This window comes from Candidatus Symbiopectobacterium sp. NZEC127 (assembly GCF_025962675.1).
Taxonomy (GTDB): Bacteria; Pseudomonadota; Gammaproteobacteria; order Enterobacterales; family Enterobacteriaceae; genus Symbiopectobacterium.
On sequence record NZ_JAGFPG010000008.1, the window covers coordinates 1 to 57,671 of the forward strand.

52 protein-coding genes (1 of these 52 running past the window's edge) are annotated in these 57,671 nt (G+C 53.9%); 19 read left to right on the forward strand and 33 right to left on the reverse strand.

Features of this window, described 5'->3' with window-relative positions; genetic code table 11:
• Positions 1 to 733 precede the first annotated feature (733 nt).
• The 7 genes from kduI to trxC form a co-directional block, all read right to left on the reverse strand.
• Positions 734 to 1,570, reverse strand: coding sequence for a 5-dehydro-4-deoxy-D-glucuronate isomerase (kduI, locus tag J5069_RS21350; RefSeq protein ID WP_264645735.1), 837 nt, complete (start codon positions 1,568 to 1,570; stop codon positions 734 to 736).
• Positions 1,571 to 1,581: 11 nt separating this feature from the next.
• Positions 1,582 to 2,538, reverse strand: coding sequence for a 2-keto-3-deoxygluconate transporter (gene kdgT, locus J5069_RS21355; protein ID WP_264645736.1), 957 nt, complete (start codon positions 2,536 to 2,538; stop codon positions 1,582 to 1,584).
• 444 nt (positions 2,539 to 2,982) lie between these two features.
• Positions 2,983 to 3,765, reverse strand: a complete 783-nt coding sequence (locus J5069_RS21360; RefSeq protein WP_264645737.1) for an IclR family transcriptional regulator — start codon at positions 3,763 to 3,765, stop codon at positions 2,983 to 2,985.
• 253 nt (positions 3,766 to 4,018) lie between these two features.
• Positions 4,019 to 5,374, reverse strand: coding sequence for a CDP-diacylglycerol--serine O-phosphatidyltransferase (gene pssA / locus J5069_RS21365; protein ID WP_264645738.1), 1,356 nt, complete (start codon positions 5,372 to 5,374; stop codon positions 4,019 to 4,021).
• 152 nt (positions 5,375 to 5,526) lie between these two features.
• On the reverse strand, positions 5,527 to 8,190 hold the full coding sequence (locus tag J5069_RS21370) for a bifunctional acetate--CoA ligase family protein/GNAT family N-acetyltransferase (protein ID WP_264645739.1): 2,664 nt from the start codon (positions 8,188 to 8,190) through the stop codon (positions 5,527 to 5,529).
• Between the two features lie 50 nt (positions 8,191 to 8,240).
• Positions 8,241 to 8,939 carry a tRNA-uridine aminocarboxypropyltransferase gene (locus tag J5069_RS21375; RefSeq protein ID WP_264645740.1) on the reverse strand — a complete coding sequence of 233 codons (699 nt, stop codon included), beginning with the start codon at positions 8,937 to 8,939 and terminating at the stop codon, positions 8,241 to 8,243.
• An 85-nt stretch (positions 8,940 to 9,024) separates the two neighbouring features.
• Entirely contained in the window at positions 9,025 to 9,444 is a 420-nt protein-coding gene (gene trxC / locus J5069_RS21380; protein ID WP_264645741.1) for a thioredoxin TrxC, read from the reverse strand.
• A 301-nt stretch (positions 9,445 to 9,745) separates the two neighbouring features.
• Between trxC and J5069_RS21385 the strand changes: the two genes are divergently transcribed.
• Complete coding sequence (locus J5069_RS21385; protein ID WP_264645742.1) at positions 9,746 to 11,143, forward strand: tRNA/rRNA methyltransferase; 1,398 nt, start codon at positions 9,746 to 9,748, stop codon at positions 11,141 to 11,143.
• Between the two features lie 218 nt (positions 11,144 to 11,361).
• On the opposite strand, the gene emrB is transcribed toward J5069_RS21385, so the two are convergent.
• The 11 genes from emrB to hpxX form a co-directional block, all read right to left on the reverse strand.
• Positions 11,362 to 12,897 carry a multidrug efflux MFS transporter permease subunit EmrB gene (gene emrB / locus J5069_RS21390; protein WP_264645743.1) on the reverse strand — a complete coding sequence of 512 codons (1,536 nt, stop codon included), beginning with the start codon at positions 12,895 to 12,897 and terminating at the stop codon, positions 11,362 to 11,364.
• A 17-nt stretch (positions 12,898 to 12,914) separates the two neighbouring features.
• Positions 12,915 to 14,090: a multidrug efflux MFS transporter periplasmic adaptor subunit EmrA gene (gene emrA, locus J5069_RS21395; protein ID WP_264645744.1), complete on the reverse strand. Its 1,176-nt coding sequence runs from the start codon at positions 14,088 to 14,090 to the stop codon at positions 12,915 to 12,917.
• A gap of 297 nt (positions 14,091 to 14,387) precedes the next feature.
• Positions 14,388 to 14,975, reverse strand: coding sequence for a transcriptional repressor MprA (gene mprA, locus J5069_RS21400; RefSeq protein ID WP_264645745.1), 588 nt, complete (start codon positions 14,973 to 14,975; stop codon positions 14,388 to 14,390).
• Between the two features lie 162 nt (positions 14,976 to 15,137).
• Positions 15,138 to 15,482, reverse strand: coding sequence for an L-valine transporter subunit YgaH (gene ygaH / locus J5069_RS21405; protein ID WP_264645746.1), 345 nt, complete (start codon positions 15,480 to 15,482; stop codon positions 15,138 to 15,140).
• On the reverse strand, positions 15,479 to 16,237 hold the full coding sequence (locus J5069_RS21410) for an AzlC family ABC transporter permease (RefSeq protein ID WP_264645747.1): 759 nt from the start codon (positions 16,235 to 16,237) through the stop codon (positions 15,479 to 15,481). Before J5069_RS21410 ends, ygaH begins: the two co-directional genes overlap by 4 nt.
• 98 nt (positions 16,238 to 16,335) lie before the next feature.
• Positions 16,336 to 17,514 carry an MFS transporter gene (locus J5069_RS21415; protein WP_264645748.1) on the reverse strand — a complete coding sequence of 393 codons (1,179 nt, stop codon included), beginning with the start codon at positions 17,512 to 17,514 and terminating at the stop codon, positions 16,336 to 16,338.
• A gap of 292 nt (positions 17,515 to 17,806) precedes the next feature.
• Entirely contained in the window at positions 17,807 to 18,805 is a 999-nt protein-coding gene (gene proX, locus J5069_RS21420; RefSeq protein WP_264645865.1) for a glycine betaine/L-proline ABC transporter substrate-binding protein ProX, read from the reverse strand.
• A gap of 31 nt (positions 18,806 to 18,836) precedes the next feature.
• A complete protein-coding gene (gene proW / locus J5069_RS21425; protein WP_264645749.1) occupies positions 18,837 to 19,979 on the reverse strand; it encodes a glycine betaine/L-proline ABC transporter permease ProW in 1,143 nt (380 codons plus the stop codon).
• Positions 19,972 to 21,174: a glycine betaine/L-proline ABC transporter ATP-binding protein ProV gene (gene proV, locus J5069_RS21430; protein WP_264645750.1), complete on the reverse strand. Its 1,203-nt coding sequence runs from the start codon at positions 21,172 to 21,174 to the stop codon at positions 19,972 to 19,974. Before proV ends, proW begins: the two co-directional genes overlap by 8 nt.
• A gap of 514 nt (positions 21,175 to 21,688) precedes the next feature.
• On the reverse strand, positions 21,689 to 23,089 hold the full coding sequence (locus J5069_RS21435; RefSeq protein WP_264645866.1) for an AtzE family amidohydrolase: 1,401 nt from the start codon (positions 23,087 to 23,089) through the stop codon (positions 21,689 to 21,691).
• A gap of 14 nt (positions 23,090 to 23,103) precedes the next feature.
• Positions 23,104 to 23,295, reverse strand: coding sequence for an oxalurate catabolism protein HpxX (gene hpxX, locus J5069_RS21440; protein ID WP_264629025.1), 192 nt, complete (start codon positions 23,293 to 23,295; stop codon positions 23,104 to 23,106).
• Positions 23,296 to 23,475: 180 nt separating this feature from the next.
• Between hpxX and J5069_RS21445 the strand changes: the two genes are divergently transcribed.
• The 7 genes from J5069_RS21445 to hpxK all read left to right on the forward strand — a co-directional run bounded on the left by J5069_RS21445 (position 23,476) and on the right by hpxK (position 29,952).
• Positions 23,476 to 24,315, forward strand: coding sequence for a MurR/RpiR family transcriptional regulator (locus J5069_RS21445; RefSeq protein WP_264645751.1), 840 nt, complete (start codon positions 23,476 to 23,478; stop codon positions 24,313 to 24,315).
• A gap of 225 nt (positions 24,316 to 24,540) precedes the next feature.
• Positions 24,541 to 25,329, forward strand: a complete 789-nt coding sequence (locus J5069_RS21450) for a transporter substrate-binding domain-containing protein (protein ID WP_264645867.1) — start codon at positions 24,541 to 24,543, stop codon at positions 25,327 to 25,329.
• A 24-nt stretch (positions 25,330 to 25,353) separates the two neighbouring features.
• Entirely contained in the window at positions 25,354 to 26,022 is a 669-nt protein-coding gene (locus tag J5069_RS21455; protein WP_264645752.1) for an amino acid ABC transporter permease, read from the forward strand.
• On the forward strand, positions 26,019 to 26,675 hold the full coding sequence (locus J5069_RS21460) for an amino acid ABC transporter permease (protein ID WP_264645753.1): 657 nt from the start codon (positions 26,019 to 26,021) through the stop codon (positions 26,673 to 26,675). The genes J5069_RS21455 and J5069_RS21460 overlap by 4 nt, the downstream gene beginning before the upstream one ends.
• Entirely contained in the window at positions 26,656 to 27,399 is a 744-nt protein-coding gene (locus J5069_RS21465; RefSeq protein ID WP_264645754.1) for an amino acid ABC transporter ATP-binding protein, read from the forward strand. Before J5069_RS21460 ends, J5069_RS21465 begins: the two co-directional genes overlap by 20 nt.
• A 49-nt stretch (positions 27,400 to 27,448) precedes the next feature.
• Positions 27,449 to 28,696 carry a pyridoxal-phosphate-dependent aminotransferase family protein gene (locus tag J5069_RS21470; RefSeq protein ID WP_264645868.1) on the forward strand — a complete coding sequence of 416 codons (1,248 nt, stop codon included), beginning with the start codon at positions 27,449 to 27,451 and terminating at the stop codon, positions 28,694 to 28,696.
• On the forward strand, positions 28,693 to 29,952 hold the full coding sequence (gene hpxK, locus J5069_RS21475) for an allantoate amidohydrolase (RefSeq protein WP_264645755.1): 1,260 nt from the start codon (positions 28,693 to 28,695) through the stop codon (positions 29,950 to 29,952). The genes J5069_RS21470 and hpxK overlap by 4 nt, the downstream gene beginning before the upstream one ends.
• A gap of 388 nt (positions 29,953 to 30,340) precedes the next feature.
• Here hpxK and J5069_RS21480 read toward each other — a convergent pair whose 3' ends face one another.
• A complete protein-coding gene (locus tag J5069_RS21480) occupies positions 30,341 to 31,108 on the reverse strand; it encodes an amidohydrolase (RefSeq protein WP_264645756.1) in 768 nt (255 codons plus the stop codon).
• Positions 31,096 to 32,253 (reverse strand): pyridoxal phosphate-dependent aminotransferase, encoded by a 1,158-nt coding sequence (locus tag J5069_RS21485; RefSeq protein ID WP_264645757.1) that lies wholly within the window; start codon positions 32,251 to 32,253, stop codon positions 31,096 to 31,098. The genes J5069_RS21480 and J5069_RS21485 overlap by 13 nt, the downstream gene beginning before the upstream one ends.
• Before the next feature lie 228 nt (positions 32,254 to 32,481).
• Between J5069_RS21485 and J5069_RS21490 the strand changes: the two genes are divergently transcribed.
• The 5 genes from J5069_RS21490 to J5069_RS21510 all read left to right on the forward strand — a co-directional run bounded on the left by J5069_RS21490 (position 32,482) and on the right by J5069_RS21510 (position 35,055).
• Positions 32,482 to 32,709: a ParD-like family protein gene (locus J5069_RS21490; RefSeq protein WP_264628827.1), complete on the forward strand. Its 228-nt coding sequence runs from the start codon at positions 32,482 to 32,484 to the stop codon at positions 32,707 to 32,709.
• Positions 32,687 to 33,016, forward strand: coding sequence for a type II toxin-antitoxin system RelE/ParE family toxin (locus tag J5069_RS21495; protein WP_264645758.1), 330 nt, complete (start codon positions 32,687 to 32,689; stop codon positions 33,014 to 33,016). Before J5069_RS21490 ends, J5069_RS21495 begins: the two co-directional genes overlap by 23 nt.
• 178 nt (positions 33,017 to 33,194) lie before the next feature.
• On the forward strand, positions 33,195 to 33,809 hold the full coding sequence (locus J5069_RS21500; protein WP_264645759.1) for a methylthioribulose 1-phosphate dehydratase: 615 nt from the start codon (positions 33,195 to 33,197) through the stop codon (positions 33,807 to 33,809).
• Positions 33,806 to 34,501, forward strand: coding sequence for an acireductone synthase (gene mtnC / locus J5069_RS21505; RefSeq protein WP_264645760.1), 696 nt, complete (start codon positions 33,806 to 33,808; stop codon positions 34,499 to 34,501). The genes J5069_RS21500 and mtnC overlap by 4 nt, the downstream gene beginning before the upstream one ends.
• A gap of 11 nt (positions 34,502 to 34,512) precedes the next feature.
• Positions 34,513 to 35,055, forward strand: coding sequence for a 1,2-dihydroxy-3-keto-5-methylthiopentene dioxygenase (locus J5069_RS21510; protein WP_264645761.1), 543 nt, complete (start codon positions 34,513 to 34,515; stop codon positions 35,053 to 35,055).
• A gap of 42 nt (positions 35,056 to 35,097) precedes the next feature.
• Here J5069_RS21510 and mtnA read toward each other — a convergent pair whose 3' ends face one another.
• Positions 35,098 to 36,126, reverse strand: coding sequence for an S-methyl-5-thioribose-1-phosphate isomerase (mtnA, locus tag J5069_RS21515; protein ID WP_264645762.1), 1,029 nt, complete (start codon positions 36,124 to 36,126; stop codon positions 35,098 to 35,100).
• A 149-nt stretch (positions 36,127 to 36,275) separates the two neighbouring features.
• On the opposite strand from mtnA, the gene mtnK reads away from it, so the two are divergent.
• Together mtnK and J5069_RS21525 are read left to right on the forward strand one after the other, a co-directional pair.
• Positions 36,276 to 37,478, forward strand: coding sequence for an S-methyl-5-thioribose kinase (gene mtnK / locus J5069_RS21520; protein ID WP_264645869.1), 1,203 nt, complete (start codon positions 36,276 to 36,278; stop codon positions 37,476 to 37,478).
• Positions 37,479 to 38,193: 715 nt separating this feature from the next.
• On the forward strand, positions 38,194 to 38,736 hold the full coding sequence (locus tag J5069_RS21525; protein ID WP_264645763.1) for a PAS domain-containing protein: 543 nt from the start codon (positions 38,194 to 38,196) through the stop codon (positions 38,734 to 38,736).
• 220 nt (positions 38,737 to 38,956) lie between these two features.
• On the opposite strand, the gene J5069_RS21530 is transcribed toward J5069_RS21525, so the two are convergent.
• The 10 genes from J5069_RS21530 to fadE form a co-directional block, all read right to left on the reverse strand.
• On the reverse strand, positions 38,957 to 40,510 hold the full coding sequence (locus J5069_RS21530; RefSeq protein ID WP_264645764.1) for a hydantoinase/oxoprolinase family protein: 1,554 nt from the start codon (positions 40,508 to 40,510) through the stop codon (positions 38,957 to 38,959).
• Entirely contained in the window at positions 40,507 to 41,592 is a 1,086-nt protein-coding gene (locus J5069_RS21535) for a DUF917 domain-containing protein (RefSeq protein WP_264645765.1), read from the reverse strand. Before J5069_RS21535 ends, J5069_RS21530 begins: the two co-directional genes overlap by 4 nt.
• Positions 41,589 to 42,887: a cytosine permease gene (locus J5069_RS21540; protein WP_264645766.1), complete on the reverse strand. Its 1,299-nt coding sequence runs from the start codon at positions 42,885 to 42,887 to the stop codon at positions 41,589 to 41,591. Before J5069_RS21540 ends, J5069_RS21535 begins: the two co-directional genes overlap by 4 nt.
• Positions 42,888 to 43,066: 179 nt before the next feature.
• Positions 43,067 to 44,251: an acetyl-CoA C-acetyltransferase gene (locus J5069_RS21545; protein WP_264645767.1), complete on the reverse strand. Its 1,185-nt coding sequence runs from the start codon at positions 44,249 to 44,251 to the stop codon at positions 43,067 to 43,069.
• Positions 44,252 to 44,281: 30 nt separating this feature from the next.
• Entirely contained in the window at positions 44,282 to 45,604 is a 1,323-nt protein-coding gene (locus J5069_RS21550; protein WP_264645768.1) for a TIGR00366 family protein, read from the reverse strand.
• Positions 45,601 to 46,266, reverse strand: a complete 666-nt coding sequence (locus J5069_RS21555; RefSeq protein WP_264645769.1) for a 3-oxoacid CoA-transferase subunit B — start codon at positions 46,264 to 46,266, stop codon at positions 45,601 to 45,603. Before J5069_RS21555 ends, J5069_RS21550 begins: the two co-directional genes overlap by 4 nt.
• 2 nt (positions 46,267 to 46,268) lie before the next feature.
• Positions 46,269 to 46,928, reverse strand: a complete 660-nt coding sequence (atoD, locus tag J5069_RS21560) for an acetate CoA-transferase subunit alpha (protein WP_264645770.1) — start codon at positions 46,926 to 46,928, stop codon at positions 46,269 to 46,271.
• Between the two features lie 208 nt (positions 46,929 to 47,136).
• Complete coding sequence (gene atoC, locus J5069_RS21565; RefSeq protein ID WP_264645771.1) at positions 47,137 to 48,543, reverse strand: acetoacetate metabolism transcriptional regulator AtoC; 1,407 nt, start codon at positions 48,541 to 48,543, stop codon at positions 47,137 to 47,139.
• Positions 48,540 to 50,390 (reverse strand): two-component system sensor histidine kinase AtoS, encoded by a 1,851-nt coding sequence (gene atoS / locus J5069_RS21570; protein ID WP_264645772.1) that lies wholly within the window; start codon positions 50,388 to 50,390, stop codon positions 48,540 to 48,542. The genes atoC and atoS overlap by 4 nt, the downstream gene beginning before the upstream one ends.
• A gap of 176 nt (positions 50,391 to 50,566) precedes the next feature.
• Positions 50,567 to 53,014, reverse strand: a complete 2,448-nt coding sequence (gene fadE, locus J5069_RS21575; protein ID WP_264645773.1) for an acyl-CoA dehydrogenase FadE — start codon at positions 53,012 to 53,014, stop codon at positions 50,567 to 50,569.
• A 360-nt stretch (positions 53,015 to 53,374) separates the two neighbouring features.
• Between fadE and lpcA the strand changes: the two genes are divergently transcribed.
• A complete protein-coding gene (gene lpcA, locus J5069_RS21580) occupies positions 53,375 to 53,959 on the forward strand; it encodes a D-sedoheptulose 7-phosphate isomerase (protein ID WP_264645774.1) in 585 nt (194 codons plus the stop codon).
• Positions 53,960 to 53,999: 40 nt separating this feature from the next.
• Positions 54,000 to 54,767: a class II glutamine amidotransferase gene (locus J5069_RS21585; RefSeq protein WP_264645775.1), complete on the forward strand. Its 768-nt coding sequence runs from the start codon at positions 54,000 to 54,002 to the stop codon at positions 54,765 to 54,767.
• On the opposite strand, the gene dpaA is transcribed toward J5069_RS21585, so the two are convergent.
• The gene (dpaA, locus tag J5069_RS21590) at positions 54,738 to 55,460 is read right to left on the reverse strand and encodes a peptidoglycan meso-diaminopimelic acid protein amidase (protein WP_222157967.1); all 723 of its coding nucleotides are present in this window, start codon (positions 55,458 to 55,460) and stop codon (positions 54,738 to 54,740) included. The two genes, J5069_RS21585 and dpaA, sit on opposite strands and share 30 nt — an antisense overlap.
• 224 nt (positions 55,461 to 55,684) lie before the next feature.
• Entirely contained in the window at positions 55,685 to 56,455 is a 771-nt protein-coding gene (locus tag J5069_RS21595; RefSeq protein WP_264645870.1) for a class I SAM-dependent methyltransferase, read from the reverse strand.
• Between the two features lie 191 nt (positions 56,456 to 56,646).
• On the opposite strand from J5069_RS21595, the gene J5069_RS21600 reads away from it, so the two are divergent.
• Together J5069_RS21600 and dinB are read left to right on the forward strand one after the other, a co-directional pair.
• Positions 56,647 to 57,456 carry a helix-turn-helix transcriptional regulator gene (locus J5069_RS21600; RefSeq protein WP_264645776.1) on the forward strand — a complete coding sequence of 270 codons (810 nt, stop codon included), beginning with the start codon at positions 56,647 to 56,649 and terminating at the stop codon, positions 57,454 to 57,456.
• A gap of 56 nt (positions 57,457 to 57,512) precedes the next feature.
• Positions 57,513 to 57,671: the beginning of a DNA polymerase IV gene (gene dinB / locus J5069_RS21605; RefSeq protein ID WP_264626189.1), read on the forward strand. The gene runs 900 nt beyond the window's last position; only the first 159 of its 1,059 coding nucleotides appear in the window; the start codon lies at positions 57,513 to 57,515; its stop codon lies beyond the right edge, outside the window.

Consider the following 57,671-nt stretch of genomic DNA (forward strand, 5'->3'; position numbering starts at 1 on the left):
GAAGTGAAACGCCGTAGCGCCGATGGTAGTGTGGGGCTTCCCCATGTGAGAGTAGGGAACTGCCAGGTTTTTATATCAGCTATCAGACGACGTCTGATGCTAAAGAGTAGCGAAGGGGCTGTCCGAAAGGACAGCCCTTTTTGCTATGTGTGAAACACGTGTTGCCATATCCAGTTTCATACCTCGTTATCCTCGGCCCCTCACTTCGTCATCCTCGGCGAAGGCCGGGGATCTCATACAGAAAGAACTCGTTCAGCCTGTAAAAGATCCCCGCCTACGCGCTGAGGAGTCCCCACAAATCCAGGCCAAGCCTTTTTGTTGTTGCAGTGAATGTTTCGTGCGCGTTAACCCACGCGGTTATCTGCGCCGTGCATCGCACGCGCCCGACTCGGGGCGCTCAGTCGCCCTCGCCCCGAGGCCCCTGGCTTTTCGCGGGAAATAACGCCGCTTACGCGGTGCCTTCGGGGCCCGAGCCCACTGACGGGCCGCCAGCGACGCGTTCCAGACGCGGCGCTGACTTTCGCGGCGTCCTGCCGCTCACCCTGTGGTCTCGTTCCCCTCAGCGTTATTTTTTACGCGATATAACGTCAAATAATTCAAAACATTAAAACCATGCCGCTTCGACAGTGCGGTAAACACCCGCGAAAAAGATTGCCATATAGCAGATACAAAAACGCCCACGGTATTGATACCGTGGGCGTTAATGGAACGGTTGCGAGTCGTGCAGCGCGGACTAGCGCAGATCTTTCATCGCAATATGATCCATATCGTCAAACGTCAGGTTTTCGCCGATCATGCCCCAGATAAAGGCGTAATTTTTGGTGCCAACGCCGGTGTGAATCGACCAGCTCGGAGAGATCACCGCCTGCTCGTTATGCATCACCAGGTGACGTGTTTCATGCGGCTCGCCCATCATATGGAAAATAATGGTGTCATCTGCCATATCAAAATAGAAGTAAACTTCCATTCTGCGTTCATGGGTATGGGTCGGCATTGAGTTCCAGTTGCTACCTTCTGCCAAACGCGTTAATCCCATGCTCAACTGGCAGGTTTCAACTACTTCCGGCACCAGATATTTGCAAATGGTACGCTTATTACAGGTTGCGACATCGCCCAGCGGCGCTTTGACGGCATCATCTTGTGTGATAACCCGCGTCGGGAACGTAGCATGCGCTGGCGCACTGTTGTAATACAGTTTTGCCGGTTTAGCTTTATCTACGCTGCTGAACGCCAGGGCTTTGGCCCCTTTGCCCACGTAGAGCGCTTCTTCGTTACCCACCGCGTAGCTTTTGCCATCAATCACGATGTTTGCCGGACCACCGATGTTGATCAGGCCCAACTCGCGGCGCTCGAGGAAATAGTTCACGCCAAATTGCTTACCGATATCGTCATCAAAGCTGATCTCGCCATCAATAGGCATAATCCCGCCAACGACAATACGGTCAATGTGGCTGTACACCATGGTGTATTGGTTTGGCGTAAAAATCTGCTCAATGAGAAATTTCTTTCTCAGCTCGGTGGTATCGAGCGTTTTGGCATGTTCGCTGTGTACACTTTGTCGTACGTCCATATTGTTACCTTTTATGCGTTTTTAGGTGAAAATCGTTTTGCCCACAAGGCCGTAATGATGGGCACGAGTACTGAAGTCACTATAACACTGGTGGCAACCAGCGCCGTGGCTTGTTGAGCTACCGGGGCGAATTCCGGCGCCATGTTGGCGATCAGCAGAGGCGTTGCGACGGCGGCACCGGCGCTACTGGACGCCGCGACACCTGCCGTACCGTTACCGCCACCGATAAATTTGTCGGCGAGAATCAATGGGATGCCCGTCACTACGATGACCAGAACGCCCAGGAAGATACCTGCAAAGCCGGTTTTGAGGATAACGGCCAGGTTGATGGTGTTACCCAAGGCGAAGGCGAAGAAAGGAATCAGTGTTTGGACCGAGTTACCAAACAGTTTTCTCAGGTCCGGATCCAGGTTACCCAGTGCAAAACCAATCAGGAACGGCAGCACAGCACCGACAAACAGTTGCGGTTCAAAGGTCGCGATACCGCTGGCGCCGAGGATAACCATGGTCATCAGCGGACCGGACTCCAACGACATCAATACGAAGGCACCGGCTTCTTCTTTAGAACCATATTGGTTCATTAGTGCGGCATACAGACCCCCGTTGGTCATGTCCATTGCTGCGACCAGTGCGAGAACTGAGATACCAGCAAGCATACCGTTTTGGATGCCATCGCCCGGCAAGAAGGTGCCCGCAATCATCGCTACTATCCACGCGGTAGCAATTTTGGTGACAACCAAAACGCCGGATTTTTTCAGCATGGTACCCGTTGCTTTGAGCTCAATGGATGCACCCATGCAGAAAAACCATACCGCCAGAATAGGAATGGTGCCGGTAATCAGTCCATTACTGAAGGAGCCGAGAAATTTCCCTGCGCCCGGCGTAAAGGTATTACAAAGTGCGCCCAAAAAGAGCGGAACCAGCATTAATCCCCCAGGGATTTTATCAATAGCTTGTTTGATTTTCATGAAAAGCCTCATCTATAAAAAATAAAAATGTGTCCCGCCGCTTTTAATAAAAGCAGATAGGTGATAGGTATAAAATTTAAAAATCAGGGGCGCATAAGGCCCTGGGTGTTATTACCCACATTCACGTTATGTTGAAGATGGTTATCCCCATTAAAGATTGATAATTAAATGTTTACTATTGCCTTATTCTTTTTGGTCTCTAGACGTTTTTTTAATTATAAGCTGCCTTTCCGTAATGTTTTTAACGACATTACAGATATTTTAACTATTGCGTATCGCTACCCATGATTGATGACATTCATTCCCATTTACCGGTGAATATTCAACCTTTCAGCAGTAGGCGATAAAATGTAATTTACAGGTAAAAAATAAAAGCCGTTTTATTGATTCTCTAATTATTAACCTCTTAATCAACAATACATTATACGAGTTTACTTATTGGCGTTATTCAGCGCGATGGCTGTTAATATGATCGGAGATCGCTTTACTGGTTTTGATCAGGCTTGCCAGATGTTTCTCTTTCTTACCATTAGCATACTGTGACTGCATGCCGTTGACGCCAATGGCGGCGATAACCTTGCCATCCTGATTAAAAATTGGTGCTGCCATACAGCAGATTTCCTCAATATCCTCACCGTCGTCTATCGCCCAGCCTTGTTTTTTGACGAGTTCCAGATGTTCCAGAAAATCATCTTTATTGGTAATGGTACGCGGCGTAAAACGCTTAAAGGTACAATCAGCAATCAAGGTTTCTATCCTTTCCTGCGGCAGCCAGGCCAGCAATACTTTTCCCAGAGACATGCGGTTAAATACAATCTTCTTACCTTCCCAGGAAGTTTTTACAATGGCCTTGGGCGATTCGACTTTACTCAGGAAAAAGCCGTTATCCCCCTCCAGAATACCAAGGTGGCAGGTTAACTCTGTCTCTTTGACCAATGTATGCATAAAACCAATGGCATCTTTACGCAGATCGATATTCTTTATTGCCAGACCGCCGAGTTCAAATAAACGCAAGCCTAAAACATAACGTCCATCAGCACGTTGACGTAATAGTTGTGATACCGTCAACACTTCAAGCAGATGATGTACGCTACTTTTCGGTATAGACAGATCGGTACAGATCTCGGTAAAGCTGGCTTCGTCACGATTGGCAATATAGTCAACAATCATCACGAGACGGACTGCCGCTGGTGCTTTGCTATGCTCAAGTTGTTGGAAGATATTCATAATGGTTTTATATGTGAAACAGTGGTTTTTTATATAGAACAATAATAACGGAAGGGTATTTTATTTACCTAGATGCAGATCACAAAACGAGCGCCGTAGTGTTGATTATTTCAAGATAAATGGAACGGAGTTTCATTAGGAAAACGGAAAAGGCAGTTTTGTGACAGTTTGACGCTGAGAAAGGCGTGGTAAGTAGGGATTACGTCTGCGCAGATAATAAAAAACCCCGCGAACGGGGCTTTACGGTGTGGAATCAGAGAATGCGGCTGATCAGCCTGTCGATCCTGATACGGCGCAGGCGGCGTATCAATTTACGCACTTTCACCGGATATTGTGCGATACCTTGCAAATCGGTATAGCTGTTGAGCGGCGTGGTGTAAGCGCGGATCTGATCTAATTCTTGCAACCGCTGTTCCAGCAGTGCTTTCTCGGGATCGTGGATCAGGATGGCGTTTTCCAGATCCAAACGCCACGCACGAGGATTCAGGTTATTGCCTGTCAGCAACTGCCAGGTATCGTCTGACCACAGCCCTTTGAGGTGGAAGCTGTTATCCCCGTCCTTCCATAACCGCACGGTTAACTGTTGATTGTCGATGTAACGCTGCAAGCGGCTGACAAAACGACGCAGATTGATCTCATACAGGTAGGGCAGTGCACCGATGATCTTGAACGGCTGATCTTCTGGAATAAAGAAGTCGTTAGCCGTCTTGTCACCAATGATGATCTCCACCTGCTTGCCTTCTTTGAGCAGGCGCACCACGTTTTTGATCAGCAGCGCAGGCAGGTTGAAATAGGGGGTGCACATCACCAGTCGGTGCTCGGTGCAAAACATCAGGTGATGGATGGTGTTATTCAGCGGGCTTTGTTTACCCAACCCGACCAACGGCGTGACCGTCAATTCCCCATTAACCCCCTCACTGCCGGGCGTGTTGTAGGCCAGGGTGCGCAGCGTTTGGCGAAATTGACGAATATCCGCTTTGATTTCCAGATTTTTTGGCCGCGAACGGCTGTCCAGACGTTGTACTGCCGGATCTTTTAGCAGCGTGGTGATATAGCCTGACATGGTATCGGCCAGTGCCGCATTGCGGATAAGCTGATAGCGATCGTAGCGATACTTATCATGTTGGTGCAGATAGACATCGTTCAGGCTGGCACCGCTGTACAGCACGCAGTCATCCGCAATGAACCCTTTCAGGTGCAAGACGCCGAGCGCTTCGCGCGTATTGACGGGAATACCATAGATGGGAAACTTCACGTCAGCGTGTTTTTCTGCCATGTCGCAATACCAATCCGCATTGGTACTTGCTGATTTGTCACCAATGCGCCCGCGCTGTGCTCGGTGCCAATCCACCAACACGCGCACGTCGAGATCGGGGTTGTTGCGCTTGGCGTTGTAAAGCGCAGAGAGTATGCCCTGCCCGCCGTCATCCTGCTCCAGATAAAGTGCGACCAGATAGACACGCGTCTTGGCCTGTTGGATCAGGTTAATCAGCGCGGCGCGAAACTGTTCAGGAGTGTGTAACGTCTGAATGCCGTCCGCTGCTTGAGGGAGTTTGGGCAGTTGTGCAAGGTGTTGTTGGTATTTATTGCGTTTAAATGTAGACAACATCACAGTGCGTTTCTTCTCTTATTAGTCGGCGCAAGGCCGTCATAAATGATGTCAGGGGAATGCCGAATCGGGCGATGATACCACTACTTTTCGGGCGTAGTGAGTAAGTTTTACCGTTCATTACCAGATTGACCGCCAAAATAAACGCTCTGTCACGCAACATCTTGTGCGTTCAACGGTAGCACCAGCGTGACAATCCCTTCATCCAACTGCACGTCTACCGTGAAACCGAGTTTCTTCGCTAACGCTATCATGCCCTGGTTATGCGGCATGGTGATGCCGTTCAATTGCTTTAATCCGTGGCGACGGGTGTAATCAATCAGCTTGCTGAGCAGGCGCTTGCCAAGCCCCATCCCTTTACAGTCTGAACGCACCAGCACCGCAAATTCAGCGGCAACGTTATCGGGATCGGAAATAGCGCGCGTCACGCCAATGATTTCATCACCGGCGGTTGTCGGGCGTACCGCCACAAAGGCCATTTCCCGATCGTAGTCGATCTGCGTCATGTACGCCAAATCTTCATGGTTGAATTCGTTGATTTCACTGAAATAACGGTAGTAGAGATCTTCTTTGGTGACGTTGCTGATAAAGCGCTCCAGCAGCGGCTCGTCCTCCGGCAAGATTGGGCGAAACAGGCAATGTTCCTGATTATTAAGCAGCACCTGCTCTTCCAACTCCTGGGGGTAAGGACGGATGGCCAACCGGGATTGTGGATCGCCCGAGAAAGGCGCGAGATGGAGCGTAACATCCAGCAGGGTGAATTCACTGCCCGAGGCCAGTAGCGGATGAATATCCAGGCGATGCACTTCCGGGCAGTCAAGGATCAGGTTGGATACCTGCACCAGCAACCGGCTGAGTCCGGCGATATCCAACGGATGCAGGGCGCTGCGCCCGCGTATTTTGCCGCTTTTCAGCGCTTGCATTATCAGGTAGCGCGCCAGCGTCATATTGAGTGGCGGCAATGCCACCGCCGCCTGCGAATCCTTGTTCCACTCCACGCTGCCATCGCCCAATAAAATCAGCGGACCGAAGATAGGATCCTGTTCCACCGCGATACGCAGCTCTTGTGCGCCAGCTCGATTCGCCATGCCTTGCACTAACAGCCCGTGAATGCGTGCCTGCGGATAGGCGCGTTTGACACGATCGATAATCGCATCAGCGGCTTGCTGGACCTCATGGGCGGTGCGCAGGTAGAGCATCACCCCTTGCACGTCGGATTTATGCGGGATATCCGGCGAACGCAGCTTGATGGCGACCGGGTAACCAATCTGCTCGGCGATATGCACCGCTTCTGCGCTGTCGCTGGCAATCCAGGTCGGCAACGTATGCAGCCCGTAGGCGTGTAAAATCGGCTGAACCTCGTGGGTATCCAGCTGCGTGACCCCATCCGTCAACGCCTGGTGAATCAGTTGGTGCGCCTGAGCGGCGTTGATGCCGAGATCCTGCGGCAGGGCTGGCGTTTCCATCAGTTGCTTCTGGTTACGCCGGTATTCCACGATATGCATAAAGGCAGTGACCGCACCTTCGGGCGTGCGGTAGGTGGGAATGCCTGCCTCATTGAACAGACGGCGCGCCTCCTGAGAGGAATATTCGCCGCACCAGTTGGTGAGCAAGGTGATGCGTTTGCCGCGTGGATGCGCCTGACAGCAGGCAATCAACTGCTGTGCGCTTTCGGTGCCGGGCGCGGCGGCACTCGGTGCGTGGATGATCAGCAGGGCGTCGTAGTCATCGCTGTCCAGCAATACCGAAAGTGTGCTGAGATAGCGTGCCGCCGTGGCGTCGTCGCGCAGATCGAGCGGGTTTCCGACGTGGACTTCCTCGGGCAATACGTCACGCAACTTCTGTTGCGTCTGTTCCGTTAAGGTCGCCAGCTTACCCTGTCGGCTAAGCAGTTGATCGAGCGCCTGTGCGGCGGGTGAGGCACCGTTACTGACAATCAACAAACGCTCACCGCGCAGCGGGCGCAGGTGGCTCAGCGTTTCCACCGCGGAGAACAGCTCGTGGGTGTCACGGACACGCAGCAGACCGGCACGCTGGATGGCCGCATCGTAGGCGGCATCCAGCCCGAGTTGGTGCCCGTGCAATAACTGCTGAGCCAACTGCGTTCTGCCGCTCTTGATAACCAGGATGGGCTTGTTTCTGGCGGCGCTGCGCGCGGCGGACAGAAAACGCCGCGCATCCTTGAGCTGCTCCAGATGCAATAAAATGGCGCTGGTTTTACCATCACGCGCCAGAAAATCGAGGACATCGTCCACATCGATATCCAGGCTATCACCCAGCGCGATGAAGTAGGAAAACCCGATGCCCCGCTGCTGTGCCCAGTCGAGAATGGTGTTGGAAACCGCAGCGGACTGAGAAATAAACGCCAGCTTTCCTTTGACTATCGGCACGGGAGAGAAGCTGGCGTTAAAACCTTGCCACGGGGCCAGTATCCCCAGACTGTTCGGTCCCAGCAGGCGCATGGCATAGCGGCTGGCGCAGGCTTTGAGTGCCTCCGCCTGTGCCGGGGGAGACGAGAGAATAATCGCGGTTTTACAGCCGCGCTGACCCAACGCTTCCAGCAGCAGCAGATTGCGGCTGGCATGGGTGCAGAGCACCGCTAGATCGGGAGTGATGGGCAGACTTGCCACATCGGGATAAGCTAGTACGCCACAGACGGCACGGTATTTGGGCGTAACGGGCAGGATCGGGCCAGTGAAGTGACCGCCCAGCAGGTTTTGCATCATGAGAAAACCGGCACGTCCCGGTTTCTCCGATGCGCCCAGCACGGCGATCGATTTTGGCCTTAATAACGCTTCTAACCCGCGCTGACTCATAGCTCGCTCCCGACAGGACAGAGAGCTGAATCATAGCGGTTTTTATGCCGTTATGCTGTGACAGTCGATGAAATTATCTGCACAGGGCGATGGGCCTTACCGGCCAGATAGCGTTGGCGAAAGCTGTCGAAGTGGTTGAGCAGGCCCTGACTGGCACCATTATCACCCGCTTGTTGCAACAGTGCGGCAGCAATTTCCGCCGTACAGTGTTGCCCCGCGCTGCTGGCTTCGCGCAGTTGGTAGCGTGAGAGTGATTCAACGGCAAGCGACAAAATGGGCAGCGCATCCAGATAAGGGCTTTTGCGGAACATTTTGCGCGCTTCCGGCCAGGTGCCGTCCAGCAGCACGAACAGCGGCGGTTTGGCGTTATCCGGTAAACGGTGCAATACCTGACGTGACGGCTCGGCTTCATCCGCTAGAAAAACCAGATAGGGCTGATAGTCCGAGGTTTGCAGTGCCGCCAGCAACGCCGGATCCGGCTCAGTGCGTGACCAGAGAAAAGCCTGAGTATCAGGCAGAATATCGGCAATCAGGCGGCCGGTATTGCTCGGTTTTAACGGCTCGGTATCGAACATAATCAAACAGAAGCGGCTGCGTGCCGAATGCGGGGTGATGGTATCGCACAGACAGTTGGTCACCGGCAGCAGGCAGTGTTGACAACGTACCACACGGCAACCTCGCGCTCGGAAGGGGCGGGTGGAGCGTTCCAGCCGGTGCTGGCGCAGACGAAGAACAGCATTATCGCGCATAGGAGGTCGCTAAAAAGCGCTATTCTACTCGACGCACTGGAGGACAGAAAGCCCCAGTGCGGCTTTTATTACATGGCTGAACGGCTCAAATGGTTTCATCTAACCAGTTTTCGAACGGCGTTTTCGGCAGCGCACCGCTCATGATATCTACCGGCTTACCCTGTTTAAACACCATCAGCGTCGGAATGCTGCGAATGCGAAAACGGGCACTTAATTCCGGTTCAGCTTCGGTATTCACCTTGATAAAGCGAACGTTACCCGCACGCTCTTGCGCCACCGCCGTGAAGATCGGGGCAAAGGCGACGCAGGGACCACACCAGGGCGCCCAAAAATCGACGACCACCGGCAAATCATCTTGCAACAGTTTGTCGAACGTGGCGCTGGTGGCATTGATCACCTCACCGGAAAACAGCTCGCTGCCGCAGCGGCCACAGGTTGGGCTGTCGTGAAGGCGTTCTTCAGGCAAACGGTTCGTGGTGTGGCAGGATTCGCATACCGTGTTCATAGGCGACCTCAAATCATAAAACGGCTAAAATAGATGTGCTGTGGTCAACGTTGTGCCATAACCAAAGGGCAGGGTTAAAAACCACCGCATGTTGCAAAAGCGTAAACGTATTATGGTGATGGCTTGCAGGGGAGACAATGTGGTTTCCTCAATGATTACAATAGCCATCACCGTTGTGATTCAGGTTTCGGTGTCATCGTTCGCCGAGGTGTCACGGAAACTCCGCTTTTATACCCGAAGTCGGTAGCGTCGCGGGTGTACATCAGGTAATCTTCGCGCCAGCGCGTTGGTGGAGAAAATAATGAGCGATTCAGCGGGTAGTAAGAGCGGAAAGGTCCGCGTAATGTACGTCCGTAACGAGGACGAAAAGAAAAATTCGCGTACCGGAGACGGGTCGCGCGATCGCCGCAATGATAACGAAAAAACCGGGCGGCGCGACAACCGGGACAAAGACGGACGCAACAAAGGGCCGTATGAGTCTCGCGACAACCGGGACAAAGATGGGCGCAACAAAGGGCCGTATGAGTCTCGCGACAACCGGGACAAAGACGGGCGCAGCAAAGGGCCGTATGAGTCTCGCGACAACCGGGACAAAGACGGGCGCAGTAAAGGGCCGTATGAGTCTCGCGACAATCGGGATAAAGACGGGCGCAGCAAAGGGCCGTATGAGTCTCGTGACAACCGGGACAAAGACGGGCGCGGCAAGCCGCGTGATAATCGTGACAACCGCGATAAAGATGGCCGCACCAAGCCGCGCGATCCGCGTGATATGAATCCGCGCTATGTGCGTGAGAACCCGCATCGCAACAATGATAATGCTGGGCGCGATGACCGTGCCGATTATGGTCGCGGCAGTGATTCACCGTGGAAAACCGTGTCGCGGGCACCGGATGCCGCAGAGACACCAGACCACGGCGGGATCGTAGGTAAGAGCCATCTCGATCCCGAGCAGATTCGTCGTCAGCGTCAGGAAGAGACGCGTGTTTATGGTGAAAACGCCTGTCAGGCGCTGTTTACCAACCGCCCGGACGCCATTGTGCGTGCTTGGTTCCTGCAAGAAGTGACGCCGCGTTTCCGTGAAGCCTTACGCTGGATGGCGGCAAACCGTAAAGCCTACCATGTGGTGGATGACGAAGAACTCACCAAAGCGTCTGGCACCGATCACCACGGCGGCGTGTGTTTCCTGATCAAGAAACGCCAGGGCTCAGATGTGAATGACTATCTGGCGCAGGCGCAGGAAACAGATTGCGTGCTGGCGTTGGAAGATGTGGGTAACCCGCATAATTTGGGCGGTATCGTACGTTCCTGCGCGCATTTTGGCGTTAAAGGTGTGCTGATTCACGATCCTTCGTTGCTCGAATCTGGCGCGGCAGTACGCACGGCAGAAGGCGGCGCAGAGCATGTGAATGCCATTCAAACCGATAATTTCCCTTCGGCACTGGATGCGTTCCGTGCAGCGGGTTATACCATCGCGACGACATCCAGCCACAAAGGGCAACCGCTGGCACAAACCGCATTACCGAAGAAAGTGGTATTGGTGGTGGGGCATGAAGGTGATGGCCTGACGGACAGCACCTGGCAGCAGGGCGATCTGCCGCTCTCTATTGGTGGTACGGGTAAAGTGGAAAGCCTGAATATCTCCGTTGCGACGGGTATTTTGCTGGCGGAATGGTGGCGGCAGCACAGCATCACTGAATAGTGATTCCGACGGGTGATTAAGTCACTTACTGCTTGTCATCTTCGGATTCCCTTTTGTCATCCTCGGATCCCTTCTTGTCATCCTCGGCGAAAGCCGGGGATCTCTGCCAGAAGAAACGTGTTTTACCGGCCAGAGATTCCCGCCTTCGCGGGAATGACAATTGTTTGCGGGAATGACAATGGTTTTAGGTAAGGTTGTCAGCAACCTTACCTACTCTATTAATGAGCACCACCTCCGCCACCCCCGGTAGTAAACGGAGGCCGCGCAAACCACACCAAGATCATCAGTACCAGAAAGACCGCTGCCGCTGCCCAAAAGATTTCATTGGCCGAAATGATCAACCCCTGATTAGTTATCTGTTGGGCGATGTAGGCTGAAGCCTGCTTCTCACTCATCCCCATCTCCATCAACTGTTGATAGGATCCCTGCGCAATGGGGTTGTAAGGCGTCACGGATTCGGTGAGATGCGCGTGGTGCAGCGATTCACGCTGTGTCCACAACGTGGTGGTGATCGAGGTACCGATGGAGCCGGCCAGCGTACGCGCAAAGTTCGAAAGGCTCGATGCCGCCGCCAGTCGCTCTGGGGGTAACCCGGAAAGGGTAATGGTGGTGAGCGGCATAAAGAAGCAGGCCACGGCGAACCCTTGCACAAACTGCGGCCAGGCCGACGCGCCGAAATCCATTCCCGGTTCAAAGGTATACGCACGCCAATAGAAGCACACGGCATACATGATGAAGCTGAATGTCACCAGCTTACGCATATCCAAACGCGGTGCAAAGCGCCCAATGATCGGGGAGAGCAGCACGGGCATCAAACCGACTGGCGCTGAGGCAAACCCTGCCCAGGTTGCGGTATAGCCATAAACCGTTTGCAACAGCTGTGGTAACAGCACGATGGAGCCGAAATAGAACATATAGGCCAGACTGATACACAAGCAGCCAATGGTGAAGTTGCGCGATTTAAACAGCGACAAATCCACCACCGGGTGGTCATCGGTCAGTTCCCAGACAATCAGGAAGGCAATGGCGACCACCGCCACCACCGTCAAAATGATAATCTCGTTGGAACTGAACCAGTCCAGCTCTTTACCGCGGTCCAGCATCATTTGCAGGCTGCCGATCCCGACAATCAACAGCGCCAGACCAATGGTATCGATCGGCCGGATTTCAGTTTTGGTTTCGCGCCCTTTCAGGGTTTGCATGGCGATGACCACAACCAAAATGCCTAACGGCACGTTGATAAAGAAGATCCAGCCCCAGTGATAATTATCGCTGATCCAGCCGCCAAGAATCGGGCCGCAAATGGGTGCTACCACCACCGTCATCGACCAGAGCGCCAGGGCAATACTGCGTCGGGCTGGCGGATAGTTGCTCAGTAACAAACTTTGCGACAGCGGAATCAACGGACCCGCAACGATCCCCTGAAGCACACGGGCGAAAATCAGCATTTCCAGGCTGGTGGACACGCCGCACAGCCATGACGTGAAGGCGAACAGTCCTGTTGACCACAAGAACAGGCGCACCTCACCAATGCGTTTGGCGAGCCAACCGGTAATCGGAATGGAAATCGCATTGGCTACCCCGAATGACGTGATAACCCAGGTGCCCTGAGAGTTTGAGGCTCCCAGGTTACCGGCAATCGTGGGGATAGCCACGTTAGCGATGGTCGAATCCAGCACCTGCATAAAGGTCGCCAATGATAGCGCGACGGTCATCCAGGCCAGGGCCGAGCCTTCAAGCGGTTTTCTCTGCACGCTTATCTCCTGCGAGGTTATTCCGCATTAGCCCGAATGAGGGTGTCGATCAGGGTATTGACCGGGGTCAGATCCAGCGTCAACGCATCGCTTTGGTATGCAGGTGCGCTGCGCGGTGCATCGGAAAGTACTTTCCCCTCCACATTGGCGGTATCGACTTTCACCAGCGTGGAAAGACCAATACGCAACGGGTGTTCTGCCAATTGCTGCGCATCCAGCTCAATACGCACGGGTAAACGCTGCACCACCTTGATCCAGTTACCGGTGGCATTTTGTGCCGGTAACAGGGAGAACGCGCTGCCGGTACCCATATCGAGGCCGACGACCTTGCCCTGATACACTACGTCGTCGCCGTAGATATCACTGACCACCGTCACGGGCTGGCCGATACGCATATTGGCGAGCTGCGTTTCTTTAAAGTTGGCATCCACCCACAGATGGTGGGCGGGCACCACGGCCATCAACGCAGACGCGGGTGTGATCCGAGCGCCAACCTGTACGCTGCGGCGAGAAATATAGCCATCCACCGGGCTGACAACGCGGGTTCTTTGCAGTGCCAACCAGGCATCACGCAGATTGGTCGCGGCTTGTTGCACGCCGGGTTGCTGTTGCAGCGGCGTATCGAGGATCATGGCGCGATTGGCCTGATATTGCTGTTTTGCCACTTCCAGTGAGGCGCGGGCGCTGGCGACGGCATCGCGGGCGTGCTGCACATCTTCACGGCCAATGGCATTGACATTACCCAGCGCTTCACGACGCGCAAGGTCGCCCGTGGCCTTGTTGAGTTCTGTTTGATACAGATCGATATTGGCCTGATATTGTTTGCTGTTGATCATCAACTGGTGCGTCTGACGCACGCTGTTGGCGAGTGCGGTCTGCGCACGTTCGAAAGCCAGTTGCGCATCGGTCGCGTCCAGTTCGACCAGAACCGCCCCCTGCTTGACGAAATCGGTGTTGTCCACGTTAACACGGGTGACGCTGCCGCTCACCTGGGACATCAATTGCACCTGATTGCCTGCCACATAAGCATCGTCAGTCTCCTGATGGTGCCTTAGCACCAGATACCAGTAGACAAACCAGACGCAGCCAACCAGCAAACACAGCACCGTTAACAGGGTAAGTACCCGTTTGCGTTGGTGTTTTTTATTCTTGATAGGAGCCTGCGGCGCTGGGTTTTCCACGCTTGAACTCATGGTGTTTTCCTCTGCTTCAAATGTCATTTTTTCGTTATTTTTTATCGGAATGCGGCGGATAACGATGGCCGATTCTTACATATGTGCTGCGAGGCAGAGAATCGGCCAACGCAGCCTTTACCCATGATGCAACTTATCGCTCCGGCTGCCGTGAGGCAGCGGAACGTGGTCCGTTTAATCAACGGTCATGATACGAACGGGTATTGATTCAAAAACACCAGGCATCCAGCAAACACGCCAGCGCGTGTGAAGATGTATTTAAGGTAAGACAGTATTGTTATTATCGGTCTGACGAGATTATGGATTATCGATCTTGTCCATTTCGTCCAGCCGCACCAGCAATTTACGCATCAGCACTTCCAACTGCTTCTGCTCATCTTTTTCCAGCGCTGACCAGAGGAAATGCAGACTCTGGTGCTGCGGTGGCAACAGACGATCGAGAAACGCTTTGCCTTCATCCGTCATATGCAGGTGCAGACAACGACGATCGCTGTCGCTTTCACGGCGTTCAATCCAACCGCGTTTTTCTAACTCATCGGCAATGCGAGTGGCATTGGTGCGCGAAGAGCCCAGCGCGGCGCTCAGTTCTGACGGCTGAATGCTACGCGATTCCTGAGATTCCAGCGTAATCAGTGCCATAAACAACGTTTCGTTGATGCCCTGTTCCCGCAAAATCTTGTTGCGGTGCTCCAGAATTTTGTTTTGCATGTGCATGCACAGACGCACCAGCAAAATTTCCTGTTGGGGAAACTCTGGGTTGCGCGATGCGCGCAGATTGATCATTTGTTCGATGGGCGAGAAGGAGCTGTTTTTATCGAACTCAGGCTTTTTGTCACGCGTGCCACTTTCCGTGATCCCGCGCTTATGTACAGATGGACTATCCATTTTTTATGTGAACCTCATTAATCACGATCAGTATAATAACGAAAGTTACTAATCGGGTAAACGATATTTAGTCGCATTGTGTCGTCGACTTTGTGACAGAACGTAAGAGCCCTCGTGTAATGTAACGTGAACCACTAATAACGTGCTGCTAACACAATGATATTAAATAATTCCCAATGAAAGGTATTTAAAAGCAATACCGTAACAAAACGCGCCCAACAATGTGGATATTACAATGCTGCGCGTCCGGTAGAAGCAGAGCGTGAGCGTCAGACAACCCACTAACGTGGGCAGCAGCTTGTTGGTGTGCTGTTGAATCTCCGGGACGCTGGAGACGATCAGCAGTGCGCAGATAGACGCTATACCAATGCTGTCGAGCACCGCGCCCACTTTGCCGCGCTTAAGCGAGCCGGAGGCGCGGCTGGTTCCCAGACGCAGCGGCAGGTAGCGGAACAAAAAATTCACCATGCCAACCAACACACCAATCAGCACTATTTGGGTATTCATAAGGATTTCTCCCGCTGTTGATCCATGGCGGGGGGCGCAAGAAACAGAGCGGCGGCGCAGCCGCTGCCGATACCGACTAAAATGGCGGCCGGAATGGAGAACAGCAGTAACCCAAGCAGTGCGCCACTCAGCGCGCACACCACCACCACACTTTGCCGTTTTTTAAAAGAAGCCAGCAGAAAGCTGAGGAACAATGCAGGTAACATAAAGGTGAGCGCCGCTTCGACGGCGGGGTACTCCTTCAGCGGCCCATTACCGAATAACGCGCCGATCACCGTGCCGCAGGCCCAGGAAATCCAGGAAGCAGCAGCGACGCCCAACATCCAGTTTTCACTCCAACGGCGATTATTTTGCGCCAACCGCGCTGTCGCGGCAGCGAAGACTTCGTCCGTCAGCCCAAACGCCCACAGCGGTGTCTTGCGCGTAGGCAGGCGCTGCAAGATACGGTGCCGCAGTGCCGGGCCATACAGCACATGGCGCACATCCATAGCCATAACGGTGAACGCCGCCACCCAAATAGACATGCCGGCACTGAGCAGGGCGGTAATTACAAACTGGCTGGCCCCGGCGTAGATAACGCACGACATAAAGACCGCTTCCCACGGCGAATACCCAAGTTTGACTGCATTCAGGCCAAAGGCGAAGGCGACGGGCAGATAACCGATCACAATCGGCAGGCTACTGATCACCCCTTCGGCGAAGGTGGCGTGCGGAGAAGCGTGTTCAATGTGCTTCTCCTGCTGTTGGCTTATCATTGGCTAACGTGTCGCTTAATAGAATCGATGGTCAATACCCTACCGATAAAACGGAGGATGTGCCAGAGATGTGACACATCCTCACTGGCGTGCTGTTATCAGCCGTGTTTTCGGCCAGGTATCCAGATAAGCAGCGTCAGCAGGCTCACTGCCGCACCCGCAGAGCAGACGCCTGTCCAGCCCGCAACCTGATAGGTTGCCGCAGACAGCAAGGAGCCCGCCGCGCCGCCGATAAAGTAGCTGGTCATGTACCCGGCGGTAAGCCGGTTACGCGCTTCCGGCATCATCTGGTAGATCACGCTTTGGTTGGTGACGTGCAAGCCCTGCACGGCAAGGTCGAGCACCACAATGCCGACAATCAATGGCAGCAGCGCCGTGGCACCCATGGCGATCATGCCCCAGGAAAGTAACAGCAGCACCAGACCCACCGTGGTGGTCAACGTGGCTTTTCCCTTATCGACCAGACGGCCAGCGCGGGTGGCGGCCAGTGCGCCTGCCGCCCCGACTAAACCAAACAGCCCGATAATCCCTTCTGAATAGTGATAAGGCGGTGCCGACAGCAGAAATGCCATCGAGGTCCAGAGAATGCTGAAATTGGCAAAAGAGAGACACCCGAGCAGTGCGCGCACGCGCAATAATGGCGTGGTGGCAAACAGCCGGAAAATGGAGACGATCAGTTGCTCGTATTGCAGGTTATTGTTGGGCGGTAAACGCGGCAGGGCGCGCCATAGCACCAACGCCATAATAACCATCAATACGCTGGCTACCCAATATACGGTGCGCCATCCTCCCAGCGTGGCGAGTGCGCCGGCAATGGTGCGTGCAAGCAGAATGCCGAGCAGCAGACCGCTCATTATCGTACCCACTACCTTGCCACGGGTTTCGGGGGTTGCCAGCGTTGCCGCGAGCGGCACCAGCAGTTGGGCCACCACGGAGCACAACCCCGCGACCCCGATACCCGCAAGCATCACCGGTAATGTGGGGGCTAGCGCGGTAATCACCAGCCCCAGCGCGGTCAACAGCGTCATGGTGACAATCAGCGTGCGCCGTTCAAACATATCACCCATCGGCACCAGAAACAGTAACCCTACCGCATAGCCCACCTGTGCGGCGGTGACAATTAGCCCTGCCTGATTAACGGAAAGCTCAAAGGCTCTGGCGATGGTTTCTAACAGCGGCTGGGCGTAGTAATTACTGGCAACGGCCAATCCGGTTGCCGTCGACATGATGAGCGTTAAAGGAAGGCTGAGACCCGTCTGGGCCTGTTGAGAAGACATGAATACTCGCTAGCGTTCTGGAATATGTGGGGGCGATTGTAGCAAATCCGTTAAGACAGAGGGCGTTTACAGGGAGCGGAATCTAAAGAAACAGGCCCGTTAGGGCCTGTGCGAGACTGAGGACAAAGTCCGTTGTTAGGTGAAGTGCGGCGATGGGGTCGTAGCGGCGTAAGCCGCCGAAGTGCCCCTCGTCGCGATTCGCCGGGAAACACGGACATGCCGAAAACGGTTTCTCTATTCACTCACAGACCCAAGTGGGCCTGTGAGTGAATAACAACGTGACGCTATCAGGTTACCTGGCCGCGTCAGCGGCGGTTTTAACCCACCCATCAAACTGTGCCTGATGTGCCTTGATCCAGCCATCCACATGACGTTCGATATCTTTCTGGCTGCTCTCCCCGCTGCGCATCCGCATGTTCTGCGCGTTGATGTCGGCCAACGGCAGTTTCATGATGGCAAACAGCTTGGCAGCAGCCGGATTTTTCTCGGCCCACGCTTTGTTGGCTGCGATACGAATATTATTCACGGGGAAACCGTAGTCGTTGCCGTTGGCAAGCTTGGTGCTGGAGCCTTTCATTTCTCCCGGTTGAGAAGAGAAAGGCACCTGTAACCAGACAACATCGCGACCCGGCACCAACACATCGCTGACCCAGTACGGTGTCCAGGTGTAATAGAAGATAGGCTTGCCTTCTTTATAACGGGTAATGGCATCCGCGATCATCGCGGCGTAATTACCCTGATTATGTTCGACCGTGTTGCTCAATCCGTAAGCCTGAAGGTGATGGTTGATGGAGGCTTCGCAACCCCAACCGGGCGCACAACCGATCAGATCCGCTTTGCCGTCACCGTTGGTATCAAACAGCTTGGCGATCTCCGGGTCTTTAAATTGCTCAACGTTGGTTATCTGGTACTTTTCCGCTGTCTTTTTATCGATCAGATAGCCTTGCGCTGCGCCACCGACGTAGACGCCATCGCGGTAAAATTTGGCATCACCACCAGCCGCTTTGTACATGTCTGCCTGAAGCGGATCCCAATTCACAGCGGTGAAGGTGGCATCGCCGGAAGCGATAGACATATAGGCAACGTTGTAATCGACTTCGCGAATCGGTTGCACGTCGTAACCCAGTTTCTCCAACGCACGGTTGACCAGCAGCGTCTGGAAGGTTTCTTCCGAAATCGTGCTCTGCACCGGCTGAACACTGACACCTTTGCCCGGCTGGTCGGCAGCATAGAGCGGCGAGCCTGCCAGCGCGGTAATCAGGGCCGCAGCCCCGAGTCCGGTTTTCTGCATCATGGTTTATCCCTCTTTATGTGTAATGTTATTAACGGGTGAACGGGCGCAGGATCAGCCCTAACGGACCGGTACGATACCAGCGTTGGTTACCACGGCTACGGCTGTCACGCCCCAGAGATTGCGTCAACCGATCCAGAATGATGGCGAGAATAACGATCCCGACGCCGCCCACGGCCGCCAGTCCCATATCCAGACGCCCGATACCACGCAGCACCATTTGCCCCAATCCGCCCACTGCGATCATAGATGCAATCACCACCATGGAGAGCGCAAGCATCAGCGTTTGGTTAACACCGGCCATGATGGTGGGCATTGCCAACGGCAACTGGACTTTGAACAGCATCTGGCGCGGGCTGGCTCCAAAGGACTCAGCGGCTTCTACCAGATCGGCGGGCACCTGACGGATACCGAGAATGGTCAAACGCACAATCGGCGGCAGCGCAAAGATAATGGTGACCACCACGCCGGGCACATTACCGATGCCAAACAGCATGACAATCGGCACCAGATACACAAACGCAGGCGTGGTTTGCATGGCATCGAGCAGCGGGCGCACCACTTTTGCCGCACGCTCACTGCGCGCCAGCCAGATGCCGAGCGGCAGACCAAGCAGCATGCAAAAGAACAGCGCGGTTAATACCAGTGCCAGTGTCACCATAGCCTGTGACCAGGCACCGATAGCGCCGATGGCGACCAGCGATATCAGCGTTGCCGCTCCCATCCCCAGCGATGACATCTGCCAGGCGATAAGGGAGAACACCAAAATGGCAACCGGGGCTGGCATGCCCAACAGCGCCTGCTGGAAACCGTTGAGAATGATGTCTACCGGTACGCGAATCCCTTGAAATAGCGGACGGAAATGCAGTACCAGCCAGTCGATCCCTTCTGTGACCCAGTGATCCAACGGAATCAGCGTGTCTTTGAACGGATCTAACAGCGAAAAGTGTTCTTGAGCCGGTGCGGGTACACTGTTCAGCCAATCAGCGCCCGACTGGGCGGCATCCTGAGCGGGTGTGCCCCAGGCATCTGCGCCGTTTGTTGCGGCGTCACTCGAAGCCGGTGCACTTTGCGCTGCCGATGACCAGGGATCGCCATTGCTGCTGGTGGCTGCCTGTTCGGCAGCATTGACCGGTGTTTGCGTGGTCTCCCACGAATTGGTTGCGTTAGTCATTGTTGCTGCCCTCCTTGTCGAGTGCCTGTAACAGCATGCCCTTGGAAATAATGCCGATGTATTCACTGTTCTCACCGATGACCGGCACGGCACAGGGGGCCTGAGCAACCAGTGAAATCAGCTCGTTCAGTGACATATCTGCGGGCACGGGGGCAGGATCGGGCAGCAAAGCCTGTTCCAGCGGTTGTTGCGCTTGCAGGGCTTTTTTCAGCGAGTCGATAGAAACCACGCCGATAAATTTTTTCCCTTTTTCCAGCACGTAGCCATATTCACGGTCATCGTCCTGTAGGATCTTGAGCGCAGAGCGCGGCCCAACGCCGGGCGTTTTACGGATCAAGGTAACGGGGCGACGACGGGCAATATCTTTCGCACTGAACACGTGGCTGATATCCACACCGCGGAAGAAGGTGCGCACATAGTCATTGGCCGGATTATTGAGAATTTCATCCGGCGTGCCGACCTGAATCACTTCACCGCCGTGCATGATGGCGATGCGATCGCCGATGCGCATGGCTTCGTCCAGATCGTGGGAAATAAACACGATGGTGCGCTGGTGGCGCGATTGCAGTTTCACCAACTCATCTTGCATTTCAGTACGGATCAGTGGATCGAGCGCTGAAAACGCTTCATCCATCAGCAGGATATCGGGATCGTTTGCCAGTGCGCGCGCCAGACCGACGCGTTGGCGCATCCCGCCGGAAAGCTCATCCGGGTAGGTATTGGCGTAGGCCTCAAGACCCACCTGTTGCAGCGCTTCGAGCGCTTTCTGCTCACGCTGTGCCTTGTCAACGCCCGCCAACTCCATGCCAAACGCGGTGTTAGCCAACACGCTCAGGTGCGGCATCAAGGCGAATGACTGGAACACCATACTGATTTTTTTGCGGCGCAGGGCGCGCAGTTCACTGTCTGATACCTCGGCGATGTTTTCACCATCGATCAATACCTGACCGCGTGTCGGTTCAATCAGACGATTGAGAAGGCGTACCAGTGTGGATTTACCCGAGCCGGATAATCCCATGATGACGAATATCTCGCCTTCTTCAATGGCCAGATTGGCGTCATTCACGCCGACAGTGAGCCCGGTTTTTTCAAAGATCTGATCTTTGTTTAGCCCTTTGTCTATCAGTTTGAATGCCCTGTCAGGGTGCTCGCCAAATATTTTATAGAGATGCTTTACTTCGAGTTTTATTGCCATGAAATGATAAAATTCCTCTGTGAATTATCGTTCTATATTTCGGTCCTGATGAAGGTTAAAACACGCCATACCCTACCATACTGAGATTCTGAGGCAACCCTTGGCGCCGCAAAGGGTGCTATGGAGATATTCATATTCATGTCTCTAGTTAAGCCAATTTTCTTTGTTTTTTACTGTCTGTTTTTTATATTATTTATTGATGTTTTGTATTAATTTTTGATTTTAAATCAGTTAGTTAGTTGTTTTGAAAGTGAGTGTTTTAAATGGTTTTTTCTCTGCGGTGTTTTGTGCTTAATAATGCATGCCAATAACGCTGTGATTTTTTTTGAAATTACTTATTCCATTGCAGTGATAAAGGTGAGGTGTATCGCCATTTGAGGATAATTATTTTCGGATTAGACTGAAAGTTATTGCTACATCGACGGCGGGAGAATGCCAGTGCCAATGCTTTATATTTCCTTGTTATTTGCGCTGAAATAGAGGATGCCCTCAGGCATCCTGATACAATGCTATTTCACCCTTTCTGCTGGCTGGATATAGCGCTGACCACGCCTGATTGTTCCAGCGCCCAGGCGGCACGTAGACAAACATCTTCCCGCCAGGGTGCGGCAATCAGCTGCACGCCAATCGGCAACCCTTTTGTGGTCATCAACGGCACCGTGACGACGGGAAGCCCGACAAACGAAATAGGCTGAGTCAACATGCCCATGCTGGCGCGTACGGGCAGATCGGTGTCATTGATTCGCATCGTTTCCTGGCCGATAAGCGTCGCGCAGCACGGTGTTGCCGGGGCAATCAGCAGGTCCAGGTGTTCAAACAGCGGCAACACCTGACGGCGAAAGACATCACGAAAGCGCTGTGCCTGTAGATACCAGGCAGAAGGCAGCATGGCTCCCGCCGTCAGGCGTTCACGTGAGTGCGGCTCAAATTTTTCAGGTGTGTGGCGCAGGGCGGAGAGATAACGGTTACCCCCTTCGCTGGCAGAGAGAATAAAGGCGGCGGTGCGAGCCAGTTCGGCTTGTGCAATGGTCCTTTCTTCATTAGCGGCAAGCGCCTGTGCAACCCGTTGCACGGCATCGCGCGCATCATCATCGCAGGCTTCGCGAAAGTAACCGGAAAGCACGGCACTGCGCAGGCCGTGAGCGCCGTCCTGCAAGCGGGAAGTCGTAGCAAGGAGCGGCTGTGTGCGCTGAAAACGATCGTCGCTATCAATGCCCTGTAGGGCATCGAACACCTGGGCCAAATCCTCTGTGCGGCGCGCCAGCGGGCCGATATGATCGAGGCTGGCAACAAACGGGTGGCTGCCTTCACGCGATAACCGGCCAAACGTCGGTTTCAGGCCAAAAATGCCGCACAGCGACGCGGGAACCCGTATCGAGCCATTGGTATCGCTGCCCAATGAAAAGTGCACCAGCCCCGCGCCGACGGCAGCAGCGGAGCCACCGGAAGATCCTCCTGCGATACGGGTAGGCTCGAGCGGATGGCGAGTCGGGCCGTAATAGCTGTTTTCGGTGGTGAAGCCATAAGCGTAAGCATCCATATTCAGCATGCCGGAAAGCAGGGCACCGCTGGCGCTTAATTGGCGCAGCGCAAACGCATCGCGCTTGGCGGGAGGCTGGTCGGCAAACAGCTGCGCGCCTGCCAGCGTGGTTTCTCCGGCAACGTCAAACAGGTTCTTTACCGCATAAGGCACGCCCGCCAGCGCTGGCAAGACGTCACCGCGCAGGCGCCTCGCATCCAGCGCATCGGCCTCTCGTTGCATACGCTGGCCTGTGACCTGGGTATAGGCATTTAACGTTGGGTGCCGCTGTGCGATGGCATCCAGCGTAATGTCCGCGATCTCGCGGGCGGCAAGCTCGCCACGTTGTAGGTGTTGTTGCAGTTGGCTGATGGGTAAAGCGGCGAGTTCCGCCATCGACAACGGGGAATTCATAATTGATAAACCCCCGCAATCTCTTCCTGCATCTCCAGCGGGTAGTCCATCAGCGGTTGCGCCATCTCCGCGATGCGCTGTAACTGGAGCAGCACCGCGTCATGGCGTTCAGGCGTCAGTGGCAGATTCAGCAGGGTTTCCATCTGTTGCAGATAAGCGCTCAGGGTTTCAGGGGCATAAGAGGTCATCGGTTCTCCCGTTATTTCACGATGCAGAGGCGTTAGCGTGAAACCCGTGTTGCAAGAGTTGTTCCAGAATGGTGGCGAAACCAAGAGGGCAGACGTTTTTTCCTATTGTATGTCGGTGATGTGCTTGTGTTAGGGTGGTTGCAACGAAAGTTGCAATGACACAGAGATAACGGAATCGCCATGACACAAATTGATGAGCGGCTACGCAGCCGTTACAGCACACTCTCTGGACAGGAACAGCGCATTGCCGATTTTATCTTTACCCATTTCGACGATGTGATTGGCTATAACAGCGCCGAACTGGCGCAGCTTAGCGGCGTATCGAAAGCGACGGTCAGTCGCTTGTTCAAGCGGCTGGGTTATGCCAGTTACCGTGAGGTGCGTGAAGAATTAAGAACCCTGCGCCAAAGCGGGATGCCGCTGGCCGAGAGCCGTGATGCGGTGCAGGGCAATACGTTGCTGGCACGCCACTATAAACAGGAAATGGCGAATCTGGCGCAGTGGATCAACCGTATCGATCCGGCGCAGTTTGGTGCCATTATTGATGCGTTGCTACGGGCCAGACAGGTCGCGGTTATCGGTCTGCGCAATAGCTATCCGGTGGCGCTTCATCTGCGCCAACAATTGATGCAGGTGCGTGCGCAGGTGTCGCTGTTGGCCCAGCCGGGGCAGACGCTGTCGGAAGAGATTGCCGATCTGGACGCGCAGGATGTCGCCGTGATTGTGGCGTTTCGCCGCCGCCCGCGGGTCATCCAGCCGTTACTGGCACAGTTGCAGGCGCGTCAGGTGCCGATTGTGCTGATCAGTGAACCGCAGGCTAACGGGCTATTTCCGTTTGCCACCTGGTCACTGTGTCTGCCGTTGGACAGCGTTTCCGCCTTTGATAGCTACAGTGCCGCCATGAGTCTGGCAGGCTTGCTCAGCAATGCGTTACTGCATGAAATGTTGCAGCAAGGCCGTCAGCGTATCCATCAGATAGCCGATCTTTATACCCATCTGGACGAATTAGAGCAGCGCTAAGCGAGCGCTAAAAGGGTGCTTTTGCACTTTTTTGGTGCCGTTGCTGCGCTGCATTTTTGCGCGTATCACTCTCTGTTAGCTCGATTCTCCCCTTGCTGTGCCTGATTGTCGCTCTCAATAAGACTGGCACGCCCTTTGCTTACTCAATGAAACGATAGTTTCACTTATCGCTTATCAAGAACTTTTGGTTTCATCTGATTTTCAACCAGGAGATACGCAATGGGCATCAAAAAACACCTTATCGCGCTGGCTGGCGCATTGCTGTTAGTGACACAAGTGGGCAACGCGGTTGCCGATCAGCTTCAGGACATTGAACAGCGTGGCGTGTTACGCGTGGCAGTACCGCAAGATTTCCCGCCGTTTGGCTCGGTTGGCACTGACCTGCAACCGCAAGGCTATGACATCGACGTCGCCCGCTATCTGGCGCAAGAGATGAAACTAAAGTTGCAACTGGTGCCGGTGACCAGCGCCAACCGTGTGCCCTATCTGCAAACCAATAAAGTGGATCTGGTGATCTCCAGTCTGGGTAAAAACGCCGAGCGCGAAAAGGTGATCGATTTCAGCCGAGCCTATGCGCCGTTCTTTCTCGGCGTGTTTGGCCCGCAGGCCGGTACGGCGAGCGATGCGCAGCAACTGGCAGACAAAAGCGTGGGCGTAACGCGTGGTGCCGTAGAAGACATGGTGCTGAGTGACATCGCACCGAAAGCCGCGCAGATAAAGCGCTATGAGGATAACAACACCACGTTGTCGGCTTATCTGTCCGGGCAGGTGGAGTATATCGCTACCGGTAACCTGGTGGTGGCCGCCATTGCAGCGCAAAACCCCGCCAAGGCACCGGTTGCCAAATTTATGCTGAAAGACTCACCGTGCTATATCGGCATCAAGAAAGGGGAAGCGGCGCTGCAAGCCAAAGTGGATACGCTGATTGCCCAGGCGCTGGCGGATAACACCCTGAATTCGCTCTCTGAAAAATGGCTGAAAGCGCCGCTTCCCGCCAGCCTGTTGGCTGAATAACCGGGTGCTTAAGGGAGAAATGCCATGACCTATCAACTGAATTTTGCCGCGCTGTGGCCTTATTGGCCCGAGCTACTCGCGGGGCTGTGGGTGACGGTCCAGTTGACGGCCATGGCGACCCTTGGCGGTATTGCCATCGGCATCTGTGGCGCTGCATTACGCAGTGGCCGCCCCTCGCTGCCAAGCCGCCTGTGGGGGCTATATGTCGAGCTGATCCGCAATACACCGTTTGTTGTGCAGCTGTTTTTCATTGTTTTTGGCCTGCCAACGCTCGGCTGGAAACTGACGGCGGGTGAAGCTGCGCTGCTGGCGATGTTGATTAACCTGGGAGCCTACAGCACGGAAATTATCCGCGCGGGCATCCAGGTTACGCCGAAAGGACAATGGGAAGCCGCGCGCGTGCTGGGGCTGACACGCATGCAAACCTTCGTGCGCGTTATCTTGCCACCGGCCATGCAGCGCATTTATCCGGCGCTGGTCAGCCAGTGCATTATCGTGATGCTCGGCTCTTCCGTGGTGTCGCAGGTTTCTTATGAAGAGCTGACCTTTGCCGCCAATCTGATTCAATCGCGCACCTTTCTCAGCTTTGAGGTGTATCTGGTCACCACGCTGTTTTATCTGGCGCTGTCGTTGTTGATGCGACAACTGCTGATGATGGCGGGTCGCCGTTTACTCGGGAGAACCCACGGATGATCAACTTTACCGATTGGGATATCGTGCGCAACCTGCTGCTGGCGGCGCGTTGGACACTGCTGCTCTCGCTGACGGCCTTTTTCGGCGGTGCGTTGGTGACATTACCGCTGCTGCTGGTGCGGCTAAGCCAGCGCCGTTGGGCGGTACGTTTTACGCATTTCTATGCCAGTGTGTTTCAGGGCACGCCGCTGCTGATGCAACTGTTTCTGGCCTTTTTTGGCCTCGGCCTGTTTGGTATCGATGTCAGTCCCTGGACCGCCGCCGCACTGGCGATGACGTTGTTTACCAGCGCATTTCTGGTGGATATCTGGCACGGCAGCATCGTGGCATTGCCAAAAGGGCAGTGGGAGGCGTCACGCTGTTTAGGGCTGAGTTTTGGTCAAACGTTGTGTCGGGTGGTCGCGCCGCAGGCCATGCGTATTGCCATCGCGCCCACGGTGGGGTTTTCGGTGCAGGTGATTAAAGGGACGGCGCTGGCATCGATCATCGGTTTTATCGAACTGACCAAGGCTGGCACCATGCTGAACAACGTCACCTATCAACCTTTCAAGGTCTTTGGCCTGGTCGCACTGGGCTACTTCCTGATGTGTTATCCGCTGTCCTACTACAGCCGCTATCTGGAGAAGAAATTCAATGCCGCTCATCACCATTAATCAGGTGCAGAAATACTACGGCCAGAATCACGTCCTGAAAGGCGTCGATCTGGATATCGACATGGGCGAGGTAGTTTCCATTATCGGGCGCAGCGGCTCGGGAAAAAGCACGTTGTTGCGCTGTGTTAACGGGCTGGAAGGCTATCAGGAAGGAAGTATCAAGCTCGGTGGCGTAACCGTGACCAACCGCGATTCGCAGGCGCGTGAAATCAGCCGTTCAGTGGGCATGGTGTTTCAGAACTTTAACCTGTTTCCGCATATGAGCGCGCTGGAAAACGTGATGCTGGCACCCCGTTTGGTACTGAAAAAAAGCGAAGCAGAGTGCCGCGCCCTGGGGGAGCAGATGCTGGCGAAAGTCGGGTTGAGTGAACGCCTGCACTACTCACCGGCCAACCTGTCTGGCGGTCAGCAGCAGCGCGTGGCGATTGCCCGTGCGCTGGCGATGAACCCCAAAGTGCTGCTGTGCGATGAGATCACCTCTGCGCTCGATCCTGAGCTGGTGGGGGAAGTGTTGAAAGTGTTGGAGCAATTGGCGGCAGAAGGCATGACGCTGATTTTGGTCACACACGAAATGAATTTTGCCCGGGAAGTGGGCGATCGGGTGGTGTTTATGCACGAAGGCACCGTGTGGGAACAAGGCGAGAGCCGCGCGCTGTTCGCTAACCCACAGACCCCCGAGCTCAAACAGTTTATTGCGTCGGTGCGCGGTTTGACGGAGGCCTGAGCCCCGTCGCTGGCAGCGAACATTCCTGCTTTTTTTGGAGTTGTGCATGATGAATAACCAATTATACGCGCAGATCAATCCACCTCACCGTTTACTGATGGGACCCGGTCCGATCAATGCGGATCCCCGTGTCCTGCGCGCCATGGCCTGTCAGTTGATTGGTCAATACGATCCGGCCATGACGGAATACATGAACCAAACCATGGAACTTTATCGTCAACTGTTCCGTACGGAAAATCGCTGGACCATGCTGGTGGATGGCACCTCGCGTGCGGGGATCGAGGCCATTCTGCTCTCGGCGATCCGCCCTGGCGATCGGGTTCTGGTGCCGGTGTTTGGGCGTTTCGGGCATCTGTTATGCGAAATTGCCCGCCGCTGCCGCGCAGACGTTCACACCATCGAAGTACCTTGGGGGGAAGTCTTTACCGCGGATAAGATTGAATATGCCATCCAACGGTTACGCCCGCGTGCCCTGTTGACGGTGCAAGGCGATACCTCCACCACCATGTTGCAGCCGCTGGCCGAACTTGGGGATATCTGCCGTCGCCATGATGTGCTGTTTTACACCGATGCGACCGCCTCGTTCGGTGGCAATGTGCTGGAGACGGACGCCTGGGGATTGGATGCCGTATCTGCCGGTTTGCAGAAGTGTCTGGGTGGCCCTTCAGGCAGCGCGCCGATTACCCTCAGCCCGAAGATGGAAGCGGCCATACGCCGTCGTCGCTGCGTGGAGCAGGGGATTCGCACTGCCGAACATCGTGACGGTGAAGAGGAGATGATCTACTCCAACTATTTCGATCTCGGCATGGTGATGGACTATTGGGGGCCCGAGCGCCTGAACCACCATACCGAAGCCACCAGTATGTTATTTGCCGCACGGGAGTGTGCCCGAGTGATGCTTGAAGAGGGGCTGGACAAGGGTATTGCGCGCCATGCACTGCACGGTGAGGCGCTGGTCGCCGGTCTGGAAGGGATGGGATTGCGCATTTACGGTGACAAGCAACACAAAATGAATAACGTGACCGGTGTGGTTATCCCTGAGGGCATACAGGGTGAGCAGATCCGCCAGTGCTTGCTGAACGATTTTGCCATTGAAATCGGCACCTCATTTGGTCCGCTACAGGGGAAAATCTGGCGCATCGGTACCATGGGGTACAACGCCCGCAAAGATTGTGTGATGCAAACCCTGAGTGCGCTGGAAGCGGTGCTCAACCGCCATGGTTTCCGCACGGTGCAGGGCGCGGCATTGCAGGCGGCATGGGACCGCTATGACGCCAGCGCTGGAGTTGCGCAATGAGTTCGCCGTGGTTTTCCCGCTTTACGGCACACTCTGCCGCTGAGCGGGTCATGTGGCGCTGCGATGCGCTGGCAGAGATCAGTGAAGATGCCGATCAGCTGACGCGGGTTTATCTGTCGCCGCAGCATTTGCGCGCCAATACCTGCGTGGGTGAATGGATGCGCGAAGCGGGAATGCAGGTGTGGCAGGATGCGGTCGGCAATATCTGCGGTCGCTATGAAGGCCAGATGCCGGACGCGCCTGCGGTCTTGTTAGGCTCGCACCTCGATACGGTACGTAATGCCGGGCGCTATGATGGCATGCTAGGCGTTTTGGCATCCATTGAAGTGGTGCGCTTTCTGCATCAGCAGCAGATTCGCCTACCGGTGGCGCTGGAAATTGTCGGATTTGGTGACGAAGAGGGTACGCGGTTTGGTATTACGCTGCTGGGTAGCCGAGGACTGACCGGCACCTGGCCTGAAAGCTGGTTATCCTGTCAGGATGCGCAAGGTGTGAGCGTGTCACAGGCGTTGTCGCAGGCGGGATTAAGCCCGGAAGCGATCGGGCGTGCGGCGCGTGCGCCACAAAGCATTGCCGCCTATCTGGAAATGCACATTGAGCAAGGCCCTTGCCTGGAACACGATGACGCCGCCTTGGGCGTGGTGACGGCGATCAACGGTGCGCGCCGGTTAAACTGTGTTTTTCAGGGAACGGCGGGCCACGCCGGTACGGTGCCGATGACGCAGCGTCAGGATGCGCTGGCGGCAGCGGCACAGTGGATGGTTGTGGTGGAGCAACTGACGCGAGAGCAGGCATCCGGTTTGGTGGCAACCATCGGCACGTTGCAATGTGCGCCGGGGGCGGCGAATGTGATACCGGGCGAGGTGCGTTTAACGTTGGACGTGCGCGGGCCGGAAGAGACTGCACTGGCCGCGTTGCTGGCGAACTTATTGTCTCACGGTGAGCAGGTTGCGCAGGCGCGCGGCTGCCGCTTTGGGGCTGAAGAATATTACCGCATTGCCCCGACGCGCTGTGATGACGGGTTACAGCGGTTGCTGTGTGAGGCGGTCACTCAGGTGCAAGGGCATGCGCCTGCTTTGCCGAGCGGTGCCGGACACGATGCGATTGCGATAGCAGAGCGCTGGCCAGTCGGTATGCTGTTTGTGCGCTGCAAAGGAGGAATCAGCCACCACCCGGATGAGTCGATCACCACGGCGGATGTGGTGCAGGCGCTACGCGCGTGGCTGAAGGTGGTGTTAAGTTTCGGTGAGAAATAACGGTTATTTCCGTTATATCGGCAAGGCACTTTTGTTCAGTTTTGCTTTGTCTTGGTTTTGGGTATTTGCCCGCGTCGAATGCTGCTGAGGAAAGGGGAGACGCCAGGATGAGCAGCATGGATGCTGCGAAAGCGCTCTCCGCGTCGGGAACGCGTCGAGCGCGGTCCGTCCGGCGGCTACCGTTTTCGAAGGTACCGCGTAGCGGCGGCATTCCGCAAAAAGCCCGGGGTCACGGGGTGGGGGCGACTGCACACCCCGTGTCGGGCGCGTGCCACGCGAGTGACAGAGATACAATGACGCTTTCGCGCACGAAACCTAACGCGGACATGGCATAAATCTGATACCACATATTATCCAAACAGCATGACGGCCTGTGCCGTCTCACTGACTACAGTGTAAATCTATCCGCATCACGCCATGCCGGAAACGCTTCACGGTAGCTTTGCAGGGCTTCCAGCGACAGTTCTGCGCTGATGTGCGCGGGCTGGTTCTCCGGCGCTCGCGCGACGATTTCACCCAGCGGGTTGATTATCTGACTGTCACCCTGATAACTGTGATCGTTGCCATCAGCGCCGACACGGTTGCATCCTGCCACATAGGCCTGATTTTCAATCGCGCGCGCCGCGAGCAGCGTGCGCCAATGGTGCGCGCGCGGGGCGGGCCAGTTCGCCACGTACAGCGCCAAATCGTAATCCTGACGGTTGCGCGACCACACCGGGAAACGCAGATCGTAGCAAATCTGCGGCAATATCCGCCAGCCACGCCATTCGATAATCAGGCGTTGATGTCCGGCTTCAAAATGGTGATGCTCGTTAGCCATGCGAAACAGATGGCGTTTGTCATAGTGGTACACATCGCCCAGCGGTGAAACCAGCACAAAGCGGTTTACTGCGCCTTTTGGCGTGGCAACCGCAATGCTGCCGCCGATGAGCGCATTGGTCTCTTTGGCCCACTCTTGCAGCCAGGTTTCCACCACCGCTTGTGACAACCCCTTGTTCGCCGCATTCATGGCGAACCCCGTGGTAAACATTTCTGGCAGCACGATAAGGTCGCTGCCGCGTACCGTTTCCAGTTCGGCATCGAAATGGCTCAGGTTGGCAGGCCCATCGAGCCATACCAGAGGCTGCTGTAGTAGCGTGATAGTTAAAGTCGACATAAGCGCTCCGCCGCCGCTTGCAAGGTAGATTCCTGTTTAGCAAAGCATAGCCGAATCAATTTGTGCGGGAAGGGATCGGCGCAGAAAACCGAGAGCGGGATCGCCGCCACGCCCGCGTGTTCCGTCAGCCAGCGGCAGAAGGTGACATCATCAAGATCGGAAATGGCACTGTAATCCGCCAGCAGGAAGTAGGTTCCTTCACAAGGCAGCACCTCAAAACGGCTGGTTGAGAGCGCATTAACCAGAAAATCACGGCGTGACCGATAGAACTCCGGCAGCTCCTGCCAGTGCTCTGGCGCATGGCGCAGCATATCGGCAAGGGCTAATTGCGCCGGTGTATTGACGGAGAACGTGAGGTACTGATGTACCTTGCGGATTTCTGCACTGATGGCCTCAGGCGCAATGCAATAACCCACTTTCCAACCGGTCATGTGGTAGGTCTTGCCGAAGGAAGAGACCGCGATAGCGCGTTGGCGCAGCTCGCTGTGGCGCAGAACGCTGGCGTGTCCTTCCGGTGCAAAGCAGATGTGTTCATAGACTTCATCGCTCAGCACGTAGATTTCGCGGCTGGCAATCGCCTGCCACAACTGCTCGAAATCGCTCTGACGCCACACGGTGGCAGACGGATTGTGCGGCGTGTTGAGGATCACCAGACGAGTACGGGCGCTTAACAGCGCGCGAAACGCCGCCCAGTCCACGTTAAACAGCGGCGGCTGTAACGCAACGCGTTTCACCACGCCGCCCGCCAGCTCGATGGCCGGTGCATAGCTGTCATAGCTGGGATCGAAACAGATAACTTCATCACCGGGCCGCACCAGCGCGGCGATGGCGGCAAACAGCGCTTCGGTGGCTCCCGCGGTGACCGTGATGTCCTTGTCGGCATCGGGTTGCCAGCCATGCTGTGCCGCGGTTTTTTCGGCGATCGCGCTGCGCAACGGTGCCGCTCCCGTCATCGGGGCATATTGGTTGGCCCCTTGGGCAACGTGATAGGCCAGACGCTGTTGCAGGTAATCTGGCCCGCTGAAATCCGGGAACCCCTGCGACAGGTTGATCGCCTGATGCTGCTGCGCCAGCGCGCTCATTTGGGTAAAAATGGTGGTGCCCAATGCGGGCAGTTTGCTTTCGGGAAAAAGTGCGGCACTCATGGTGGAAATGAACTCCTGCAAACCTGCTGTATTACGAGCCAATATAACACGATGCCGGAATTCGCCGTTAAGGTAATGAGGAATAAGAATATTACCAAAATGACATTATCTTCGTGTCAATCAAAGATTGCACAATGCGACAAATTGTCGCATATTATCGAAGCACGTTGATTCAGCGTTAGCGCTACATATTTCGACGTGGTGCACATTCCAAAGAGGTACGCACATATGGCAACAAGCATTCGTTTAGACGAAGACTTTGTGAGTGATGTAAAGGTTTATGCTGATGCGGCAAGTCGCAGCGTGCCGAAGCAGATAGAGCACTGGGCCAAAATTGGTCGCATCGCGGAAGATAATCCCGATCTGCCCTATAGCTTCATCAGTGAAACCTTACTGGCGCAAAGTGAAGTCAGAAACCATAAGGTTACGCGTTATGCCAGAAGGACGAAAAAATAAGGACGTTGAGGTTTATCAAAGTCGCCGGTTCGAAAAGGCGCTGAATAAACTGCCTGAAGCGCAGTTGAAAGTGGTTGAAGATGAGGTAGATAAAATCATCGAAGACCCTACGATTGGCGTGCAGAAAAAAGGCGATTTGCATTTTCTCTGGGTGCATAAATTTCCGCTTAACAAGCAGCAAGCACTTCTGGGGTACACTTGGGTTGAAGATAAGCTCGAACTGTATCTCTTAAGCATCAGTTCTCATGAAAATTTCTATCAGGATCAGAAAAAACACCGAAAAATTGATCTGAAATTAATCGGTTGATCTGCATTTCTCGCCTCCATGTCACTCTTCATTTCGCTCCGACACGATGCTAGTATTTGGCAATCAAGACGCATGGACGTTTAAACGGCTAAATTCCATTGACGTCTAACCTATAACAAAACGTACTAACCACAGTGTGAAACGCTGTGGTGAAGAGCACACCTGCACAGGATGAACGATGAGTGAAAACCCAGAACTGGCTGCGTTAGTCGCGGCCTGTCATTGGATTGGGCAAAAAGGGTGGTGTCCGGCAACCGGCGGCAATATGTCGGTGCGTCTGGATGAAGACCGTTGCCTGATCTCTGAATCCGGCAAGGATAAAGGCAGTTTGCATCAGGATGATTTTTTACTGGTGAATATTGCCGATAACCATGTTCCCAGCGGGCGCACGCCGTCGGCTGAAACCGGCCTGCACACCTTGCTCTATCGCCGCTTTGCGTCAGTAGGGGCGGTGTTACATACCCATTCTGTGAACGCGACCGTACTCTCCCGCGTAGAGAAAAGCGATGCGCTGGTGCTGGAAGGGTATGAAATGCAGAAATCTCTGCAAGGGCAGCATACCCACCTTGACCGCGTTGTCATTCCCATTTTTGCCAACGATCAGGATATTGCCGCACTGGCAGTCCGCGTGGCGGCGTATGCCGATACCCAGGCGCTGCGCTACGGTTTTTTAGTGCGCGGTCATGGACTTTACTGCTGGGGAGAGGATGTCGCGCAGGCGCGCCGTCATCTGGAAGGGCTCGAGTTTCTGTTTCAGTGTGAACTGCAACGACGTTTGCTGGAGGCAAAATGATCAAGGCCATCGTGACGGATATTGAAGGCACCACCAGCGATATCCGTTTTGTGCATAACATCCTGTTCCCTTACGCGCGGGCGCGTTTAGCCGAGACGGTGGCGCAGGCTGATGCTCAGCCGGAGATAGCCGAAACGCTGGCGCTGTTACGCGAAGAGCTCGGTCAGCCGCAGGCGCACGCCTCCGCCTTGCTGGAAGCACTGCATCAATTTATGGATCAAGACCGCAAATCGACGGCATTAAAACGTCTGCAAGGGATTATCTGGCGCAACGGCTATCTCAACGGTGATTTCCGTGGTCATGTGTATGACGACGTTGCACCGCAGTTGCGCAGATGGCGCGAGCAGGGGATCGCGCTCTACGTCTACTCATCGGGGTCGGTGGAAGCACAGCGACTGCTGTTCGGTTACAGTGACGCGGGAGACTTACGCCCGTTGTTCAGCGATTACTTTGACACCCGCGTCGGGGCCAAGCGTGAAGCGCGTTCATACCACCATATTGCACAGGCGATTGGGCTGCCAGGCGAACAACTGCTGTTTTTGTCTGACATTCATCATGAGCTGGATGCTGCTGCCGAGGCCGGTTGGCAAACGTGTCAATTGATCCGTGATGAGGCGGATGTGGAAAGCTTTCATCGTCAGGTGGCGCGTTTCGACCAGATTGACCCATCCCAGGCCACGAGCGCCGTTTAAGGAGTCTTGCCATGAGTGCATTAACCATTTTTAACGACAATGACGCCAGCCAACCGGTATGGGACAGCCGCGATGCGGACGCTATCCAGACGGCGCTTGCCGCGATTGGCGTACGTTTTGAACGCTGGCAGGCCGATCGTACACTGAGCGCCTCTCCGTCGGCGGAAGAAGTGCTGGCGGCCTATCAGCATGAAATTGATAAACTGGTGGCAGAAAAAGGCTACCAAAGCTGGGACGTGATCAGTCTGCGTGCCGACAATCCGCAGAAAGACGCGTTGCGCACCAAGTTTCTGTCTGAGCATACGCACAGCGAAGATGAGGTGCGCTTTTTCGTTGAAGGCGCCGGGCTATTCTGCCTGCACCTGAACGGCAAGATTTACCAGATACTGTGTGAGAAGAATGATTTGCTGTCGGTACCCGCCGGCACGGCGCACTGGTTCGATATGGGCTCCGAGCCGCATTTTACCGCGATTCGCCTGTTCGATAATCCAGACGGTTGGGTGGCGCACTTCACCGGTGATGCCATTGCCGATGCCTATCCGAAACTGGCATAGCCGTGTTGATTTTTCCTCCAGCCAACGGCTGGAGGAAAGGGACTAGCGCAATGCCTGAGTAAATATCCCTGCTTGCACCTGCTCGGGCGTGATTACGCCGCTATCCAGCACCCAACCGCTGATCAGTGACGCGGGTGTGACATCGAAAGCTGGGTTATAGACCTGTGCGTCTTGCGGTGCCCACTGGCAAGCGCCAAAGCTGCCCGCCACGCCGGTCACCTCGCTGGCGGCGCGCTGCTCAATGGGGATCGCGCTGCCATCCGGGCAGGCCGCATCGTGCGTGGTGTGCGGCGCGGCGACATAGAACGGAATGCCATGATAATGGGCCAGCACCGCAAGGCTGTAGGTGCCAATTTTGTTGGCAATATCACCGTTTGCGGCAATGCGATCGGCACCGACCCACACGGCATCGACTTGACCTTGCGCCATCAGGGTGGCAGCCATCGAATCACAGATCAAACGATAGGGAATGTTTAATTCCCCCAACTCCCAGGCGGTCAGCCGCCCCCCTTGTAACAAGGGCCGCGTTTCATCCACCCAGACCTGTTCCACATGCCCTTGACGGTGTGCGCGGTGAATCACCCCGATGGCGGTGCCGACGCCTGCGGTAGCTAACCCTCCGGTATTGCAGTGGGTAAGCAGGCGGCTGCCGGGTTTGACCAATGTGGCTCCGTGCTGAGCAATCTGTTCACACAGGGCGCGATCTTCCTCGATCAGACGCAACGCTTCCTGCACCAGTGCCGGGACATGCTGAGACTGTGCCAAAGCCCGTTTCATGCGATCCAGATTGTTCATCAGATTCACGGCGGTTGGGCGCGCGGCGCGCAGGGTTTCCAATGCCTGCTCAAGCGCGGTGACTGGCATGCCATTTTCCGCCAGCAGCGCTAACAGCACGCTGGCAGAGAGCCCGATCAGTGGTGCACCGCGCACCCGCAGAGTACGGATATGCTCAACCAGCGCCGCCACATCCGGGCTGGGGTGCCACACCGTTTCCTGTGGTAAAGCCTGCTGGTCAAGGATCCAAAGTTGATTATTCGTCACCTTAATGCTCAGGGTGTTAAAGCTCTGCATAGCTCGTTAAATTCCTGTTGCGTATTGCGTTGATTTTCTTATTCTGCCAATATGAAAAACAGAAGTATAGACGTCCAAACGCTTTTATGTCTAAAACCGGACGGCGGATAGCGAATTAATCGATGGTCGAGTCACAAGAAGAGGTGGTGATGTCCCTGTATCGTACCTTTAGCGCGGCAGATGCCGTTGAATATGCCCGTCAATTTGGTGCCGTGCCGGACCCGCAGGCGCTGGTGACTGCCGATGAGATTGGCGATGGCAACCTCAATCTGGTGTTTAAAATCCGCGATACGCAGGGCGTGAGCCGCGTCATTGTCAAACAGGCGTTGCCCTATGTGCGTTGCGTTGGGGAGTCCTGGCCGTTAACCCTCGACAGGGCGCGTATTGAAGCGGAAACCCTGTTGGTGCATGCGCAATATTGCCCGCAGCACACAGTTAAGGTGCTGCATCATGATGCTGAGTTAGCGGTGATGGTGCAGGAGGATCTTTCCCATCTGCACATCTGGCGGCGCGAGCTGGTGGATGGACAGGCCTATCCACATGCGGGGGCGCAGGTGGGGGAGTATCTGGCGCAGACGCTGTTTCACACCTCTGATTTTTATCAGCATCCGCATGAGAAAAAAGCGGCGGTGGCACGCTTTATCAACCCTGAACTGTGCCAGATCACCGAAGATCTGTTCTTTACCGATCCCTATCGTGACCATGAACGTAACCGCTTTGATGCCGAGTTGCGCCCAACGGTGGAAGCGCTGTGGCGTGATGCCGCACTGAAGCGCGCCGTGGCGGCGCTCAAGCACCGTTTTCTGGCGAACGCAGAGGCACTGTTACACGGGGATATTCACAGTGGTTCGATTTTTGTAGGGCCGACGACGCTGAAAGTGATTGATGCGGAATTCGGTTTCTATGGGCCCATCGGGTTTGATATCGGAACCGTGTTGGGTAATTTGTTACTGAATTTCTGTGGCCTGCCTGGGCTGCTGGCCCCTCGAGAAGCCGCCGCCGCGCGCGACAACCGTTTACAGGATATCACGGCGCTGTGGCACGCCTTTTCTGTGCGCTTTAGCGCATTGGTTGACGAACATGGTCGCGATCCGGCGCTGGTGGAGTCAGGGTACGCAGAGCAGTTCCTTAAACACGTGTGGCAGGACACCCTCGGTTACGCCGGTACGGAGTTGATTCGGCGCGCGATAGGTTTCTCGCACGTTGCCGATTTGGCAAACATCGCGGAGCCGCAGGCGCGCCATGCCTGCCAGCGTCATGCCGTTGAATTGGGGAAAACGTTGATTCTGACTGCGGGTGATATCCCTGATGTCGCTGCGCTATTGGCGCGGGTGCGGCAGAGCGGCGCGTAACGCAAATGCACAGGCGGTATGATGCTCTGGCGGAGCATCATACCGACCTTCTTCTTTATTTGTGTGGTATAAGCAACGGTGGCTGGCTCTTTTCCCTGGTGTGAGTGTACCTGCTACCAGTCGCTGGCTTATAACCTATTATTACTGATTCCCTGGTGTTACTGAACATCTTTGCCGTGAATGGGGTTAATATATTCAACTAACCCATGAAGGATCAGTGTAAAATCTACCCTTGTCTTTTATATTTTTATATAAGATAATTATGGGTTTTAATAAAGAAAAACAATAACAGCATGTTAGCTCTGTATTAAGTTTTTCGCAAAATCGTAGTCATTACCCTATGCACCCATTTTCTCTTTTCTTCGGTACGTTCAGAACTTGATGGATTGTTTATTTTTCCCAGATTCAACGCTTTACCCGCTATCCACACGGTAAATAAACATCTTCTCTCCTGACATCTGTTATTGGATCAATGATACCAACAGGTCTATACGCTCTTCCCGGAGAAAATGATTAATTGCAAAGCAAGTCAAAAACAAAGTCAATATTCTCTTAATGGCTACCTATTTATATTGGAAAACTATAGCATTATGCTTGACAAGATATTTAATAAACCTTAATGTTCCGAAATGTTATCAGGTGAATATTCTTAAAAGTCATCAGGGACGATACCTAACGAATAGATAAATCAATTGGATTAAAAAGGAACTTTACTATGAAGGACTTAAAGGAATCTCATGCTAATCCAAGGAAGAAAATAGCCTTAATCCCTCCTCAATTACTCTTTTTATGGGATTCATCAGCAGAGCCTTGGGGATTCAAGGATATTAACTCACGTTATATCTACGGCAACCTGGCTTATTACGATCTTCTAAACATCAATCCTGACACTTTTTCAATTATTGGGCTACTTGACAATGAATTGCCGTCGCCTATAGCTGATTTTGCTTCTCATTTTCAACAGCATGATCGTCAAACTATAGAAAAGAAAGATCGACTCTGTTCTATCGAAATTCATCCCTATGGGAAAGATCAAATAATGCTGCCCTATTATTTTGATAAATATCCTCTTTATGATAAGAAAAATACAGAATGTGTAGGGACTATATTTCATGCCCGGCCAGTAGAAAATTCATCATTGCCGGGGAAGCTCATATTTAACGCTGAGCCAGGTTATTTTCTATTTTACTCACCAGATCCGATTTTCACTACAGGAGAGCTTGATATTATTTTTTTGCCTCTTACAGAGAATGAGTAGTAAACTTATTGCTCGCTTTCTATCGCTAACACCCAAAACAATAGAAAATAAGATACAAATAATATATGAAAAAGCGGGGGTTCATTCATCTTATGAATTTATTAATTATTGTCAGAAAAATAACCTTGATCGCTATCTTCCGCAAAAAATACTAAAGCAAGAAAGTACAGTGTTGGATATGCTGTCTTCTGTTTGCCTACCTTGTCGGGTATGAAATACATTACTTTAATGTTCCTACTGCCTTGGCTTTTATCCTTATTGTATTGCCTGACATATAGCCAAGTGGTAAGGATTCAAGCTCAACAATTCTAATTGAATCAGGCATGGCCCCATTTTTTATTGCCTCTTTGGTCGCCATATTCTCCGCTTTTTCTAAATAATCGTCTAATTTTTTATTTTCAGTAGAAACTATCATATCAACACTACCGCTAACCTGAGCTGTTGCAACACCAATCGCATTAGCGACACCAGAATGTTGTGGTTTTATAACTTTTGACGCGCCCTTTAATTGCATTGGCAAAACCTCAGCACCTCCTCCCACAAGAATAACGGGTAACGCATTGGCAGTATTATTCATTTTCTCCAGGATTTTCTCTAACATAGAGACATAGCAGCCAGCAATTTTTGCCACTTGTTCAGGGCAAAGATGCGAAATTTTGTTGATATCTCCGATAGTTGCCCATCCCATAGCCACTGCTATATCGGTAACAGTCAGAATATCACCGCCAAAAACAAGTGCTTTATCAGGTAGTTCATAACCAACACTCTCGGGGCCAATTTTAATAACATTGCCAGATTCTATTTTTACAATTGAACCTCCACCAAGACCAATAGAAGTAATATCTGGCATACGAAAATTAGTTCTCACGCCACCAATCTCTGCCGATAAACATGATTGACGGGGGAAACCTCCCTTCAAGACGCCAACATCGGTTGTCGTTCCACCAACATCTACCACTATTGCCTCTTGTAAATCTGCCAGCTTGGCTGCACCGAATATACTGTTCGTTGGGCCTGAAGCAATCGTCAAAATGGGAAATAGCCTGGCCTGGCTAAGTGACATTAATGTACCATCATTTTGCCCAAAATAGAGTTCAGCCTTGATGTGATGCCGAGTTAGCGTTTTTTCAAATCCATCCGTGATACTACTTGCAACATTACATAATGCTGCATTAAGGATGGTTGCATTCTCTCGTTCCAGCAAACCAATAGTGCCAATTTGAGACGACAAAGAAACCGGAATTGAAGCCCCCAGAATTCCCTTTACCAAAGACTCGACCCTCCGCTCTTGTTTGTCTATTACTGGGGAGAATAAGCCACAGACCGATACTGCTTTTACTACCCCCTTGATTGAATAAAGCTGCTCTCGCAGGATTTTTTCGTCTAACTCAGCAAATTGCTGGCCATCATAATGATATCCACCCGGAACAGAAAACCAATAAACTTCAATGTTATTCCGAAATTCCAATGGCATATCGGTTAAAGGAGAAACAGCCAACGTTGCGGGTGATCCGAGCCGAAAATGGGCAACTGCCTCTAGCCCTTTGCGCTCAACAATAGCATTAGTACAATGCGTAGTGCCCAACATGGCACGGCTAATAAGTGATCGATTAATTGACTGATTAACCAGTAACGCTTCAACAGCCTTATCTACAGCGTACATGACATTAGATGTCGTTATCTGCTTAGTCTTGGCAAGAATTTCGCCTCTCGAATCTAATAAGACAGCGTCAACATGTGTCCCGCCAACATCAATTCCTATGCAATACGTCATTTGTATGCCTTTATACAATCTTCGACAGGGGAGTAATCCATCGGGTATTTAAAATAGCGTGGCCCGCAAACTTCAATACCACGTTGACTACGCCATTTATTATTGGCTGGCACACCAATAGCAACCACATTCATTCCATAGCTTAATTTTTCGGCAAGAATGGGAATGCCAGAATCTTCGTCAATAATAATAATTAAATCAGGCGTCATGCACAAGGGGTTGTCATTTTCTAGCGCTAGCAAATATTCATTTTGGAATAACACCTTAAAATTTTTTTTCTTATTGTCCAAACCACTAAAATCAGCATGCCCATAAGTAAAACCGCCTTCACTTCGCTGATTCACTCGGTTCAGTTTCCCACGAAACAAAACATGACCCTGAAGCAGATTAATTAGGGTATTTACCAGGTTGTCTTTATTGGAAATGGCTTGCTGCATCTTTTCACCAATGTTTTTCATCAAGCTAATCGTTCCTGCAATTCCCGATTTTTTTGCTTGAATGGGGGAGATGGGATAAGCAGCAAAAATCGCAGCGCCTCCCATTTTTACAGTGGCATCTCGGGCAAATATCTCAGATTGATAACCATCTACAGCATCAATAAGTACCGTGTTAAGCTTCTCATCGACAACGATAAAGGGTGATGCATTAATATTATCAAGGTAAAAAGTCGTCATGTGGAATTGAGGAAAAGCACGTCCCATGCCATCCACATCCAAGACTGGCAAACCTAAACGACATGCAGTTGCTAAGGGTAACAAAGAGTTAATTCCACCTGCTTCGATTGGGTAAATTGCCGTTATCGATTTTCTCAGGTGTTGCTCTACTCGACGGCATGCGAGGATGGATTCTTCCCCATTAGGAATTTTCTCCATCATGATGGTTGGTGCACCTATCATCCCTGTTGACAATAAAATATCGTCTGGCTGTAATTCTTCGATGCTGATTAACCTAATTGGCCCATGCTTTTCAATTGCCTGCTGGGCCATAATCTTTCCAAGATGAGGATCACCCCCACCACCACTCGCTAAAATAGAAGCACCATAGCAAATATGTTCTATTGCCTTGATATCAAGAAGAATCACTTTGTTTTCCCTAAGCACGGGAGTAAATGAAGTCCCCTGTATACCATGATGGAGATTAATAAAGAATTTAATGAAGGAATCCCAACAGTTATTATCAACCCTGCCAAAACACCCGATAGGCACGCAATGATAGCATACCAACCTATGGCGGGAAGCATGGCGGGATCAGGAAGACATTGATTGTCACGACTTAGATCGAGTTCTTTCTTGTGATTCTTTAGTAAAAAATAATCACACAGGATTACGCCAGCAATGGGAGGAAAAACAATACCCAGTAATACTAAAAAATGGGTAAATTTCTCCAAAATACCCGCAATAGTCAACAAAGTGCCTGTGAAACCTAGAATAATCGTTAACTTAACATAAGACATCCTATGCTTGCTAACACGTTCTATGGCATTAGCAAGCGCAAGCGTAGAAGAGTAAAGATTGGAATCATTAATTTTTACAGCCGACAAGATTACGGCCAAGAGACCCAGCCAACCCGCACTTTGTGTCATGATAGTGACTACATCAGAAGTATTCATGGCGTGGGCGATGAGTATTGCAATACCATTGATAAATAACTCACCGACAATTATCGATACCGTAACCATCCAAAATACGTGATTACTTTTTTGGCAATAACGAGCGATATCCGCAGTAGTTGTAGCCGTAACTATATAGCCTCCGGCAACCGCAGTTGCGGCCATTCCCAAGGTCATGGGTTCACCACTGGGAAAACTCGTCGCCAGCTGCATCAAATCATATCCTGATAAAAGTTTAATCACGATCCAGCCGACCACGAGCATAAACAATGGGACGGTGATAACAGCAATCCATCCTAAGGCACGGAATCCAAAAATCATCAGTGCGGTTATCCCTAATCCAGATATCACAGCGCTCATCGTAAATCCGGGTTGATTATCCAGTGCATAATTCACACCATGAGAGAGAATCGCGTTTTGCACACCAAACCAACCAATCAAACTTAACGCGATTAACACACTGACTAACGCTGATCCATAACGGCCAAATCCTCCCCATAGTGCCAATAAACTTGTTGATAAGCCTTCACGAGCGGCAGCAATTCCAAGCCCTAAACTGACCACTTCCAGCAGCATACTGCCCAGAAAAGTGGCTAGCATTGCTTGATGAAACGGCATCGAGTGGCCTAACAGAGCACCTAGCATGAACTGTCCTAGTGCCGTCATAATTCCGATACGAACCATGATCAGAATGAAAAGATTATGCCTGGCTGAAAGGGGAACACGCGTAAAAGAGAAATCGTGATGTTGATGCAAAACCTTCTCCATGGACTCTGCTTGGGAAAAGGAAACTATTGTACTGATAAGAAGTTCTCCGGCAGGTCAACGCCGGTATAGTTGGTTTCTGTCTGCACTACGGTTAAAAATGAAGCGGCAAGCCTCTGCGAAGCGACGCATAGGCTGCCGCCGGTTTACCGCTGCGTTATCCCTGATGTGGCAGCGTAAAATCAGTCAAGACGCTCAATGGCCAGTGCCACGCCCTGGCCGCCGCCGATGCACAGCGTTGCCAGCCCCAGCGTTTTATCACGCGCCCGCAGCGCATGCAGCAGCGTCACCAGAATGCGCGCGCCGCTGGCGCCAATCGGGTGGCCGAGCGCCATTGCTCCGCCGTTGACGTTAACTTTCTCCCGATCGAACTTCAGCGTGTTGCCTACCGCCAGGAACTGGGCGGCAAAGGCTTCGTTGGCTTCGATCAGATCGAAATCGTCAATCTGCAATCCTGTCTGTTGCAGGACTTTTTGCGTGGCGGGCACGGGGCCCATGCCCATCAGCGCCGGGGCGACACCGCCGCTGGCATAACCGCGGATACGCGCTAGTGGCGCCAGCCCGGCAGCCCGCGCGGTGTCTTCTTCCATTATCACCAGCGCCGCTGCCCCGTCATTGATGCCCGAGGCATTCCCGGCGGTCACGGTGCCCGCTTTGTCAAAGGCCGGACGCAGTGCTGCCAGCCCTTCCAGCGTAGAATCCGCTTTGGGAAACTCATCGGTGTGGAACACGACCTCTTTTTTGCGTTGTTTGACGGTGATGGGGACGATTTCGGCAGCGAACGCACCGGATTGAATGGCCGCAACCGCCCGTTGCTGGGAGATGAGCGCCGCTTCATCCTGCATGGCGCGGCTGATGTCATAGGCTTTGGCGACGTTTTCTGCGGTAATGCCCATATGATAGCCGTGGGTGGCGCAAATCAGGCCATCGCGCAGGATAACGTCTGACAACTGCCCATCGCCGAGACGGTAGCCCCAGCGCGCTTTGGCATCAAGCAGGTAAGGGGCTTGGCTCATGTTTTCCATGCCACCCGCCACCAGCGTGGTGGCCTGACCGGATTGAATCGCCTGAGCGGCTAACGCCACGCTTTTCAGTCCCGATCCGCACACCATGTTGACGGTGTAGCCACACACCGTGTCTGCCAGCCCGCTTTTCAGCAACGCCTGACGCGCCGGGTTCTGCCCCAGGCCCGCTTGCAACACGTTGCCCATAATCACTTCATCGACACGTTCCGCATCAAGGCTGGCGCGCGCTAATGCCGCCTTGATAACGGTAGCCCCCAAATCGACCGCGCTCACACCGGCAAGCGATCCGTTGAAACTGCCGATGGCGGTACGTACTGCACTCACGATAACGACGTTTTTCATGTTTTTTTCCTCTGTTTCATCACCGCGACGTTAAAAGAACGTCAAACCCACGACAAAAATCACCCCGGAGAACAGCAGCGCAGTGATGCAATACCCCATGATGTCGCGCACGCCCAGCCCTGCGATGGCAAGCGCGGGAAGCGCCCAGAAGGGCTGGGCCATGTTCATCCACTGCTCGCCATAGGCGATAGCCATCACTGATTTGCCCAAATCGGCACCTAATGCTTGTGCCGCAGGCATCACGAAGGGCCCTTGAATCACCCAGTGGCCGCCGCCGGAAGGCACAGCGAAGTTGATCAGCGCAGAGCTGAAGAAGGTCATGACGGGGAAGGTGTCTTTATTGGCGACGTTGATGAAAAATTCGGTGATCAGACCGCCCAGTCCGGAATGTTCCATCATGAGCTGAATACCGGCGTAGAACGGGAACTGCACCAGAATACCGGCGGTACTGCGCGCCGCGGCGCTGATAGCCCGCATATAGGCCATGGGGGTTTTATGCAGCAGCAGACCGGCAATCATGAACATCATGTTGACGGTGTTGATGGTGATGTTGAACCCTTTCTCCGCGAAGTAGATGCCCAGATAGACGACACCCAATGCGCCGATAATCAGTGCCAGAATGCGGCTCTCTTCCAAACGTTCAGAAGGCGGCGCATCGGCAGGCAAGGTTTTCTGGAAGTCGGTATCGTCCTTTAACAACGCAGGATCGATGGTTATCACATCGCTGGGTCGCGGCGTCATCATGCGGGTCACAAACGGCATGACGATGATCAGGCCGAGCGTGATAAACAGATTAAAACCGGTAAACAGGGTGTGAGACACCGGCACCAGACCGGCGATATGCTCTACCGGATTGCCGGGTGTTGCCGCCAGCAGAGGCATTGAGCCGGAGAAACCGCCACCCCAGGTGAGAAAACCAATATAGGCGCAGGCGATCAGGAGCGGATAGTCCGAGCCAGGCACGCGGCGCGCCACTTCGCGCGCAAACATCGCACCGACGATCAAACCGAAGCCCCAGTTGATCACGCAGGCGACGGAGCCGAAGAACGTCACCAGCATCACGCCCTGTGCCGGCGTTTTGGCGGCGGAAGCCGCCAGACGCAGCAGCCGTTTGACCGGTGGTGAGCTCGCCAGCGCATGGCCGGTGACAATGATCAGCGCCATCTGCATGCCGAACGCCAGCAGATTCCAGAAACCATCCCCCCACAGTTTCACCATGCTGAGCGGCGTTTGTGGCGTGAGCCAGAGCGCCACGCCGAAGGTAATCAGCGTTAACAACATGGCGAAAATCAGCGGATCGGGCAGATAGCGGCTGACGACGCGCGTCATAAAACGCGAGATACGCCCTATCATGCATCACCCCCGACAGTGGCTTGCCACATCGGTTGCAGCGGTTCAGCCACGTCGAAGTGCGCTTCGGTTTTGGCGCGAATGCTGTCCACGTCGTGGCCCGGTGCGATTTCGGTGAGCCACATGGCACCGTTAATAAAACGGAATACCGCCAATTCAGTGACCAGCATATGCACTGCATGCTGTGCGGTGAGCGGCATGGTGCAGCGTTTAAGAATTTTTGCGCTACCGTCTTTGGCGCAGTGTTCCATGGCGATGATCACTTTCTTCGCACCGGTAACCAAATCCATCGCGCCGCCCATGCCGGGCACCATCTTGCCGGGAACAACCCAGTTAGCCAGGTTGGCCTCTTCATCCACTTGCAGGCCGCCCAGTACGCAAGCATCCACGTGGCCGCCACGGATCAGAGCAAAGGAGAACGCGCTGTCGAACATCGCTGCGCCGGGCAGAATGCCGCAGGGTTGCCCTCCCGCGTTGACCAGATCGGGATGCGGCTCGGTTATCGGGCCGAGGCCAAGAAAACCATTTTCTGATTGCAGGGTGATATCAATGCCTTCCGGCAGATAGTTAGCCACCTGCGTCGGCAGGCCAATCCCCAGATTGACCACATCGCCATCTTGCAGTTCTTGCGCCACGCGGCGCGCGATACGTTGTTTGGCATCCATGATTAACGCTCCTCGGGGGTAATGATGTAATCAACCAGGGCACCGGGCGTGACCACCCGATCCGGTTCGATGTCGCCGATAGCGACCAGCTCATCTGGTTCGACCAGCGTGATATCTGCGGCGAGAGCCAGCAGCGGGTTGAAGTTTCTGGCGCTGAGTTGGTAGGTCAGATTGCCGAGCGCATCGGCCTGATGGGCGCGAATCAGTGCTAAATCGGCGCGCAGTGGGCGTTCCAGCAGATAGGTGACGTTATCCAGCGTGATCCGCTGTTTGCCTTCTTCCACCACGGTGCCAACCCCTGTTGGCGTCAACACGCCGCCCAGCCCGGCACCGCCGCAACGGATCTGCTCGATAAGGGTTCCCTGCGGGACCAGTTGCACTTCCATTTCGCCGTTAATCATGCGGCGACCGGTTTCCGGGTTGGTGCCAATGTGGGAGGCGATCACTTTCTTCACCCGGCCGTTGACGATCAGCGGGCCAATGCCGGTATCGACGAACGCGGTGTCGTTGGCGATCAGCGTCAAGTCGCGCACGCCGGAATCGAGTAACGCGTTAACCAGACGGGGGGGCGTGCCAATTCCCATAAAACCGCCCACCATGATGGTCATGCCATCACGGAACAAGCGGCTAGCCTGCGGTAAGGTAAGATGTTTATCTTTCATTATTTTTCCCTTTGTATACGCCGAAGTGGGTACGGGCAGGGAATAGCAAGGCGGGTGCCAGCTGTGTTTTTCAGGCAATAAATTTTTTATTTATGATTTTTTTCAATGAGTTGGTTTTGTATCTTTAACCGTAAACGGTGTCAGGTAGGCGGCGGGAAGTGAGAAGGAATTTGCACAGTGCGCAAATTCCTTCTCAGGCAAAGGCGGGTCAGGCGTCCGTTTTCGGAAGGAGGGTGTCTATGCCGTATTCTTGCAGTTTATACATCAGCGCCCGGCGGCTGATACCCAACTGTAATGCGCTGTGGGTGCGGTTGCCCTGATGTTTTTCCAGCGTGGAAATAATCACCTGCTTCTCGTAGCGTTTAATCTCTTCTTTCAGGCTGGACTCACCCTGAGTGAATGACTGTAGCGGCTTTTCCCCATCGGCGCTGGTGGCTGCACTGTGCAGCTGTGCTGGCAAATCGTCGGCGAAAACCACCACGCCGGTGCTCATGATCACCGCACGCTCAATCACATTCGATAACTCGCGAATATTGCCCGGCCAGTGCCAGGCTTGCAGAGCCGTCAGCGCTGCCGGATCGATATCAATGATTTCGCGCTGATTTTCCGCACAGAACTTTTGCAGGAAGTGATTGGCTAGCAGCGCAATATCTGGCTGGCGTTCGCGTAACGGGGGAATTTCCAGATGGATCACATTCAGGCGATAAAACAAATCCTGCCGGAAATCGCCGCTATCGACCATCGCGGCGAGGTTGCGGTTAGTGGCTGCAATGATACGGATATCCACTTTTACCGTGTTGTGTCCTCCTACCCGTTCAAACTCGCGTTCTTGCAACACGCGCAGCAGTTTTACCTGTAAATTGAGCGGCATTTCGCCCACTTCATCCAGCAGCAGTGTTCCCTGATGGGCGCGCTCAAACAGTCCTTGCCGCTGCACCTGCGCGCCGGTAAAGGCCCCTTTCTCATGGCCGAACAGCTCGCTTTCCAGCAACGATTCCGGCAACGCGGCGCAGTTGATTTTGATAAAGGGGCCGTTGGCTCGTCGGCTGTTGTAGTGAATGGCGCGGGCGATCAGTTCTTTGCCGGTGCCGCTTTCACCGCTGATCAACACACTGGCCTGACTGAGCGCGATCTTGGCCGTGTCGCGGCAGATCTCCATCATGCGTGGGCTGTTGGTCAGTATGTGCCCCCATTGCCAACTGTCGCTCAATGCCTGATGCAAATGGCGAATCTCCTGCTTCATCGCCTGAAGTTGCAGTGCTCGCTGAATGATCAGCGTCAGTTCATCGAGATCGAAGGGTTTGATCACGTAATCGAACGCGCCGTGGCGTAACGCCTCAACGGCGGTTTCCACGGCAGCGTAGGCGGTCATCAGGATGATGGGCGTTTTAGGGTGATGCTGGCGCATCTGTTGCAGCGCTTCGATGCCGTTGAGTCGCGGCATGCGGATATCCATCAATACCACGTCCGGCGTGTGATCGATAAAGGTCCGCACCGCTTCGCGACCATCGCTGGCGCAAAATGTTTGCTGACCGGCTAGCGAAAATGCCGTGGTGAGCATACGGCGCACATTCTCTTCATCATCGGCGATCAGGATACTGTAAGTCTGTTTCATTGCGGCGTATTTCCCTGATGGTGAATCGGTAGCAAAAGGGTAAAGGCGGTGCCGTGCTCAGGAGCGCTGCTAAGCTGAATGTCTCCCTGATGCGCATTGATAATGCGCTGGCTGAGCGCTAACCCGAGGCCGGTGCCCGACGCTTTGGTGGTGAAAAAGGGATCGAAAATCTTGTTTTTATGCTGCTCGGGAATACCGCAGCCGCTGTCGCGGATAGTGACCGCCTGACGCGCATCGTCCACCTGCCAGGTTCGAATAGCGATTTGCCCGCGCGCGCTGATGGCCTGTACCGCATTGATCAAAATGTTGAGGATCACTTGCCGCAGCAGTTCGCCATCGGCTTCGATCTCTTCGAGGTCAGGTGCCAGATCTTTGCTCACGTCGATACGGGCTTGCAGTCCAGTGGTTTGGATCAATACCAGACACTCTTCGATAAGCTGGTTCAGGCTGACCAACTGCCAATAGCCCTGACGCGGGCGGGCGAAATCGAGCAGTTGCTGAATCACCCGGTTGATGGAGTTGGTCTCTTTCAGGATGATGGCGATATATTCCTGATGGATAGGATCGGTGTCCTGTTGCTTGAGGATCTGGACGTAGCCTTTAATGGCGGTCAGTGGGTTACGCACCTCGTGGGCAACGCCCGCCATCAGTTCACCCAGCGTAGCCAGCCGCTCTGTTTGCGCGAGCCGCCGTTGCGCCTCTTTACGTGCCGTGAGATCGGAGAAGATCACCAACGCGCCAACCAGCTGATTATGGGCATTATGGATCTGACTGGTGGTCACACTCAGTTCTATCGTACGATCCCGGGCGGGAAAGCTCACCTCCAGCGCGACGTGCTCGGTGCCTTTTTGCAGCGTATCCAGCACCGGGCTGTCAAAATGTGTGTTGGAGAATATTTTGGCATACGGTTGGCCCAGTAACTCATCCTGCCGATAGCCGGTGATCTCCTGAGCGGCAGGGTTGATCGTAGTGACATTGCCGTGTTTATCCACGGCGATCACGCCGTCGGCGGCACTTTCGATAATCAGATCGTTGAGGGTTTTGGTTTCGCGCAACGCCTGCGCCAACGCGTTGACGCTGTGTGAAATTTTCCCCAAGTCTCCCGATAGGGGCGGCAACCGGGTATTGAGATTCTGCGCCAGATCTTCCAGTCCGTGGGCAATCACGTCAATGCTGGTACTGAAACGGCGAGAGAGCAGAATAATCAGGCACAGGCTCACCAGCAAACCCAGTACCAGCACCGAGACAATATTGATATCCATGCGCCGTGCCTGTTGGCTGATATCTTCCGATAACTCATTGGCCCAGATATAACCAATCACGTTGCCATCGCGGCTGATAGGCTGCATGGAATTCATGATGTTGCCACGCACCTGCTTGCCGGAATAGACCTTGGGCTGATTGCTGGACATGACTTCTCTGCCGGGGTGGTCGGCGTTGATCGTGACACCGACGTTGGACTGAAACTGTGCCGAAGGGGCATAGGTGATGATAGCGTCCAGCCCACGGTGGTAATAGCCTGCGCCGACGCCGTTAAAAGCGCGCGTGATCCTCTCGGTGATCGGGGCTAACTCCTGATTGAGCGCTTGAATACGCTCAGCGTGGGGGAGGGTGGCAAAATGCGTGAACCTGTCCCCCAGCGCTTCATCCAGCAGATGGGTAATGGCAGAGAGCTTTTTCTCTTTCTCTTGCAGCAGTGCCGCCCGGCCTTCGGTCTCGACGACATAACCGATGGTGAGGGTGGGGATCGTGACCATGAACACCGCAATCATAATGAGCTGGTTGCGTAGACGGCGTGGGTACATCCAACTGAGGCCTTTACGTAACCCACTGAAACGGGTGCTCATCGATCCTTTCCTCTCAGCTAAAAGAGGAATTATCCGGGCAATGGCGTTGGGTTTCTCGGAGGCGCTTCAAACTCCGCGCAGATACTGAGCAGGATAATGATACGTGCAATGCGGTAATTTAGCTTCGAGGGCGAAGAATGGAAAACGCCGGACTGCGAGAGCAGCCCGGCGGGTTATCAGGCGACGGCAACGGATTTTTTGGTTGCCGGTTTGGTTTGTGGTGCATGAGCAGCGAGCGCTTCAGGCGCGAAATCATCCACATTGATAGCGCGCAATCGGCTCGCTTCAGCTCGGATCAAAATCTGCGCTTCTTCCGCAGTGATATCGCCTTCTGCCAAGGCTTGCTCCGCCAACTGATCGAGCCGCATAAATGGCAGGGATTTACCCAACGCTTTCGACAACCGTTGGTGGATCGGTTCGGCGGCCATCACATCCAGCAATGACTGTTCCAGCAGACCCACCGGGTTGTGTTCGCTGGCCGTCAGGTATTGACCGCGTCCTAACCGGCTGCGCGTGGCGCTTGGCGTTTGCAGCAGCTTGGCGACTTGATGATCCAGACGATCGCTCGGTGCCGGACTGACCTGGCCCAGCGGGAATAGCGCGATGCGCATCGTTGCTGCCACCGCACGGTTCGGGAAGTTACGCAGCAGATCGTGCAAGGCCACTTCGGCCTGATGCAGGCTATCTTGCACGCCCCAGTGTACCAGCGGCAGATCGGCCTGCTGGCGGCCTTCGTCGTCAAAGCGCTTCAGCGTCGCCGAGGCGAGATAAAGTTGGCTCAGCACATCGCCCAGTCGAGCGGAGATACGTTCCCGACGTTTTAAATCGCCGCCCAGCACCGCCATCGACACATCCGCCAGCAGAGCCAGGTTGGCGCTGAGGCGATTTATCCGTTGATAGTAGTGACGGGTGGCATCTTTGGTCGGTGCCTGACTCAAATGCCCATTGCTGAGCCCCAGCCACAGGCTACGCGCCAGATTGCTGCCGACATGCCCGATATGACCAAACAGTGCACGATCGAAGCGGGTCAGGTTGTCGTCCTGCGCCGCCGCCATCTCTTTGAGCACGTAGGGATGGCAGCGAATGGCACCCTGGCCGAAGATAATCATGCTGCGCGTCAGGATGTTAGCCCCTTCCACGGTAATCGCGATGGGGGAGCCCTGATAGCTGCGCGCCACGAAGTTGGAAGGACCAAGGCAGATGCCTTTACCGCCAGTGATATCCATGGCATCCAGCGCAGCGCGTTGTGCCCGATGGGTGCAGTGGTATTTCACAATGGCGGAGAGCACCGCCGGTTTGGCACCTTGCATGATGCCTACGGTCACCAGCGTCGCGGCGGCATCCATCACGTAGGTGTTACCGGCGATACGCGCCAGCGGCTCCTCAATCCCCTCCATTTTACCGATGGAGATTTTGAACTGGCGGCGCAGGTGGGCATAAGCTCCGGTTGCCAGTGCAATGGATTTCATGCCACCCGTCGAGTTTGACGGCAGCGTAATGCCGCGCCCCACCGACAGGCATTCCATCAGCATACGCCAGCCCTGACCGGCCATTTTCGAGCCGCCGATAATGTAATCGAGCGGCACGAAAATGTTTTCCCCTTGCGTCGGGCCGTTTTGGAACGGCACGTTAAGCGGGAAGTGGCGGCGGCCAATCTGTACACCGGGGGTGTTGGTTGGGATCAGCGCACAGGTAATACCGATATCGTCTTCATCACCCAGCAGGTGATCGGGATCGTGCAGCTTGAACGCCAGCCCAAGCACGGTGGCAATCGGTGCCAGCGTGATATAGCGTTTGTTCCAGGTCAGACGCATACCCAGCACTTGCTCGCCTTGCCATTCGCCGTAGCAAACGATGCCAACGTCAGGAATTGAGCCCGCATCGGAGCCGGCTTCCGGGCTGGTAAGTGCGAAGCAGGGAATTTCCTGACCACGCGCCAGACGTGGCAGGTAGTGATCTTTCTGATCCTCGGTGCCGTAATGTTGCAGCAGTTCGCCGGGGCCGAGCGAGTTAGGTACACCGACGGTAATTGCCAGAATGCTGGAAACGCCCGCCAGTTTTTGCAGTACCTGAGACTGCGCGTAGGCGGAGAATTCCAGCCCGCCGTACTGCTTTTTGATGATCATGGCGAAGAAGCGGTGCTGCTTGAGGAACGCCCACAGCTCCGGCGGCAGATCGGCCAGTTCATGGGTTATCTGGAAATCATTTGCCATCCTGCATGCTTCTTCCACCGGGCCATCGAGAAACGCCTGCTCTTCTTCTGTCAATGTCGGCTGCGGATAGTTATGCAGCATCTTCCAGTCCGGTGCACCGCGAAACAGTTCGCCTTCCCACCAGGTGGTCCCGGCGTTGATGGCCTCTTTCTCGGTGTTTGACATGGCAGGCATCACCTTTTTAAACACCCGCAGGGCAGGGGCCGACAGTGCCTTTTGGCGCAGCGCGGTCACCACCAGTGGTGCCAACACCACCAGCAGTGGCAACAACAACCAGTAGGACCACAGTCCACCGGCACCCATCAACGCGAAGTAGGCCACGAGCAACGCGGCGCTGAGCGGCAGATTCACCCGGTGATAAAACAGGGCTCCCACCATTATCAGCAAAACAAGAATACTGACTGCGACCATAGTTCGTCTCCAGAGTTGTCATCGGCCGTTAATCCGATCCGTTCACGTTGCGCCTGCGCGCATCCCACTCAATGCTGTTATCACTACGGCAAACATCTGCTAAGAGGTCTGACCTGTATGTGTATAGTGTGTAGTGCATCGCGTGTTTTTTATCAATTTATTTACAACGCAATTACAACTTAACTCACAAACTGGTGCGTTTTTACCCCAGCAGTGATAAACATCAGCAATTGTCTTGATTGCGGCATAGCATACTTCTCGCGGTTTCCACGATCCGTTACACTGCCAGCATTCCCTCTGCGCGCACCTCCCGTGCGATGCAGAGTTATCGCCTGTTACCGAACAAAACGAGAGGATCCTATGTATCAGGACTTAATCCGTAGTGAACTGAAAGAGGCTGCGGCTACGCTGGACGCTTTTCTGAGTGACGACGCGAATATTCAGTCTATCCAGAATGCGGCAGTGCTGCTGGCTGATGCGTTCAAGGCGGGTGGCAAAGTGATTTCCTGCGGCAATGGCGGTTCGCACTGCGATGCTATGCATTTTGCCGAAGAATTGACCGGTCGTTATCGTGAGAACCGCCCTGGCTATCCGGCGATTGCTATCTCCGATCCTAGCCATCTCTCCTGCGTGAGTAATGATTTTGGCTACGATTTCGTGTTTTCTCGCTACCTAGAATCGCTGGGACGTGAAGGGGATGTGCTGCTCGGGATTTCCACGTCGGGCAATTCCGGTAATATCATCAAAGCGATTGATGCCGCTCGTGCCAAAGGCATGAAGGTCATTACCCTGACCGGCAAAGACGGCGGCAAAATGGCGGGCACGGCGGATGTCGAAATTCGCGTACCGCACTTCGGTTATGCTGACCGTATTCAGGAAGTGCACATCAAAGCGATTCATATCCTGATCCAGTTAGTTGAAAAAGAAATGGCAAACGGGCAGTAAGCTCGTCGAACTGCCAGCAGTAAGGGGGGTAGGAGGGGACATGTGTGAACTGCTTGGGATGAGCGCAAACGTACCGACAGATATCTGTTTCAGCTTTACCGGGCTTATACAGCGCGGCGGCGGCACCGGGCCACACAAAGATGGCTGGGGCATTACCTTTTATGAAGGTAATGGCTGTCGTACGTTCAAAGATCCGTTACCAAGCTTCAACTCTCCTATCGCCCGTCTGGTGCAGGATTATCCGATTAAATCCTGCGCCGTGGTGTCGCACATTCGTCAGGCGAATCGCGGCGCGGTCACGCTGGAAAATACCCATCCCTTTACCCGCGAACTGTGGGGACGTAACTGGACGTTCGCCCATAACGGTCAGTTGAAAGGATATCGCGGGCTGAAAACCGGCCATTTCCGTCCCGTGGGACAAACCGACAGCGAGTACGCCTTCTGCTGGCTGCTCAATCAGCTGGCGCAACGTTATCCGCGTTCGCCCACCCGTTGGCCCGCGGTGTTCCGCTTTATCGCATCGCAAGCCGAGGTGCTGAGAAGCAAAGGCGTGTTCAACATGCTGCTGTCTGACGGACGCTTTGTGATGGGGTACTGTTCCACCAAACTCTACTGGATCACGCGGCGCGCGCCTTTTGGCAAGGCGACGCTATTGGATCAGGATGTGGAAATCGATTTTCAGCAGCAAACCACGCCTAATGATGTGGTGACCGTGTTGGCGACGCAGCCGCTGACGGGGAATGAAACCTGGCATCAAATTATGCCAGGTGAGTTCGTGCTATTTTGTTTGGGTGAACGCGTAGCGTGATGGTTTTTCACTGCTGATAACGGAGGGATTAACCACATACTGTCCGTTATTTACCGTGATTAACGGTGGCTGATAATTCTGGTTGAAATACGCATAACCCGGCTGAAGTTGACGCCAGAAACTGTTGTAGGTGGAATTACGGTGGCGCTGCATGTTGGTTTCGGTCATACGGAAAGGATATATCGCCAAATCAATTTTGGTTTGTCCATTACGTAACGCCGCTTCAGCATAACGGTAAATTTCGTCGATATAGTTGTTGGTCATGGCATAACAGCCAACAGAGACGCATTCACCGTGAATCATCAAATAGCGACCGGAATAGCCCTGCGCCCGATCGTATTCATTAGGAAAACCAATGTTGATCGCTTTGTAGTAGTGGCTGTCGGGTTTTAACTGACGCAGATCAACCTGATAGAAACCTTCCGGGCTTTTCAGATCGCCCTCGACACGCTTGGGCCCTAATCCGCCGGAATATTTGCAGATGGGGTAGTGATCAAGCAGGCGATATTCATTTCCTACCTTGGCGTACAGTTCCAGTATCCGCTCTTCTTTGAAGATCTGAATATAGATCGGTGAACCTAATAATTGTTGTTTTAATTCTTTTGCTATGGGAGCCGGTTCACTGGCGACACTGGTAACAACGACGGATGGCAAAAAAAACAACATCGCAATAGACAGCGCGATTTTTTGCATTATTAATCCTGATGGTAAAAGCTGTGTGACAAACGATAGCCGCTGCCCTGCTCATTTTTTGTGAGACAGGCGCAGTCACATTATCATTGCGTTTATTTTTATCAAGCGAGAAAAGCAGCAAAACGGCATTTTTACGTTAAGAAAACGGTGACACTGCTTTTTCTCTGCATTTCTTCAAGCGTATTGACAGGAAAAAACATTGTCACCTGATGTGTCAGCCCTATTTATGCGCGCTGCGCTTCAATGGTCATGATGTCCGTGCTGAATGAGCCATCGGCTTGAATCGCAAAATAGTCGATGACGTCTGCGGACAAGGTTTTTTGCAGCGCTAGGATCGCGGTGGAGAAATGCGGCGGTGTGCGCATGCGGGCAATCCAACTGCTGAACTCCAGCGGCAGCTTGTCTGCCTGAAGCTGACGTATGGCAAAACCGGACTCGGTCAGCAGCGTCATCCACTCACCCGGCGCGTAGTTACGCACATGTGAGGTGTCGCGCAGCATTTCCACCGTTTGCAGGTAGATATCCAGCACCGGATGGCCCGGCGAAACCACATCCATCAGAATCACGGTGCCTCCCGGCTTCAATACCCGATGGATTTCACGCAATGCCCGCCCTACATCGTGCCAGTGGTGTGCTGAATAGCGGCTAATGACCACATCGGCGCTGGCGCTGGCAAAGGGCAGGGACTCCGCAGGGCCATGTTGAGTCTGGATGTTGTTCAGCCCCTTTTGCTGTGCCGCCTGTGCCACGACGCTCAGCATCTCCGTTGAAAGATCGTAGGCCGTTACACGGGCGACCTGCTGCGCGGCCACGAAGCTGGCATGGCCTGCGCCACACCCCACGTCAATAACGTGTGCAGCGGGAAATGCCGCGAGGCGCTCTGCCAGCCAGGTGAGATCGGTCCCTTGCGCGTGCACCGCGCTGTTTAAATAGTGCTGCGCCTGTGCGCCAAATTGTTCAACGACGTGCTGATGGTGATTCGGTGTAGTTTTCATCATGGCTCTCATGCTGTTGACGAAGGTAAGACGCAGCGCTACGTCGACCTGAATGACCCGGGTTGTTGTTACTATAGGCAGCCCCTGATACGGGTACAATATGAACATTTATACTGGTATAGAATAGTGCTAGTTTGATTAACAACCTTTGTGTTAACCAACGTATCGCTAACCAACACGGTCAAGAGAACATGAGTAATGGCTCACTGAGTGGTCCAAAGGCATTAGGGGCTTTTTTGCGTGCACAGCGTGAAATGCTCGCTCCCGAGAGGGTCGGGCTACCCGCTGCGGGGCGGCGACGCACCAGCGGTTTGCGCCGTGAGGAGTTGGCGCAGTTGAGCCGCATCAGCACCACCTGGTATACCTGGATAGAACAGGGGCGTGAGGTCTCCGTTTCTCCTGCTGCGCTAGCGCGGTTGGCTGTGGCGTTACAGCTTGCACCCGCAGCGCGTGACTATCTGTTTAACCTGGCGAATGTTAAAGATCCGGACAAACAGCCAGAGGCTTTGCCGCTTGGCGCACAGGTGACGGCGGCGTTGCAGTATATGGATTGTCCGGCTTATCTGCTGGATGGCGTGTGGAATGTGCTGGACTGGAATGCGCAGGCACAGGGGCTGTTTCGCGGCTGGTTAGGGGAGGAGCCTCAACCCAATCTGTTGCGGTTTATGTTTGTTAACCCGCTGGCAAAGCAGCTGGTAGTGGATTGGCCCGAACGCGCTCGCCGCGTGGTGGCGGAATTTCGCGCCGAATCGAGCCATTATTCCCAGGAGATGATGCGTGAGCTGGTGATGCAATTGTGTCGGGATAGCCGTGAATTTGAGCGCTGGTGGACGCAACAAGCGGTGATGGCGCGCGAAGGCGGCGAGCGGCGCTTTCACCACGCCACCACAGGCCAGGAGATAACCTATCAGCAGCAGACTTTTCATCCGGCATTGCATCAGGAATTCAAACTGGTGATGTTGATTCCTGCTGACACAGGAGATGGACACACGCCTGGTTAATGTTGCTTGCATACCGTTTTTTATTACTGTATTTTTGTACAGTAATTGGAGGGTGTATGCGTAAAATTATTCATGTCGATATGGATTGCTTCTATGCCGCCATTGAAATGCGTGATAATCCGCGCCTGCGCGACATCCCTCTGGCGATTGGTGGCAGTGCGGATCGGCGGGGCGTGATCAGCACCGCCAACTATCCCGCGCGCCGCTACGGCGTG

What these genes read in the sequence shown, in the direction of transcription:
- J5069_RS21480 (WP_264645756.1), bottom strand. Translation starts at nt 31,108, where the DNA reads ATGTCGACTTTAACTATCACGCTACTACAGCAGCCTCTGGTATGGCTC.
- proX (WP_264645865.1), bottom strand. Translation starts at nt 18,805, where the DNA reads ATGCAGAAAACCGGACTCGGGGCTGCGGCCCTGATTACCGCGCTGGCA.
- ygaH (WP_264645746.1), bottom strand. Translation starts at nt 15,482, where the DNA reads ATGAATACCCAAATAGTGCTGATTGGTGTGTTGGTTGGCATGGTGAAT.
- pssA (WP_264645738.1), bottom strand. Translation starts at nt 5,374, where the DNA reads ATGTTGTCTACATTTAAACGCAATAAATACCAACAACACCTTGCACAA.
- J5069_RS21435 (WP_264645866.1), bottom strand. Translation starts at nt 23,089, where the DNA reads ATGGCGGAACTCGCCGCTTTACCCATCAGCCAACTGCAACAACACCTA.
- mtnK (WP_264645869.1), top strand. Translation starts at nt 36,276, where the DNA reads ATGTCCCTGTATCGTACCTTTAGCGCGGCAGATGCCGTTGAATATGCC.
- J5069_RS21445 (WP_264645751.1), top strand. Translation starts at nt 23,476, where the DNA reads ATGACACAAATTGATGAGCGGCTACGCAGCCGTTACAGCACACTCTCT.
- J5069_RS21525 (WP_264645763.1), top strand. Translation starts at nt 38,194, where the DNA reads ATGAAGGACTTAAAGGAATCTCATGCTAATCCAAGGAAGAAAATAGCC.
- kduI (WP_264645735.1), bottom strand. Translation starts at nt 1,570, where the DNA reads ATGGACGTACGACAAAGTGTACACAGCGAACATGCCAAAACGCTCGAT.
- mtnA (WP_264645762.1), bottom strand. Translation starts at nt 36,126, where the DNA reads ATGCAGAGCTTTAACACCCTGAGCATTAAGGTGACGAATAATCAACTT.
- lpcA (WP_264645774.1), top strand. Translation starts at nt 53,375, where the DNA reads ATGTATCAGGACTTAATCCGTAGTGAACTGAAAGAGGCTGCGGCTACG.
- hpxX (WP_264629025.1), bottom strand. Translation starts at nt 23,295, where the DNA reads ATGACCTCTTATGCCCCTGAAACCCTGAGCGCTTATCTGCAACAGATG.
- J5069_RS21540 (WP_264645766.1), bottom strand. Translation starts at nt 42,887, where the DNA reads ATGGAGAAGGTTTTGCATCAACATCACGATTTCTCTTTTACGCGTGTT.
- J5069_RS21360 (WP_264645737.1), bottom strand. Translation starts at nt 3,765, where the DNA reads ATGAATATCTTCCAACAACTTGAGCATAGCAAAGCACCAGCGGCAGTC.
- fadE (WP_264645773.1), bottom strand. Translation starts at nt 53,014, where the DNA reads ATGGTCGCAGTCAGTATTCTTGTTTTGCTGATAATGGTGGGAGCCCTG.
- trxC (WP_264645741.1), bottom strand. Translation starts at nt 9,444, where the DNA reads ATGAACACGGTATGCGAATCCTGCCACACCACGAACCGTTTGCCTGAA.
- J5069_RS21545 (WP_264645767.1), bottom strand. Translation starts at nt 44,251, where the DNA reads ATGAAAAACGTCGTTATCGTGAGTGCAGTACGTACCGCCATCGGCAGT.
- J5069_RS21410 (WP_264645747.1), bottom strand. Translation starts at nt 16,237, where the DNA reads ATGATAAGCCAACAGCAGGAGAAGCACATTGAACACGCTTCTCCGCAC.
- J5069_RS21485 (WP_264645757.1), bottom strand. Translation starts at nt 32,253, where the DNA reads ATGAGTGCCGCACTTTTTCCCGAAAGCAAACTGCCCGCATTGGGCACC.
- J5069_RS21370 (WP_264645739.1), bottom strand. Translation starts at nt 8,190, where the DNA reads ATGAGTCAGCGCGGGTTAGAAGCGTTATTAAGGCCAAAATCGATCGCC.
- J5069_RS21555 (WP_264645769.1), bottom strand. Translation starts at nt 46,266, where the DNA reads ATGGATGCCAAACAACGTATCGCGCGCCGCGTGGCGCAAGAACTGCAA.
- J5069_RS21585 (WP_264645775.1), top strand. Translation starts at nt 54,000, where the DNA reads ATGTGTGAACTGCTTGGGATGAGCGCAAACGTACCGACAGATATCTGT.
- J5069_RS21470 (WP_264645868.1), top strand. Translation starts at nt 27,449, where the DNA reads ATGAATAACCAATTATACGCGCAGATCAATCCACCTCACCGTTTACTG.
- atoC (WP_264645771.1), bottom strand. Translation starts at nt 48,543, where the DNA reads ATGAAACAGACTTACAGTATCCTGATCGCCGATGATGAAGAGAATGTG.
- atoS (WP_264645772.1), bottom strand. Translation starts at nt 50,390, where the DNA reads ATGAGCACCCGTTTCAGTGGGTTACGTAAAGGCCTCAGTTGGATGTAC.
- mtnC (WP_264645760.1), top strand. Translation starts at nt 33,806, where the DNA reads ATGATCAAGGCCATCGTGACGGATATTGAAGGCACCACCAGCGATATC.
- proV (WP_264645750.1), bottom strand. Translation starts at nt 21,174, where the DNA reads ATGGCAATAAAACTCGAAGTAAAGCATCTCTATAAAATATTTGGCGAG.
- emrA (WP_264645744.1), bottom strand. Translation starts at nt 14,090, where the DNA reads ATGAGTTCAAGCGTGGAAAACCCAGCGCCGCAGGCTCCTATCAAGAAT.
- J5069_RS21500 (WP_264645759.1), top strand. Translation starts at nt 33,195, where the DNA reads ATGAGTGAAAACCCAGAACTGGCTGCGTTAGTCGCGGCCTGTCATTGG.
- J5069_RS21465 (WP_264645754.1), top strand. Translation starts at nt 26,656, where the DNA reads ATGCCGCTCATCACCATTAATCAGGTGCAGAAATACTACGGCCAGAAT.
- mprA (WP_264645745.1), bottom strand. Translation starts at nt 14,975, where the DNA reads ATGGATAGTCCATCTGTACATAAGCGCGGGATCACGGAAAGTGGCACG.
- J5069_RS21530 (WP_264645764.1), bottom strand. Translation starts at nt 40,510, where the DNA reads ATGACGTATTGCATAGGAATTGATGTTGGCGGGACACATGTTGACGCT.
- atoD (WP_264645770.1), bottom strand. Translation starts at nt 46,928, where the DNA reads ATGAAAGATAAACATCTTACCTTACCGCAGGCTAGCCGCTTGTTCCGT.
- dpaA (WP_222157967.1), bottom strand. Translation starts at nt 55,460, where the DNA reads ATGCAAAAAATCGCGCTGTCTATTGCGATGTTGTTTTTTTTGCCATCC.
- J5069_RS21415 (WP_264645748.1), bottom strand. Translation starts at nt 17,514, where the DNA reads ATGTCTTCTCAACAGGCCCAGACGGGTCTCAGCCTTCCTTTAACGCTC.
- J5069_RS21510 (WP_264645761.1), top strand. Translation starts at nt 34,513, where the DNA reads ATGAGTGCATTAACCATTTTTAACGACAATGACGCCAGCCAACCGGTA.
- J5069_RS21490 (WP_264628827.1), top strand. Translation starts at nt 32,482, where the DNA reads ATGGCAACAAGCATTCGTTTAGACGAAGACTTTGTGAGTGATGTAAAG.
- J5069_RS21600 (WP_264645776.1), top strand. Translation starts at nt 56,647, where the DNA reads ATGAGTAATGGCTCACTGAGTGGTCCAAAGGCATTAGGGGCTTTTTTG.
- J5069_RS21595 (WP_264645870.1), bottom strand. Translation starts at nt 56,455, where the DNA reads ATGAAAACTACACCGAATCACCATCAGCACGTCGTTGAACAATTTGGC.
- J5069_RS21455 (WP_264645752.1), top strand. Translation starts at nt 25,354, where the DNA reads ATGACCTATCAACTGAATTTTGCCGCGCTGTGGCCTTATTGGCCCGAG.
- J5069_RS21385 (WP_264645742.1), top strand. Translation starts at nt 9,746, where the DNA reads ATGAGCGATTCAGCGGGTAGTAAGAGCGGAAAGGTCCGCGTAATGTAC.
- kdgT (WP_264645736.1), bottom strand. Translation starts at nt 2,538, where the DNA reads ATGAAAATCAAACAAGCTATTGATAAAATCCCTGGGGGATTAATGCTG.
- J5069_RS21460 (WP_264645753.1), top strand. Translation starts at nt 26,019, where the DNA reads ATGATCAACTTTACCGATTGGGATATCGTGCGCAACCTGCTGCTGGCG.
- J5069_RS21495 (WP_264645758.1), top strand. Translation starts at nt 32,687, where the DNA reads ATGCCAGAAGGACGAAAAAATAAGGACGTTGAGGTTTATCAAAGTCGC.
- proW (WP_264645749.1), bottom strand. Translation starts at nt 19,979, where the DNA reads ATGACTAACGCAACCAATTCGTGGGAGACCACGCAAACACCGGTCAAT.
- J5069_RS21375 (WP_264645740.1), bottom strand. Translation starts at nt 8,939, where the DNA reads ATGCGCGATAATGCTGTTCTTCGTCTGCGCCAGCACCGGCTGGAACGC.
- J5069_RS21550 (WP_264645768.1), bottom strand. Translation starts at nt 45,604, where the DNA reads ATGATAGGGCGTATCTCGCGTTTTATGACGCGCGTCGTCAGCCGCTAT.
- hpxK (WP_264645755.1), top strand. Translation starts at nt 28,693, where the DNA reads ATGAGTTCGCCGTGGTTTTCCCGCTTTACGGCACACTCTGCCGCTGAG.